We start from the raw sequence: 57,671 nt of genomic DNA, 5'->3' as shown, positions 1-57,671 counted from the left end.
CGACTACGACGGCGTCGACCGGCAGCCCACCGACCTCCCGGACGTGGCCGGCTACCCGGTGCTGCTGCGCGAACTGGCCGCACGCGGCTGGTCCCGCACCGAGCTGGAGGCGCTGACCAGTCGCAATGTCCTGCGAGTACTGCGCGAGGCCGAGGAGGCGGCGACCGAGCCGCTGTGGCCGACGACGGCGCTGCGGTGAGGCGGTAGCGGCCGGGCCCGGCTCGATCAGGACCGCGAGATACTTACGCGCCTCGCCGACGACGATCGCTTCGCCGATCAGCACCTCGGTGCCGCAGTTCAACAGCAGGCTTGATCCGGAGAGCGTCGCGACGCTCATCCCGCCGGGCGCGGTCTGACCGCTGCCGCAGGGATCGCGCGGCTACGGAAGTTATGCAGCCACAGCGGCGGACGTGCCCGCGCCCTCTTGGTCCTCGGCGGCCGGCCGAGCCAGCTCGTCCAGCGACAGGCCGAGGACCGCCGCGACGGCGGCGATGGTGAAGAAGGAGGGCGTCGGCGCCCGGCCGGTCTCGATCTTGCGAAGTGTCTCGGCGGAGACCCCGGCGGCCGCCGCGACCTCCGTCATGCTGCGGTCGCCGCGGGCGTGCCGCAGCAGGACGCCGAGCTGCCGACCGCGTTCGAGCTCGGACCGGGTCAGAGGGTTGCGCACCATGACCGTGATACTAATACCGGTATAGTAATTGGGCCAGCGCGGGTCGCCGCGGGCCGACCGGAAGGGTACGGATCATGGTGGAGTTGAAGACGGCGGCGGAGTTGGACGCCATGCGCGAGGCGGGGCGCGTGGTCGGCACGATCCTCGACACGGTGCGGCAGGTCGCGGACGTGCGCGTCAGCCTGCGCGAGCTGGACGAGGCGGCGCGCGCCGTGCTGCGCGAGGCCGGGGCGGGCTCGCCGTTCCTGAACTACCGTCCGTCCTTCGCCGCGACGCCGTTCCCGGCGGTGATCTGCACCTCGGTGAACGACGCCATCGTGCACGGCATCCCCGACGACTACCGGCTGCGCGACGGCGACCTGCTCGGCGTCGACTGCGGCGCGGTCCTGGACGGCTAGGCCGGGGACGCCGCGATCAGCTTCGTGGTCGGCACCCCGCAGCCGGCGGACTCGCTCCTGATCGACACCGCGGAGCAGGCCCTGGCGGCCGGCATCGCGGCGGCCGTGGTCGGCAACCGGATCGGCGACATCTCCCACGCCATCGGCAGCATCGCCCGGGCCGCCGGCTACGGGATCATGGAGGACTTCGGCGGCCACGGCATCGGCCGGCACATGCACGAGGATCCCGGCGTCCCGAACGAGGGCCGGCCCGGCAGGGGTCTGCGACTGCGGCACGGCATGACGTTCGCCATCGAGCCGATGCTCATCGCCGGCGGCCGCGACAAGTACCGCACCGCCGCCGACGGCTGGACGCTGCTGACCACCGATGGCAGCCGCGCGGCGCACGTCGAGCACACCATCGCCGTCACCGACGACGGGCCGCGCATTCTGACAGTGGCCTGACACGCATGGTGGCCGGGGCGCGGTGAGCCTAGGCGCGTGGCGCTATGGTTCCCCTGTGACATTCCGCGCCGAGTCGTCCGGAACCTGAGCATGTACGACGTCATCGTCGTCGGCGCACGCTGCGCCGGGGCCGCCACGGCGCTGCTGCTGGCGCGGCAGGGTGTCAGAGTCCTGCTCACGGACCGGACCGCGTTCCCCAGCGACACGATCTCGACGCACCTGCTGCATCCGACGGGGGTCGCGCGGCTGCGGGCCTGGGGCCTGCTGGATCCGTTGCTGGCCACCGGCTGCCCGCCGATCGACACCATCAGCTTCCAGGCGGCCGACGACCTCGTCCTGCGCGCGGCGCCGTATCCGTGCGACGGGGCCGCGGTGTCGCTGGCGCCGCGCCGGACCGTGCTCGACGCGCTGCTGGTCGAGGCGGCCGTGGCGGCGGGTGCCGAGCTGCGGGAGGGTGTTTCGTTCCAGCGCGTGGTCTGGGAGGACGGCCGAGCGGTCGGCGCCGCGTTCGGTGGACGTGGCGGTGCCTTCACGGAGCGGGCCGCACTGATCATCGGTGCGGACGGCCGGCACTCGGCGGTGGCCCGCCAGGTCGAGGCGAAGACGGTCCGCGACGTCGGCACCTTCGGCTGCCAGTTCTACGGCTACTGGCACGGCCTGCCGAACGTGGGCACCCAGATCTTCATCGGCGGCGGCCAGGCGGTGCTGGCCTACCCCACGCACGACGAGCACCACCTCGTCCTGGTCGGCTGGCCGCACGCACGCTTCGCCGAGGTGAAACAGGACCTCGACCGGCACTTCCTGGCCGCGGTCGGCACCACCGCCCCGGCCGTCGCCGAACAGCTCACCGACGCCACCCACACCGGTTCCATCACCGGTTCCGGCGACCTGGGCAACTACATCCGCGAGTCAGCCGGCCCCGGCTGGGCGCTCGTCGGCGACGCCGCGACGGCGAAGGACCCGGTGACCGCGCAAGGCATCGGCGACGCGTTCGCCCAGGCGCAGTCGCTGGCCGACCGCCTGCCCACCGCCCTCGCCGCCGGCCCGCAAGCCGTCGACGCGGCGACCGCGGCCCACGCCGCCGACCGGAACCGGGCGACCAGCGCAGCGTTCGAGACGACTCTCACGTTCGCGATGGGCGGCAACTCCGGCGCGCTGCTGCCGCTGCTTCGCGCGATCGAGCACCGTCCGGAGCTGATCAGCATGTTCTATGGCATTTACGCCGGACAGTTCACAATGGCGGAGTTCGCTACGGCGGTCGGGTGAACTCGCCGGTCAGCTGAACCCGGCAACCGCCAAGGCCTTCCGCTCGTCCTTATATACGATGCCTTATCTGAGGCCTCTGTAATACGACGGTGCCGATATTCGGCGAATCGCACATATCAGTACATGGAGATATCGCATGCCCTTGAAATCCCTGATCTCCCTCGGCGTGGCCGCCGCCTGCGTCCTGGCCGTCGCGCCGGCCGCCGGCGCGGCCACGTCACCCGCGCCACCGACGACCACCACGACCGTCATCACGACGACGCCCTCGGACAGCATCGGCGGCCTGCCCGCGTCCAGCCTGGACGGAAGCGTCGCGTACGTACCGAGCTCGGCCGCGAAGCACACGGCCTTCGCCGCCCAGAAGGACACCGGTGCGACCGGGTACGACATCTCCTGGCCCGAGTGCGGCGGTGCGATGCCGCCGGCGTCGTCCATCGCCATCGTGGGCGCGGACGGCGGGCACCCCTTCAGCCAGAACCCGTGCCTGCAGCAGGAGGCGGCCTGGGCGGCGACCGCGAACACCCATGCCCAGTACATGGTGCTCGACTCGCCGATCGGCTTCACCTCGCCGCACGTGCTGCAGTACGCCTACCACGGCCCGGCCGGCGACTGCACCGCCACCGAGTACTACTGCCAGTCGTTCAACTGGGGCTACAACGCCGCGTACTCCGCGGTGCAGAACGCCACCGCGGGCGGCGCGACCAGCACCAAGTGGTGGCTGGACATCGAGCTGCCGCAGGCCTCGAGCATCAACCCGCCCGGCGCCCAGTGCTACACCCCGAACTTCTGGGTCTGCGACCAGAGCCTGAACTCCACCGTCGTGCTGGCCGCCGAGCTCGCGCTCCGGCAGCAGGGCAAGGACGTGGGCGTCTACTCCACGCAGAAGCAGTGGGGCGCCATCACCGGCGGCCTGCCGCTGGGCGGACCGATCTGGATCGCCGGCTACGACTACCCGGCGCCGACGTACTGTGACGTCGCCAACGCGAGCAAGTACTGGTTCGCCGCGGGCGCGCCCGAGTTCGTGCAGAGCCTGCCGGCGACGTACGACCCGGACACCGCCTGCTGAACGAAGTTCATCGCGAGGAAGGGCGACCGCGGCACCACCGCGGTCGCCCTTCCTCACTCGCTACGTGCTACTCACTACTCGCCACGCACCACGCGCCGCCAAAGGCGCTCAGCGGTCAGCGGTCGGCGGTCAGCTGCCGACGAGCATCTGCCAGGTCTCCGGCCCGACCTGGCCGTCCACGCCGAGGCCGTGCGCGGACTGGAAGGCCCGGGCCGCGCTGTCGGTACCGGAGCCGAAGCTGCCGTCGACGGACAGGCCGTAGCCGAACTTGTTCAGCTCCACCTGGGCCGCCCGGACGTCGTCGCCGCTGGCGCCCTGCTGGACCTGCACGATGAGCGCCGACCAGGTCTTCGGACCGATCTGGCCGTCGACACCCAGACCGTGCGCGGACTGGAAGCTCTCGGCCGCGGCCAGAGTGCCCGGCCCGAACTGGCCGTCGGCGCTGATCGAGGCACCGTGGTAGCGCAGCAGATACTGCGCGGCCTGCACATTGCTCCCGGTGTCGCCGTCGATGACGTTCGGCCACGGCGGCGCGACGGTGCCGCCGCCGGAGGCGCCGCTCCCGGTGCCCACGAGCATCTGCCAGGTCTGCGGTCCGACCTGGCCGTCCACGCCGAGGCCGTGCGCGGACTGGAAAGCACGGGCGGCCGTGGCCGTGCCGGAGCCGAAGTTGCCGTCGACGGTCAGGCCGTAGCCGAACCGGTTCAGCTCCACCTGAGCGGCCCGGACGTCGTCGCCGCTGGCCCCCGTCTGGACCTGGACGATCAGCGCCGACCACGTCAGCGGGCCGATCTGGCCGTCGACGCCGAGGCCGTGCGCGGACTGAAAGCTCTCGGTCGCGGCGAGCGTGGACGGGCCGAACTGGCCGTCGGCGGTGATCGAGGCACCGTGGTAGCGCAGGAGGTACTGCGCGGCCTGGACGCTGGGCCCGGTCATGCCGTCGGTGATATTCGGCCAGGACGGCAGGATGACGCCGCCCCCGCCGCCGCCCGTGCCGCCCCACTGTCCGAAGTCGGCGGCCATCGCCTGGTCGAGGTCCGCGCCCTTGCCGGCGACCGTGATGTCGTTCTGCACCTGCCGCAGCTGCGCGCGGCTGTCCCAGTTCCCGCCGGACCACGCGTAGGTCTGCCAGCCCCAGGCGATCTTCCCGTTGTTGAACAGCTCCTGGATGACGTGGTACCCGGCGTACGCACCGGTCCGGGACCGGCCGATCACCGAGGCGACGCCGTCGAAGTAGGAGTTGAGCGCGGAGTACATCGAGGGCTGGAGGTCGAAGTCGATGCTGAAGTAGATCGGCCGCGTCGAGGGCATCCCGTCGGCCAGCGCCTGCCGCTGCGCCTCGGCCGCGTGCCCGGCGCCCTGCGAGTAGGGGTCGGAGGGGACGCCGTTCTGCCAGGACTGAAGCCCGTCGGACTCCCAGTTGGAGACGATGCCCAGACCCGCGGCGGTCAGCGCCTGCGCCTCGGACAGGGTGAGGACCTTCGGGTTCGGCAGCCAGCTGAGGTAGCGGCACACGAAGCCGTAGCCGGCCGCGGCGACCGAGCCGGCGGTGAGCGACGCGTCGGAGTAGTCGATCCCGTACACGGTTCCCGCCGACGCCGACGCCGCCGCCGACGCCGACTGGGCCAAGCCGATACCGGCCACGGAAGCCACCGCGGCGCCGCCGGCGAGAGTCAGCAGCCTGCGTCGGGACAATCGGGGGCTGTCGCCAAACTGGTTCATGACACGGTCCAATCCTTGACGTGGGGTTGCGGTGAGCAACGCGGGAGCCGCAGGACGACGCGGGCCGAGCCATCGTCGGCGAACCTCGGCCCGGTATCCAGACCACGCCGGTAGGGTGAACCGTTCCCGCCCCGCGACAACACCGCTACCTGCGGTTTGGGGTACTGGATCGGGCAACTGTCGAGTGCGCAGTTGAACGCAGAATATTGATCCACACGTCCGCGACGCCGGGCCCCACCCGCCAATCGTGGGGACCCGGCGTCGCAGTGCCCTGTCTGACCGCAGGGCTCAGTAACCACTCAGTGAAGCGACCAGACCTGGTTGGCCTGGGTCCCCCCGCCGCCGTAGCAGTCCCAGATCTGGAGCAGGGTGCCGTTGCCGGTGCCCTGGCCCGCCGCGTCCAGGCACTTGCCCGAGTTGGGGTTGGTGATGGTGCCGTTGCCGTTGACCTGCCACTGCTGAGCCGCGGTGCCGTTGCACGTCCACAGCCGGACCTGCGTCCCGTCGGCGGTACCGGCGCCCGCCACGTCCAGACACTTGCCGGACTGCGGGTTGACGAACCGGCCGCCGGTGTTCGACCACAGCTGGTTCCAGGCGCCGCCGCAGTCCCACAGCTGCACCGGGGTGCCATCGGCGGTGCCGAGGTTCTGGATGTCCAGACAGCGGCCGCTGCCCTGGCCGACGATCTCGCCGCCGCCACCGCCGCCTCCCCCGCCACCGCCGGAGCCGTTGGTGGTGAAGGAGAAGGAGTTCACGCCGAGCCCCGGGCCGCCCTGCCAGGGCTCGAAGCCGAACTGGACGCTGGTCAGGTACCAGGCGCTGCTCATGTAGCCGCGGCTGAGCGAGTCGTTCGTGAAGTCCTTGATGTTCACGGTGATCGCGGTGGTCGGATTCTCACGGACGTAGGACACGTCGTTCCAGCCGATCCCGCCGTTGTTCATCCGGGACTCCCACACGTCCCACGTCGCGCCCTCGATCGTCGCGGTGCCGATCTGCGAACCCGCGGGGCGGGGCGCGCCGGAATGGTTCGCCCAGATCATCAGCTCCTCGCCGTCGTTCTGCCCGGAGGGGTTGGGCTGGGTGTCGAACCAGATGTCGTAGGAGGCGTCCCACTGGCCGGCGGCGGTGGCGAAATCGACGCTGGACTGCGGGTTGCCGAAGGCCGAGACCTGCAACGGCAGACCGCTGCCGGTCGAGCAGTTGCCGTAGTGGCAGCCCGCATAGATCGACGGGTACGCCGCGGGCGCGCCGCCGGTGCCGACGTTGTGGTCGCCGGTGGTGACGGAGAACCCGTCGTTCGTCACGTCCAGGCACTGCTGGATCGTGTCGCCCCATTCGTTGTTCTGCACGATGTACTGGCCGCCGGAGACCGCGGTGCTGTCGTACTTGCCGCAGATCGTGGTGTCCGCGTGGGCGGCGGAGGCGGTGAACGTCCCCGCGGCCGCCACCGCGAGCGCGAGCAGCAAGCCGCGCCATCTGCGGACGATCGGAGATTGTCGGAACTGAGCCATGGACGAGACCTTCCGTTGCGTCGGAGAGGTGCATCTGCCAGCGCTTCCGGTATCGGCCGAGCGATCAAGCTGGGGCTGGAATCCCCAGTCGATGTCACACTCGCCGTGAAATTGGAAGCGCTTCCGGTGAGAGTAGCGATCCGATGCGTGACAGGGAAGGGGCTTTGCAAGGATTCTGTTACCCGACGGCAACAGGAGCGGTGGGGCGCCCTCGTGAAATGATGGGAGCGCTTCCAGTGCCGTGGGAGCCCAAGCCGGCCGATCCGCCGCCGACACCGGCGGGCCGAGCCGCGCACCCGACCGCCCGAAAGGCAGACGCGCCATGCCCGAGGCCCCACGCCGTCAACCCACCCTCGACGAGGTCGCCGAGCGGGCCGGCGTCTCGCGCACCGCCGCCTCAAGGGTGCTGAACAACGCCCCGCACGTCAGCAAGGCCAAGCGCGACGCGGTCCAGAAGGCCATCAGGGAACTGGGATACGTCCCGAACGCGACGGCCCGGGCGCTGGCCACCCGGCAGGCCGGCGCGGTGGTCCTGGCGATCACCGACGACGACTCCGCACTCGGCCAGGACACCCCCTTCTACAGCCAGGCGATCGCCGGGGTCACCACGGTCCTGGAGGAGACCGGCCTGGAGCTCATGCTGGTCCTGGTCAACTCCCCCCGCAGCCGCTCCAAACTCCAGGACGTACTGCAGACCCACAGCGCCGCCGGCGTCATGCTGATGGGCCGGCACGGCGACGACCCGCTCGCCGCGCTCGCCGAACAGGCCGACACCCCGGTCGTCTTCGGCGGCCGCCCCCTGAACGTCGAACCGCGCTTCTACGTCGACTCCGACAACCGCGGCGGCGCCCGCGCGGCCACCGAACACCTCATCGCCCGGGGACGCACCCGCATCGCCGCCATCACCGGCCCGCTCGACAGCGACGCCGGGCTGGCCCGACACCGCGGCTACCTGGACGCGATGGCGGTCGCGGGCCTGGACTCCAGCCGGGTCGCGCACGGCGACTACACGGAGGCCAGCGGAACGCAGGCCATGCAGGCCCTGCTGAACCTCCACCCGGACCTCGACGCCGTGGTCGCGGGCAACGACACCATGGCCATCAGCGCCCTGCGAACGCTGACCACCGCCGGCCGCCGGGTCCCCGACGACGTCGCCGTCACCGGATTCGACGACTACCTCGCCGCCCGGCACACCGCTCCCCCGCTGACCACGGTGCACCAGTCGATCCAGGCCTGGGGCCGCGAGATGGCGCGGATGCTGCTCGCGGTGATCGACGGCGCGCAGCCCAGCCCGCTGATCCTGCCGACCCGGCTCATCGTGCGCGAATCCAGCTGACGCGGTCGTTTCGGATAGTCGGGATGAATCCCCCGGATCACCGCCGCCGCTTCCAGTCATCAATGCCTTGACAGATCCACACCGATTGACGCAGCTCCCGCGCGACCTGTAGGACTTGGTGGCCGTTCGACGTCACCGCCGGTCTGTCGGCGTGTTCCACAAGGGGGCAGCCGTGCCGACTCGCCGATCTCGAATAACCGCATTGGGCATCACCGCGGCCGTCGCCACGGCCGGTCTGGCTCAGCCGCAACTGGCCAAGGCTGACGATGTCACGGTGTCGGTCGACAACGCCCGCACCGGATGGGACCAGCACGAGCCCGGCCTGAGCCCCGCCGACGTCTCCGACCCGACGTTCGGACAGATCTTCTCGACCACGGTCGACGGCCAAGTCTTCGCCCAGCCTCTGGTGGCCGGCGGCATGCTCGTCGTCACCACCGAGAACAACAAGGTCTACGGCCTGGACCCGCAGTCCGGGGCGATCCTGTGGACCCGGTCGGACCTGGGCCCGGCCTGGCCCTCGGACTCGATCGACCCGCCGACCGGCTGCGGCGACCTGGGGCCCACGGTCGGCATCACCAGCGCTCCGGTGTACGACCCGGCCAGCAACACGGTCTATTTCACGTCCAAGACCTACGCCAACGGCGACCCGACGCAGGCCAGCTGGCTGATGCACGCGATCGACCCGGGCACCGGCGCCGAGCGCTCGGGGTGGCCGACCAAGATCCAGGGCGCGCCGAGCAACGACCCCTCGACGCCGTTCGACGCCTTCCACGAGATGCAGCGCCCCGGACTGCTGCTCCTGAACGGCGTGGTCTACGCCGGGTTCGGCGCACACTGCGACTTCACTCCCTGGCACGGCTACGTCGTCGGCGTCGACGCCGCCTCCGGGCAGCAGACCGCGATGTGGACCTCGGAGACCAACGACGCCGGCAGCGGCGCCGGCATCTGGCAGTCCGGCGGCGGTCTGATGTCCGACGGCGACGGCCGCATCATCGTCGCCACCGGCAACGGCATCAGCCCGAAGCCGGGTCCCGGCAACAATCCGGGCACCTACCTCGCCGAGTCGGTGGTCCGACTCCAGGTGGGCTCGGACCGCTCGCTGACGCCGGTGGACTTCTTCAGCCCCTCCGACAACGCGACGCTGGACATGAACGACACCGACCTGGGCTCCGGCGGTCCGGTCGCGCTTCCGGACAGCTTCGGCACCGCGAAGGTGCCGCACCTGCTCTTCCAGGAGGGCAAGGACGGCCGGATCTTCCTGCTCAACCGCGACAACCTCGGCGGCATGGGGCAGGGCCCCAAGGGCACGGACGCCGCCGTGCAGACCATCGGCCCGCTGCCCGGCGGCCAGTGGGGGCACCCGGCGGTGTGGGGCGGCGACGGCGGCTACGTCTACGAGGTGGGCAACCAGCAGCCGTTGGTCGCGCTCCAGGCCGGGGCGACAGCGGACGGCATTCCCACCCTGACCCAGGCCGGGTCCAGCACCGACATCTTCGGCTACACCAGCGGATCGCCGATCGTCACCTCGACCGACTCCGTGTCCGGCAGCGCCGTCGTCTGGGTGGTGCAAGCCCCGGTCGGGCCCTGGGGCAACGGCGCGACCGGCGAGAACGCCACCCTGAATGCGTACTCTGCGATCCCCGACTCGCACGGCACCCTCGACAAGCTGTACTCGGCGCCGATCGGCCGCGCGGCCAAGTACTCGGTCGTGGCCACCGACTCCAACCGGGTTTACGTCGGCACCCGCGAGACCGACCTCGTGGGGAAGGTCATCGGTTTCGGCAAGCCCGCGAAGACACCACTGACCACGCCTCCGGTGACGTTCGGACCGGTCGAGGTGGGTTCGCACGTCCAGAAGCAGGTGACGCTGACCGCGACGCAGCAGGTGACCGTCACCGGCGCCACGGTGAACGCCTCTCCCTACACCATCGACACCTCGCCGCTGGCCTCGCCGGTGACGCTGAACGCCGGCGACCAGCTGACCCTGAACGTCACCTTCACCCCGACCGCCCCCGGCGCTGCGAACGGGATCATGACCGTCGCGACCAGCGCCGGAAGCGTCGGCGTGGCCTTGAACGGCACCGGTCTGACGAACGGCCTCGGAGCCTCGCCGAGCCCGGTCAAATTCCAGAACGAACAGCCGACCGGCACGACGGAGACGATGGCGGTCCGGATCTGGAACACCGGGTCCGTCGACGAGACGATCAAGAGCGTCACGCTGCCGAGCGCGCCGTTCACCGTCCAGGGGCTGTCGCAGGGCACGACCATCGGTGTCGGCAAGTCGGTCTCGGCGACGATCACCTTCGCCCCGACGGCTCCCGGGCCGGCGAACGACCAGCTGACCGTCGTGTCGACCAGTGGCACCCTGAACGTCCCGCTCTCCGGCGGTGCGGTGTCGGGCTTCGGGCACCTGCAGATGTCGCCCGCCGCCTTGGACTTCGGCAACGTCACGGTCGGTTCCACGGCGACGGTGGGCTTCGACGCGACGAACACCGGAACCGCGCCGCTGACCATCTCGAAGGCGAAGGCGCCGACCGGCGTGTTCAACACCGCTCTGCCGATCTCCGAGGGCCAGGTCCTCGGACCGGGTCAGAGCATCCACGTGAACATGACCTTCACCCCGACCACGACCGGCGTGCAGCAGGCCGCGTACGAGATCACCCCGGCCGACGGCCAAGGCGCGATGTACGTCCAGATAAGCGGCAACGGCGTCGCCCCGAGCAGCCCGCCCTCCAACCCCGGCAGCGGCAATCCCCCGACCGCCGGAGGCAACCCCACGGTCACCCGGCTGTCCGGCGGCGACCGGTACGGCACCGGCGTCGCGGTGTCGCAGTCGCACTGGGCCAACGCCGGCGGCGACGCCACCGGCCGCCCGACCGCGCGCGTCGTCGTGCTGGCCCGCGGCGACCAGTTCGCCGACGCGCTGGCCGGCGTGCCGCTGGCGGCCAAGGCCGGCGGCCCGCTGCTGCTCACCGACCCGGCCGCGCTGACCCCCGCGACCCTGGCCGAGATCCGCCGGGTCCTGGGCACCGGCGGCGGCCAGATCGACGTCCTCGGCGGCACCCAGGCGATCGCCCCCGGCATCGTCAGCGAACTGACCCACCTCGGCTACAGCGTGAACCGCTTCGCCGGCGCCGACCGCGACCACACCGCCCTGGACATCGCCGAACGCGGCCTCGGCAGCCCGCAGCACGTGGTCCTGGCGACCGGCCAGGACTACGCCGACGCCCTCGCCGCCGGCCCGTTCGCCACCGGCCCCGCCGCGACCGCGGCCGGACCGGCCGCAGTGATCCTGACCGACGGCAAGACTCTGGCACCGGACGTACGAGCGTTCATCGCGAGCCGCATCGCCCAGTCGTCCGCCGGCGCGCCCGCGGCCTGGGCGATCGGCGGCCAGGCCGTGACCGCGACGGCCGGCCTGCCCGGCTACGTCCGCCCGCTGGCCGGCGCCACCCGCTACGAGACCGACATCAAGGTGGTCCAGGCCGCCATGGCCGCCGGCGGCGTCCAGCGGCTCGGCGTCGCGACCGGCACCGGCTTCCCCGACGCCCTGACCGGCGGCGCGCTGACCGCGGCCACCGGCGGCGAGCTGGTGCTGGTGCCGTCGACACTGCCGCCGGAGACGGCGAACCTGCTCAGCGCGCTCCGGCCGCAGCTGACGTCGGTGGACCTGTTCGGCGGGACCGCGGTCATCAGCCCGGCCCTGGCCGGGCAGGTGACTTCGGCGGTGAACGGGCGGGGTCAGTAGCCTGACTCGACGCTTCGATGCTTCGGCGCTTCGGGTGATTCGCTGATCGCCGCTGTCGGATGCCCGCGCCTCAGGGCAGCGTGACGACGACCTTCGCGGCCGAGACGCCGTTGCGCTGAAGGTCCATGGCGGCCTGGATGTCGTCCAGGCTCTTGCCGACGACCATCGGCTTCGGGGCGGCCAGATAGCTGCCGTCGGCGAGGGCCGCGGGCAGGAAGTCGCGGTAGATCGCGGTGCCGACCTCGTTGGTCTTGAGCGTCGTGCCGAAGATGTACTTCAGGCCGACTCCGTGCGTTCGCGCCGCGAACTGCAGCGCGATGTTGGAGCCGATGAGTCGTGCGAGCAGGCGTGGGAAGGCGAGCCGGCCGCGGTCGGGCGCGCCCAGGCGCTCGAAGGACACCGGCGGGTTGGCCAGTGCCACGAACTTCTTGCCGCGGCACTTGCGCACGATGCGGACGCAGGACGCAGCGGAGGTGGTGCCGAAGGCGATGGCGCCGGCCAGGGTGCGGTCCTGGAATGCTTCGATGATGTCTGGCACGGCGGTCGGGCTGGTGTAGTCGAAGACCGCGCTGGCTCCCAGGGCTCGGACGTAGTCGAAGTTGCGTGGCGAGGCGGTGGTGACGACCTCGTAGCCGCCGGCGACCGCCAGCTGGACGGCGTTGCTGCCGACGCTGGTGGATCCGCCCCACACCAGGACGGTCTCGCCGGTCGGCTCGGGGTTCGCCGACGGGTGCCGCAGGCCCAGGTGGCTGGGTTGGAACAGGCCGCAAGCGGCGGTGGACACAGCCAGCGGGAGGACGACGGCGTCCTCGAACGGCATCGCGTCCGGCACGGGGCACGCCAGCTTCTCCGACACGAGGGGGTAGAGCTGGAAGGCGCCCTCGGCGGCGCTGGTGCGGTCCTTGTCCGTCCCGACCGCGAGGCCGAGCACGCGGTCCCCGACGCGGAACCGGGTGACCTCGGCCCCCACCTCGACGACCTCGCCGGCGACGTCCGTGCCGAGCACCGTCGGGTAGCGCAGCCAGCCGTAGGTCAGGCTGCCCTCGACCTGGATGATCCAGTCCAGGGGGTTGATCGCGACCGCCCGGTTGCGCACGACGAGCTGGTCGGGGCCGGGGCGGGTGGAGGGCGCCGGCCGGACTTCCAGGCGCGCGTGCTTGGCCGGGATCCAGGCCGCGGCGTTTGCGGGGACGTCGGCGGAGGAGTTCGCGGGAGTGTTCGCGGGAGTGTTCGCGGGAGTGGTCATGGAGGGCTCCTGCCAGTGACTGCACTTGGTGTAATGACCTCACTGTGGCATGCGATTGCACCAAGTGCAAACAGTGACTTCACCGGGTGCAGACCCAGCGGCGGACGCGCCGGTACAGTGAGGGCCATGGCCCGGTGGGAACCCAACGCGCAGCAGCGGCTCCAGCAGGCGGCCGGCGCGCTGTTCGCCGAACGCGGCTACGCCGACGTCACCGTCGCCGACATCGCCGAGCGCGCCGGCCTGACCAAGCGCACGTTCTTCAACCACTTCCCCGACAAGCGCGAGGTCCTGTTCGCCGACGCCGCCGCCTTCGAAGCGCACGTCCTGAAGCACCTGGCCGCGGCCGACCCGGCCCTGGCGCCCCTGGACGCCGCCGTCGAGGCCCTGGCCGGCGCCGCCCTGAGCGACCTGGCGAAGTACGGCGAGTACGCCGCCACCCGGCGCGAACTGATCGCGTCCTCGACCGAACTCCAGGAACGGGACCTGATCAAGACGGCAGCCCTCACGGCGGCCATCGCAGCCGGGCTCCTGGAGCGCGAAGCGCCGCCACGGACGGCGGCCTTCGCCAGCAAAGCCGCGGTCGCGGTGTTCGTGGCCGCCTGCGACGACTGGATCGACTCCCCCACCGCCAACCTCACGACCCTGATGTACCAAGAGCTGGCCGAACTGCGGCACGCGGTGTGCGGAGCTTGATCCCAAGACCGATCAGGCAGCCGCTGTCGGCGCTTCAAGAGAACCGGTGAAGCGACGGCCTTCCGCTGACCATGGAGTGAAATCGACTTCTTCGCCGCCGTCGAAGTCCCGTAGTCTGCCCACATCTGTACACCTACTCCACGCGCGGCAGCGGCGCGTGGAACCGTCGGGAGCGCACAACCAGATGGCTGCGAACGAGGCACCGGATCCCTCCCAGGTTCGTGACCTGGAGGAGTTCATCACGGCCCTCGGAGAGCTGCGGCAATGGGCCGGCGGCCCGTCCTACCGGATGTTGGCCAAGCGCGTCGGGCCGCTGATGCGACCGCCGCAGCTCATCGCGCACACCACCGTCTCCAGCGTCTTCCAGCCGCAGCGCCGCCGTCTGGACATCGATCTGGTGACGACCATCGTCCGGGCCCTCGGCGTGCCCGAGCCGGAGGTGGCGCGCTGGCGGCAGGCGTGCGTCCAGGTGCATGTGCGGGCCAAGGCCGGCGACCCGGCCGTGCCGCTCCGGCAGCTGCCCGCGAACCTCGCCACTCTCACCGGACGCGACGCCGAACTCAAGCAGCTCCTCGCCATCGCGGCCGCCACCGGGGACGCGGCGAAGACGGTGGTGGTCTCCGCGATCGACGGCATGGCCGGGATCGGCAAGACCGCCCTGGCCGTGCACGCCGCTCACCTCGCCGCCGAGAACTTCCCCGACGGGCAGCTGTTCGTCGACCTGCACGCGCACACCGCCGGCACCGGCCCCCGCGATCCGAACGAGGCGCTGGGCCGACTCCTGCAGGCCCTCGGCCTGGATCCCCAAGCGATCCCGCCGGAACTGGACGAGCGGGCCAAAGCCTTCCGGAACCGGCTGGCCGGCAGCCGCACCCTGATCGTCCTGGACGACGCCGCCAACGAGCAGCAAGTCCGTCCCCTGATTCCGGCCACTCCCGGCTGTCTGGTCCTGGTCACCAGCCGCAACCGCCTCAAGGCCCTGGACGACGCGCACGCGGTGCCGCTGGACGTCCTGGACCCCGCGGACGCGGTCGCCCTGCTGTGCCGGCACGCCGGCCCCGGCCGCATCGCCGCCGACGACCCGGCGGTGGCCAGGATCGCCGAGCTGTGCGGCTACCTGCCGCTGGCACTGCGCATCACCGCCACCAACCTGGCCCACCGCCCCGCCTGGACCACCGAGCACCTGGAGGCGCGGCTGCGCACCGGCCTCGCCGACCTGGCCGCCTTCGACGACGGCGACCGCCGGGTCCGTGCCGCGTTCGACCTGTCCTACGACAACCTCACCCCGGACCAGCAGGCCATGTTCCGCCACCTCGGACTGGTCCCGGGCCAGGACAGCGACCTTTACGCGGCCGCCGCGCTGCTGGACACCGGCCTGAACGAAGCCGACACGCTCCTGCAGGACCTCACCGACCGCAGCCTGCTGACCGAAACCGCCCCCGGGCGCTATCGGCTGCACGACCTGCTCCGTGAGCACGCCCGCACCCTCGCCGCGACCCACGAATCCACCAAGCAGCGCACGACGGCACTGGACCGGCTGCTGCACTACTACGCCCACACCGCGCAGACCGCCTCCACCGCCATCGCCCGCTTGCCACGCCCCGAACCCGACGGCCCCGCCCCCGCCCACACACCGGATCTGACCGATCCCGAGACCGCCCGAGCCTGGCTGCGGACCGAACACCGCAACCTCGATGACGCACACACCCAGGCCCGCCATCTCGACGACCACACCATCGCCCTGACCGCGGGCATGGCCGAGATCCTGCTGTCCGACGGCCCCTGGGTCCGCGCCTTGGAAGTCCACCAGGGCGCGGCGGAGGCAGCCGCCCGTCTCGACCGCCCTGCCGCCCACGCCACCGCCCTGACCGACCTGGGACGATTGCGGCGTCTGACCGGGGATTCGCCGGGCGCCGCCGACGACTTCGCGCGGGCCTTGGAGATGTTCCGGCAGATCGGCAACCGCCTCGGCGAAGCCAACGCCCTGACCAACCTGGGGCAGGTGCGGTACCAGGGCGGGGACGTTCCGGGCGCGGCGGATACGTTCGCCCAGGCTCTGGAGATGTTCCGGCAGATCGGCAACCGCCTCGGCGAAGCCAACGCCCTGATCAACCTGGGGCGGGTACGGGACACGAGCGGCGACTATCCGGGCGCGGCGGATACCCACATGCGGGCCCTGGAGATCTTCCAGAAGATCGGCAACCGCCTCGGCGAGGCCAGCGCTCTGAACGAGCTGGGGCGGGTGGCGCATATGAACGCTGATTTCGTGGGTGCGGTAGACGCCCACTCGCAGGCCTTGGAGATCTTCCGGCGGATCGGCAACCGCCTCGGCGAAGCCAACGCGTTGAACGACATCGGGCGCGTCGGGCATCAGAGCGGGGATTTCGCGGGCGCGCTGGACGCCCACACCCGAGCCCTGGAGGTCTTCCGGCAGATCGGCAACCGCCTCGGCGAGGCGATGGCCCTGCACGACCTGGGGCGGGCGCGCTTTCTGACCGGGGACTATCCGGGCGCGGCACAGGCCCACACTCAGGCCCTGGAGCTCTACCGACAGCTCGGCAACCGGGGCAACGAGGCTTCGGTGCTGACCGACCTGGGACGAGTGCGGTATCTGACCGGCGACTTCCAGGGCGCGGCGGACACCCACAGCCAGGCCCTGGAGGCTTTCCGACAGATCGGCTATCGCGGCAACGAGGCTTGGGCGCTGAACTTCTACGCGGCCGCGATCGCCGCGCTCGGCGACCGTCCCCGAGCCTTCGCGCTGTACGAGCAGGCACTGGCGATGAACCGGGAGCTGCACAAACCCGACGACGAAGCGATCTCGCTGGAGGGCATCGCCGACCACTATCTGGCCACCGGCGATCCCGCCCAGGGCCTGGCGTACATGGGCCAGGCGTTGGAGATCTACCGGCGCCTCGGGATGCGGGCAGACACCGAACGGGTCCAGGCCCGGTTGGCCGAGCTCGAAGCACGATAGTCCCGCACGGCCTCGGCCTGGGCCGGTATTGGCCGGGGCGAGGTTGGCCGGGCGAGGTTGGCCGGGCGAGGTTGGCCGAGCCGTAATCGGCCGGACCGAGATCGGCTGGTGCGGGATCGGCCGGGGCGGAGGCTGGCCGCGACCGACAGGTGGTGTCAGGCCTCGCCGTCCACGCGCCGAGGCTCCCGCGTCACACCTTCGCGCCGCGCACGACCAGCGAACCGACGTGCCCGTTCGCGCGCGCGTCCCGGCTGGCCAGGCCCGGCGACGGTCCGATGCCCACGACGAGCCCTCCGTCGACCGCGACCCACGCACCGGCCGCCAGGTGGGCCGGCACGTGCGCGCCGAGCGCGGCGCGCAGCGGGGCGTTCGGGTCCGGCTCGACCGCCCGGGGGTCCATCGCGCCGCGCCACTCCCGCACCGTCCGCTCCCGGTAGCCGAGGCGGCGCCAGACCACGTACTGCGCGACGATCAGCGGGCCGAGGAACGCCAGCACCGGCACGGCCGTGCTGACCACGCGCCACCAGAACAGGGCCATGATGAGCGCCGTCACCGCGACGCCCAGGGCGCCCGCCGTCACGGCCGGCCGGCGGCCGAAGGCCTTGCCCGCCGCCATCGGGAACAGCACGAGCATCACCAGGTCGCCCAGCCCGATCGCCACCAGGGCTCCGTGGCTGCCCGGGATGACCAGCAGCGGGGCGAACGGCAGGCCGTGCAGGTGGTCGGAGAACCGGGTCATCAGGGACGTCAGGCTGGTCGCGATGAGGTCGTAGCCGGTGAGCAGCGCCGCGAACGCCGCGACGTGCGCCGCGCGCATGCCGCCCTGCACCCACATGCCCGTCACCCCGATCACCGCCACGGCGAGTCCGGCGTCGGTGAGCAGGGTCGTGGGCAGCGGATGGCCCGACAGCCAGCAGGCCCAGGTCGCGGCGCACAGCGCCAGCGCGGCCAGGGTGGCCGGCCGGCCGCCGAGCAGCGGGGCCGCGGCGGTCTGGATCGCGACCACGGTCACCAGGCCGAAGACCGCGGCGACCACGGTCGCCGGCAGCTCCAGGTAGAGCAGCGGCGCGATCACCACCGACACCGCCATGACCGCGACGTCGGACCGGACGAACAGCCCGATCGGCGGCCGGCTCACGGTGTACCGGCGGACGTGGACCAGCGCGAGGCCGATCAGGAGGGCGACGACCAGGACGAGGCCCGCGAGCGCGGGGGCGGACGGCTTCACGGCCGGCTCCCCGCCAACGCCTCGTCCGATCTGACGCCGCGGCTCGGATCGCCACCGTCGCCGGGTCTGACCGCCCTCTGATATTCGTCACCGCCGCCGACCTGGCCCGCGCTGTCGAACGAGTACTCCCGCAGATCGGCACGCACCGTGTTCCGCGCCGGCAGCAGCTCGGCGTCATCGTGCACGACGATGCCCTTCACCGCGACGCCGAGCGCGGCGGCCCGCTCCTCCAGCCGTCCGAGGATCCGGGCGGACCGCTGCCGCGCGACGACGTGCAGCACCGGCCCGCCGGGCTCGTCGACCAGGCAGTACCGGGCCGGCAGCGGGATCGCGCGCTCGGCCTCCAGCAGGTCCAGGATCGAGCGGGTCGGCACGGCGACGCTCAGCGGACCGTCGTACCGGCCCAGGATGTCGGAGGAGGCCGCCATGCCGGCCAGCTCGCACGTCGGCGTGGTGTCCGGAACCCGCACCAGGTCGTTCGTGACATAACGCAGCAGCATCGTGCACTCCCGGTAGGGGACATACGGCGTGACCACGAGGGTCGCGGCACCCCCCGGCGCCGCGGGTTCAAGGGTCCGCGGGTCCAGCAGCTCGATGTGCCCGAACTCCGCGGGGTAGTGCAGATGCCCCTGCGAGCAGTGCGCGCCGCCCGCGGGCAGGATCTCCGTGGCCTGATACGCACGCTCCGGCGCGACGCCGAACGCCTCCTCGACGCGCGCCCGCAGCGCCTCGCTGACCACCTCGCCGCCGGAGAGCAGGTCGGTCAGGCCGAAGTCGGCCGGCCGCCAGCCGTCCCGCTCGGCGGTCTCGACCAGAGACGCGAACACCGACGCCGGTGCGGAGAAGTTCGTGATCCGCGGCGCCCGGCCGGGCAGGTTCAGCGGCGTGGCCAGGCGTTCGAGCACCAGCTCCGGGGCGATCGAGCCGATCTGGACGAACGCCGCCCCGACCCGCCGGACGATCTCGGCGGTCACCAGGTAGCCGAGCGTGGCGCGCGAGGAGACGCCGGTGGCCACCACGTCGTGCGGCCGGACGCCGAGGGTCATCGCCATGGCGATCGTGCTGAGCGCGATGACGTTCTCCAGGTCGCCCTGCGAGTACCAGACGACGGTCGGCGTCCCGGTGGTCCCGGTGGTCGCGGCCATCAGGTACGGCACCGAGCCGGACGCGACGAACGCCGCCGGCATCGCCCGCAGCGAGGCCTTGGACGTCGGCGGCACCTGCGACCAGGTGTCGGCGGTCAGCTCCTCCGGCCGGATCCCGAGCTCGCCGAACAGCCGGCCGTAGTACGCCGTCTGCGCGGCCGCGCGCCCGGCCGTCCGGCGCAGCGCGCGCGTCGTGATGGTGTTCTGCACGTCCGGGTCGATCACACCCTGCCGGCCCGGGAGCAGCTGCGAGTCGTCGCCGACCGTCCCGAACTCACGCAGGGTGGCCACCAGGTCCTGCGAGACCCGGGTCAGCACGTCGGGCCGGAGCCGGCCGCGCAGGATTCCGGCGGCATAACGCATCTGGTCGATTCCGCTGCGCAGCATGGGGCCTCCCGGTGTCTGGGCATCTGGGTGTCTGGGCGTCAGGGCGTCTCGGTCGCGCGAGGTCTGGTGACATGGGGCGGGCCGAGCACGCACGTCCGAGAGTGCGTGTTCGGCCCGGGTCAGCAGCAGATGCCGGCAAGCAGCCTCAGCTCAGCTGCGAGCTGAACATCGCGCTCGACAGCGTCGACAGGACGTACTTGGCGTAGTGGCGAGTGGCCTTGGCCATGATGGACTCCTTCGAAACGGTGCGGGTAGGACGCAAGAACTCTTTCACCGGGCGCCTGCGATACCCTTGCCGCTTGCTTGCAGTGCCCTTGCGTTTCGCGGACACCGGCGGCCGGCACGGGCCGCGACATCGGGGCACACCTGCGGCGGGGAGGGACGAACGTGGAATTCGGTGTGCTCGGACCGCTGTTCGTCCACGACGGCACCCGGGAGATCCCGATCTCCTCGCCCCGTCAGCGGGCCCTGCTGGCGACGCTGCTGCTGCACGCCGGATCGCCGGTGGCGGCGGACACGCTCGTCGAGGCCGTGTGGGACGACATCCCGGCCGGCGCCCGGTCCACGCTGCACACGTACGTGACGCGGCTGCGCAAGGCCGTCGGCGCCGAGGTCGCCGAGCGGATCCGGACCCGCGGCGGGAGCTACGTGGTCGAAGTCCGCGAGGGCGAACTCGATCTGCACCGCTTCGCGGGTCTGCGGGACTCGGCGCGCGCCGCCGCGGACAGCGGCGACTGGTCCGCGGCCGCGGACCGGTACCGGCAGGCGGTCGCGCAGTTCCACGGCGAGCCGCTGGCCGACGTGCCCTCCAGCCTGCTGCACCGGGAGCACGGGCAGCAGTTGGCCGAGGACCGGCTGCGGGCGCTGGAGCAGCGCATCGACGCCGACCTGGAGCTGGACCGGCACGCTGATGTGGTGGCCGAGCTCCAGACCCTGGTGGCTGTGCATCCGCTGCGCGAGCACTTCAGTGCCTGCCTGATGACCGCTCTGTACCGGTCGGGCCGGCGGGCCGAGGCGCTGGCCTGCTATCAGCGGGCGCGGGCGGCGCTCGCCGACGAGCTCGGGATCGAGCCGGGGGCCGAGCTGCGGGAGCTGCATCTGCGGATTCTGCGATCCGAGGAGGAGGGCGAGGCTGCGGCGTCTTCGGCGCAGACGCCGGCCGTCCCGGCGCCGCAGTCGTCTTCGTCCCCGGACCCGGCCCCGGCCCCGTCACCCCGTCCGACACCGGCCCACCTGCCGCAGGCGATCAGCGACTTCACCGGCCGCGACGCCGACCTCGCCGCGCTCCTGGACTGGCTCGACCCGACCACGGACCCGACCACGGACCCGAGCACCGGCCCGACCGCCGGTGCCGCGCCGGTCGCCGTGATCTCCGGCAGCGGCGGCATCGGCAAGACCTCGCTGGCGGTGCGCACGGCGCAGACCCTGCGCCGGCACTTCCCGGACGGCCAGCTCGCCGTCGACCTGCGGGCCGGGGCCGGGACCCCGGTGGATCCCGGCGCCGTGCTCGCCGGGTTCCTGCGCGACCTGGGTGTCGACAGCCGCGAGATCCCGTCCGGCACCGACCGCCGGGCCGCGCTGTTCCGGTCCGCCGTCGCCGGCCGGAGGCTGATCATCCTGCTGGACGACGCCCAGGACGCGGCGCAGGTCCGGCCCCTGCTGCCCGCCGACCCGGGCTGCGCGGTCGTCGTCACCAGCCGCAACCGGCTCGCCACGCTCGAAGGCTGCCGCCGGGTCATCCTCGGGATGCTCGAACCGGCCGACGCCCGGTCGCTGTTCGCCCGGATCATCGGCGAGGACCGGCTGGCCGCCGAGCCGGACGCGGCCGCCGCCGTCCTGGACGGCTGCGGCGGGCTGCCGCTGGCGATCCGGGTCGCCGCGGCCCGGCTCGCCGCGCGCCCGAGCTGGACCATCGCGTCCCTGGCCGGCCAGATCACCGACGCCCGCCGGCGCCTGGACGAGCTCCAGGTGGACGACCTCGCCGTCCGCGCGAGCTTCCAGGTCAGCTACGACGGCCTCGCGCGCCCGGCCGGCGACGACGACCTGCGGCGCGCACTACGGCTGGTCAGCCTCTGGGAAGGGGCGTCGCTGAGCCTGCCCGCCGCCGCGGCCCTGCTCGACCTGCCGCCGGGCACCGCCGAGACGGCGCTGGAACTGCTCGTCGACAACAACCTGCTCGACTCGCAGGAGCGCGGCGTGTACCGGCTGCACGACCTGATCAGGCTCTGCGCGGCCGAGATCAGCACCGCGCACGACACAGAACCCGAACGAACCGAGGCCATCGCCCGGGTCCTGCGCTGGTACCTGCACACCGCCGCCGCGGCCCACCGCCGCCTGGCCCCGCTGGCCCGCCAGCTCGACCTGGACCCGCCGGACGGCACCGTGGCCCCGCTCGACTTCCCCGACTACGACGCCGCACTGGCCTGGTCCTCGGCCGAGGACCGGAACCTGACCGCGGCCGTCCGGATCGCCGAGCGCGCCCACGACGACGTCGTGGCCTGGCAACTCGCCGTGGCGACGGCGCCGTACTACCAACTGGACACCCCCACCGCCGACTGGCTGAAGACCTTCCGCATCGGCTGCGACGCCGCCCACCGCCTCGGCGACCGCTTCGCCGAGGCGCGCATGCTCAACGGCCTGGGCATCGGCTACGGACTCATCCGCGCGGACGACACCGCCATCGAACACCTCCGCCAGGCCCTCCAGATCCGCCGCGAGATCGGCGACCGCCGCGGCGAAGGCGCGACCCTGGCCAACCTCGGCACCGTCTACGAACGCGTCGACCGCTTCGAGGAAGCCCTGGAGTGCCACAGCCAGTCCCTCGCCGTGGCGCGCTCGGTCGGCAACGACAACGGCGCGAGCGTCGCCCTCGGCAACATCGTGGCCTCCTGCCGAGGCCTCCAGCGCTACGACGAGGCGATCAGCCACGGCCGCGAGGCCCTGGAACTGGCCGACCGCATCGGCGACCGCATCGGCCAGGGCTACGTCCTGCACAACATCGCCGGCGCCCACCTGGAATCCGGCCGCCCGCAGGCCGCCGTCGACCTGTTCCACCAGGCCCTGAAGGTCCGGAACGCCCTGGGCGACCAGCGCATGCGCGCGGAAACGCTGGCCGATCTGGGCATCGCACTGGACCGGCTCGGACGCCGGACGGAGGCGGCCGAGGCGTGGACCGAGGCCGCCGAGGCCTTCGAGGATCTGCGGGATCCGCGTGCCGCGCGGATGCGGGGCCTGCTGCGCGGCGGGGCGGGTTCGGGCGCTTCGCCTGATTCAGAAGGCTGATCCCTGATTCAGAAGCTCGAATCACCGGCGAGGCGTCACCCGAAATCGATCCAATCCCGCGCCGTGGTGAACTCATCGAGCAGCGCAGCGTCCGGCGTGACCCCGAGCCCGGGCCCCTGCGGCACCTCCAGCTCCCCGTCGCGCAGGACGAACGGCTCGGTGATGTCGCGCTCGAAGTAGCGCTCGGAAGCGCTGATGTCTCCGGGAAGCGTGAAGTTCGGCAGGGCCGCCAGGGCGACGTTCGCTGCGCGTCCGACGCCGGTCTCCAGCATGCCGCCGCACCACACCGGGACGCCGTTCGCGGCGCAGACGTCGTGCACGCGGCGGGCCTCCAGGTAGCCGCCGACGCGCGCGGGTTTGATGTTGACGATGCGGCAGGCGCCGAGGGCTATCGCGTCGGCGGCTGAGCGGGCCGAGGTGATGGACTCGTCCAGGCAGATCGGGGTGCGCAGCAGGTTCGCCAGTGCGGCGTGGCCGCGGAGGTCGTCCTCGGGCAGTGGCTGTTCGATCAGCAGCAGCTCGAAGGGGTCCAGGGCGGCCAGGCGCTGCGCGTCGCCGAGGGTGTAGGCGGTGTTGGCGTCGACCTGCAGCAGCAGCGCGTCGCCGAACCGCTCGCGGACGGCCCGGACCGGCTCCACGTCCCAGCCCGGCTTGATCTTCAGCTTGATCCGCCGGTAGCCCTGGTCGAGGTAGCCGCCGACGGTGTCGACGAGCTCTGCGACGCTCGGCATGATCCCGACCGAGACGCCGACCGGCACCGCGGACCGCACGGCGCCGAGATGGTCGCCGAAGGAGGTGCCGGCGGCCCGCAGCTCGGCGTCCAGGACCGCGGCCTCCACCGCCGCCTTGGCGATCGGGTGGCCCTTGAACGGCGCCAGGATCTCCGCCACCAGCGCCGAGGTGACCCGCGGTGCGGCGGCGAGCCTCGGGAGGAAGAAGCGGCGGATGACGTCCTCCGCGCCGTGGATGTGCTCCGAGGAGTACACCGGCTCGCTCATCGCGGCGCATTCGCCCCAGCCGTCGGCCTCCTCGGTGGCGACGCGGACCAGCAGGATGTCGCGTTCGGTCACCACGCCGAAAGACGTCTCGAACGGACTGCGCAGCGGCATGCTCAGGCGCCGCAGTTCGACTCCGGATATCTTCATCGGCGTTCGTTCTCCTCGCGTTGTTCCAGGTCGTGTTCCAGGTCTGGTTCCAGCAGGTACCAGCCCGATCGGGTGAAGCCGGCGATGCGGTATCCGCGTCCCATGGCATCCGTCAGCGCGCCGCGCAGCGCGAACCGCCAGCTACGCGCCAGCTCAGGTGCCGCACGCCGCAGGTCCTGGATCGCCGCGGGCGTCGCACACAGCAGGGAACCACCGAAGTCCGACGACGGGCCGGGCTCGGGCATCACGCCGGGCGCGATCCCGGAGAGCAGCACCTTGTTGGAACTCAGCAGAGATTCTTCGTCCCCCGGCTCGATTCGAGTGCCGTTCGCCGCAGCCTCCGCGCGCGCCGAGTCGAGGACCCAGCTCATCAGGATCCTGTCACTGCCCTGCCCGGCGTTGACTCCGTCCGGCATGTCGCCGTAGAAATCGACGAGATAGGCCGTCGCGTCCGCCCCGAGCTTGGCCAGGTTGAAGTAGGCGTTGGCACGCACCAGCGGGTCGAACGTCCAGGTGATGCGGCGCAGCCCGCGGCTCAGGGCCCACGCGCGCTGGTGCAGTTTGACCGCGAAGCCGGCGTGCCGGCCGTTGGCCTCGGGTAGCATCCCGGTGATGTGCGAGTGCAGATGGATGCCGCCCCGCGGCTCCACGTCCGAGGCCAGAAACGCCGTGGCCGCACCGATCAGCCGGTCGCCGTTCTTGTCGTCGAAGACTCCTGCGATGTAGCAGCCTTCGTATGCCATCACGCGCATCAGGCCGGTGGGCATCAGGCTCTGACCCGGCTCAAGTGCCCAGATCCGGGTGAAGACCTCGGCGACCGCACCGAGATCGCTCGGCTCCGTCAGTTCTCTGATGGTGACGGCCGCAGCACGCGCCGCCGCCTCGGCTTGAGCGTGCGCCTCGGCGATCAGGGCGCGTGCCGAGGGCATCGGGATCGGCAGTGTGCTCACGGACGCGCCGCCAGCAGGTCCGCCACGAGTTCGGCGAGCAGCGCCGCACGCTCGGGCAGGGAGTCGACCAGGACGTGCTCGTCCTCGGCGTGCGCGCCGCCGCCGACCGCGCCGAGCCCGTCGAGGGTGGGGGTGCCGACGGCCGCGGTCCGGTTGCCGTCCGAGCCGCCGCCCACGGCGACCCCGCTCAGCGGCGGGAGCCCGAGGCGTGCGGCCGCCTGCTCGGCGCGGGCGAACAGGTCGCTCGACGCCGAAGGCGGCAGCGGCGGACTCTCAGGACCCTGCTCCAGCCGCAGCGAGGTCCCTTCCAGACGCGGTCGCAGCGCGGCCAGTCCGGAGACGACCCGCTGCTGTTCCTCGACGCTGAAGGCGCGCACGTCCACGGCGACTTCCGCGGCGCCCGGAACCGTGTTCGTGGAGTCCCCGGCCTTGGTCACGGACGGCGTGACCGTCGTTCCCAGTTCCGGGTCCGCGAGCTGCACGATCGCCAGGATCTGGTGCGCGAGTTCGACAGCCGCGTTCGCTCCACGCTCGGGTTCGAGTCCGGCGTGCGCCGCGCGGCCCACGACGTGCAGGCGGTGGCAGCCGGCGCCTTTGCGCGCGGTCTTCAGCGCACCACCGTCGGCGCTGGCTTCCAGGACGAGCACCGCCTGACTGCGGCGGGCTTCGTCCTGAATGAGGCTGTGGGATGCCGGGGAGCCGACCTCCTCGTCGGTGGTCACCAGGACACTGACTCCATCCAACGCGTCGGGTCGGTCCGCTTGAAGAGCCGCGAGCGCATACAGGAGCTGCACCAGTCCGGCCTTCATGTCGAAGCAGCCGGGGCCGGTGATCCGGCCGTCGGCGATGGTGAAGGGCAGTCGGTCCAGCGTGCCGAGCGGCCAGACCGTGTCGAGATGACCGAGCAGCAGGACGCGGTCGCCCCGGCCGAAGCGCCACCGGAGCTGGACCGCTCCCCCGTGCTCCAGCCGCTGCGGATGCGACTGCAGGAGCCTGATACCCAGCTCGGCGAACACGTCGGCACAGCGGCTGGTCGCGGACCGGTCGCTGGTCGGCGATTCGCAGCGGACCAGGGTTTCCAGGTCGGCGAGCATGGACGGCAAGGACTGCGTCAGCCGCTCAAGCAGCGGTGCGGTGTCGATACTCACGCAGCGGCCCCACGGCGATCGGCGGGCACGCCCAGCTCGGCCTGGAACAGGCGCAGCACATTGCCGCCCAGCGTCGCGGCCACGACTTCCTCGTCCAGCCCGCGCGCCAGCAGTTCGGCGGTGAGCAGCGGCAGACCGGCGGGCCCGGCCAGCCCCGGCAGCGCGGCGAACGGATCGCAGCCGGCCACCGGCCCGAGCTCGACCCCGCCGGGCAGCACGTCGTGCAGCATCTCGACCACGAAGTCCGGTCCGATCCCGACATGGCCCGGGCCGGCGACCTTCCCGATGTGCTCGATGTGGTCAACGAGCCTGGAAATGGACGGCTCGTGCGGGTCCACGAACCCCGGGAAGAAGTTCACGCACACCACGCCGCCGCCGTCGGCGATGGCCGCCAGCCGCGCGTCGGTGAGGTTGCGGTGGTGGTCGCACAGCGCGCGGGCGGAGGAGTGCGTGGCCAGTACCGGCCGGGTCGCGAGTTCGAGCACGTGGTCGACGCCGGCCGCGCCGAGGTGCGAGACGTCGAGCATCATGCCCAGGCGCTCCATCTCGGCCAGCGCCTCAACCCCGGCCGCAGTCAGCCGGCTGCCCGCGGCGTCCTCGCCCGAGCCGTCGGCGAGCGCCGTACGGCCGAAGTGGGTCAGCGACGCGATGCGCACGCCGAGCCGGTACAGCGTGGTGAACAGTTCGATGTCGGCGTCGACGCCCGGGACGCCTTCCAGCGCGAGGACCAGCGCGATCCGTCCGGCCGCCAGCGCGCGGTCGATGTCGGCGCCGTCCAGGCAGAGGCTGACCTCGTCGGCGTTGCCCTCGGCGATCCGGTGCGCGGCCTCGATCATGCGCAGCGTCTCGCGCAGCGCGCCTTCGGGCCGGTAGACGTCGTCGACGTAGACCGGGAGCACTTGGATGTCCACGCCGCCGGCGCGCAGCTGCGGCAGCCACTGCGCGCGGAAGTAGTCGGGCCACTGCGCCACCGGCCGCAGCACGACCGAGCAGAGCAGGTCGTTGTGGGTGTCGGCGACCACCGCGCGTCGGTGCAGCTCCAGCGTGGCCGGATCGAGGTTCGTTGCCATGCCGATCAGCTTGCCCGCGCCCGCCCGGAACCGTCTTGGTGCGGACGGATCAATTCCGGGCGTGGCTCTCGTCGGATCGGATGAAGCAGCGTGGATGCCGTCCATTCTCAGTGCTCCACCGGGAAGTGGCAGGCCACGCGGTGTCCCGGTCCGGCCGTCGCGATCTGCAGCAGCGGCGGCTCCTGGACGGCGCAGGTCTCCTGTGCCTGCCAACAGCGGGTACGGAACCGGCACCCGGACGGCGGGTCGATCGGCGAGGGCACGTCGCCGGTCAGGCGGATGCGCTCGCTGCCGGCGCGGGTTTCGACGTCCTCGCGGTCCGGGTCGGGGATCGGCACGGCGGACATCAGGGCATTGGTATACGGATGCAGCGGACGGCCGTACACGTCGTCCCGCGAGGCGATCTCGACGATCTTGCCCAGGTACATCACCGCGACCCGGTCGGAGATGTGGCGGACCACGGACAGGTCGTGCGCGATGAACACGTACGCCAGGTTCAGCTCCGCCTGCAGGTCCTCGAACAGGTTCACCACCTGCGCCTGGATCGACACGTCCAGGGCCGAGACCGGCTCGTCGGCGACGATCAGCTTCGGCCGCAGGGCCAGCGCGCGGGCGATGCCGATGCGCTGGCGCTGACCGCCGGAGAATTCGTGGGGGTACCGGTTGTAGTGCTCCGGTGACAGGCCGACCAGCTCCAGCAGTTCCTGGACCGCGCGCTTGACGCCCTGCGGCGGATCGAGGTTCTGGATCCTGAACGGCGCGCCGACGATGCTGCCGACGGTGTGCCGCGGGTTGAGCGAGGACTGCGGGTCCTGGAACACCATCTGGATGTCGCTGCGCAGCGGGCGGAACGCGCCCTGGGACAGGTTGGTGATGTCCCGGCCCTCGAAAACCATCTGCCCGCCGGTCGGTTCCACCAGCTTGGTCAGCACCCTGCCGACGGTGGACTTACCGCAGCCGGACTCGCCGACCAGGCCCAGGGTCTCCCCCGGCCGGACGGACAGGTCGATGCCGTCCACGGCCTTGACCGCGCCGACGGTGCGCTGGAGCAGCCCGCGCCGGATGGGGAAGTGCTTCCGCAGACCGGTGACGGTCAGCAGCGCCTCGGGATCGGCGACTGCCCGCGTCTCGGGAGTGGTTTCGGTATCGGTGCTCACAGGGTCTCCCGAATCTGCTCGGTGAAAATCTCCCGCCGCCGAGCCGGGTCCATGTGACAACGCACAAGGTGCCCAGGGCTGGTCTCAGCCAGCAGCGGGATCTCCGTGTCGCTACGCCCCCCGGTCTCGCCCGTGTACGGGCAACGCGGATGGAAGGCACAGCCGGACGGCACGTTGATCAACGACGGCGGGTTGCCCTGAATCGGCGTCAACCGATCCGCACGAGCCCGGTCCAACCGCGGCATCGAACCCAACAGACCCCAGGTGTACGGATGCTCCGGCGCCTTGAACAAATCGTGCGCCGGACCGTACTCCACAGCCTTGCCGCCATACATCACCATGATGTCGTCGGCCAACTCCGCCACCACACCCAAGTCGTGGGTGATGATGATCAGGGCACTGTTGAACTCGCGCTGCAGATCCCGCATCAGATCCAAGATCTGGGCCTGCACCGTCACGTCCAACGCCGTCGTCGGCTCGTCCGCGATCAGCAGCGACGGGTTACACACCAACGCCATCGCGATCATCGCGCGCTGCCGCATACCGCCGGAGAACTGATGCGGGTAGTCGTCCACCCGCGTGTTCGGCTGCGGGATCCCGACCAGCTCCAGCATCTCGATCGCCCGCTTGCGCGCGACCTGCTTGGACACGTGGTTGTGAACCCGGTACGCCTCGATGATCTGCGCACCCACAGTGAAGAACGGATGCATCGAGGACAGCGGATCCTGGAAGATCATCGCCATCTTCTCGCCGCGCAGCCGACGGATCTCGGCATCGCTGGCGGTCACCAACTCCTGGCCGTCCAGCCAGATCTCACCGGTGATCCGCGCGGCGTTCCTCTTCTTCTGCGCCGAGCGGTGCAGGCCGAGCAGCGCCAGCGAGGTCACCGACTTGCCCGAACCGGACTCGCCGACGATCCCCAGAGTCCGGCCCCGCTCCAACCCGAAGCTGAGCCCGTCCACCGACTTGACCAGGCCGTCGTCGGTCGGGAAGTGCACCCGCAGGTCACGCACGGCGAGGAACGGACGCCCGCCCCCGGCCGTCACAGCCGCACCCGCGGGTCCGCCACCGCGTACAGGACGTCGACCAGCAGGTTGGCCAGCACGATGAACGCGGCGGCGAACAGGGTGACACCCATCATCATCGGGAAGTCGCCGTTCTGGATCGAGGTGATGGCCAGGAAGCCGATCCCCTTCATGGAGAAGGTGATCTCGACCAGCACCGCACCGCCGAGCGCGGTGGCGAAGTCCATGCCGAAGATCGTGATGATCGGGGTGATCGCGGCCCGCAGCGCGTGCTTGAAGACCACCCGGCGCTCGGACAGGCCCTTCGCCCGCGCGGTACGCACGTAGTCCTCGCCCAGGACGTCGAGCATCCCGGCCCGGGTCAGCCGGGTGTAGAGGGCGGCCAGGCCGAAGGCCAGACAGGTCCAGGGCAGGATCATGTCCAGGAACCACTGGCCCGGGTCGGACAGGATCCCGACGTAGCTGCCCGGGGCCGGCAGGATCGACCACCGGTAGGCCAGCGGCAGGGACAGCAGCGGCGCGAGGAAGTAGACCGGCAGCGAGATGCCGAGCAGGGCGGTGGCCATCGACGCCCGGTCGAGCAGCGAGCCCTTGCGCACCGCCGAGGCCAGGCCCGAGGCGACGCCGAAGAACAGCCACAGGACGCCGGCCCCCGCCGCGATGGAGACGGTGACCGGCAGGTCGCTCAGGATCGTCGGCCAGACCTGCTGGTAGTTCCGGAACGAGTAGCCCAGGCAGGGGGCGTTGCAGGCGATGTCCTGGGTGCCGTCGCTGAACGTGGTGCCGGTGAAGATGGTGCGCAGGTAGTCCAGGTACTGGACCGGGAACGACCGGTCGAAGCCGAAGCGGTGGACCACACCCTGGATCGCCGCGGGCGAAGGCTGTTTGCCCACGTACTGGACCGCCATGGTGGCCGGCGTCTGCCCGCCCCACTGCGGCATCTCGTAGAAGATGACCATCGTCACGAACGCGACGACGAGCAGCAGCCCGGCGACGGCGAACAAGCGCCGGATGAGGAAAGTCAGCATGGTGTCGGGGCCCTCACTGGACGCCGAGTGCCTGGTAGTCGTACATGCCATAGGCCTGTTCGATGTAGGCGTTCGTGACGTTCGGCGGGCGCAGCATCAGGGCCCGGGAGTCGATCATCGGCACCAGTGCCGCGTCCTTCAGCGCCTGCTGGTCGATCTGCGCGTACAGCGCGTTGCGGGCGTCCGGGTCGGTGGTCTTGAGCGCGGCGGCCATCAACGAATCGATGGCCGGGTCGTCGAGTTCCGAGTAGTTGCTCTCGCCGGTCGACTTGATGCCGTCCGGGGTGACGATCTGGTCCAGGAATCCGTACCCGGACGGGAAGTCGGCGCCCCAAGCGGTGATGAACAGCGCCTCGTTGTTCTGCCTGACATAAGCCTGGCTGCCGGCCTTGATCGAGAGCTGGCTGTACTTGAAGCCGTCCTCGGTCGCCGTGATGCCGATGGCGGCCAGGTTCTGCTGCACGACGTCGGCGACCGGCTTGTCCTTCGCCTGGTCGATGTAGTAGCCCACCTGCGTGGTGATGTCGGTGATGTGCTCGGCCGCCTTGCAGGTCGCGATCTCGGCTTTGGCCTTGGCCAGGTCGCCGGTGTGGCCCGGAGTCGGGTACAGGTCCTGCTGGACGTAGCCCGGGACGGTCGGCGGCAACACCGTGGTGGCGATGTCCCCGCCGCCGATGCCGCCGCCGAACGCGGTCTGCACCGCGGCCTTGTCGATCGCCCACTCCACCGCCTTGCGGCAGTCGATGTTGTCGAAGGGCTTGATCTTCGTGTCGATCGTCAGGTAGGTCAGCAGCCCGGTGATCGGGTCGTCGGCCTCGGCCTTGAGCCGCGGGTTGCCCAGCACCTGCGACTGCGTCGCGGTCTGGACGCCCAGGCCGCTCTGGTCCATGTCGGTGGTGCCGTGCAGCAGGTCCTGATCGACCGTCTGCGCACTGACGTCGACCTTGTCGACGATCCTGGCGGCGTGCGCGACGTGCAGGTGCAGCGGGTCCGAGGCGGCGTCGAAGTTCGGGGACGCCGACAGGTCCAGTTCCTTGCCCACGGTGTACGAGTCGAAGGTGTACGCCCCGGAGGACAGTACGTGCTCGTAGTAGGTGGCGCCGGTGTCCTTGGCCCGCGGGACCGGCACGGTCGACGGCAGCGTCAGCACGTCGTCGAAGTCCGCGAACGGCTTGACCAGGTGGAAGACGATGGTGCCGCTGTCCGGCGTGTCGATGCCCGAGGGATGGTCGGCCGGGTTCTTGTCCTTGTAAGGGCCCTGGTAGTTCGTGGTGTCCGTGAGCAGCTGCTTGAAGTACGTCGGGCCGTTCGGCAGGACGTCCTGGCCCCAGTTCGAGCGCTCGATGCCGTAGGCGACGTCCTGCGCGGTGATCGGCGAGCCGTCCGTGTACGTCGCCCCCTTGACCAGGTGGAAGGTCCAGGTCAGGCCGTCCGCGCTCATGCTGCCGAGGTCGGTGGCCAGGTCCGGGACCAGCTTCACCGGGCCGGGGCCCTCGGCGAAGGTGACCAGCGAGCGGGTGTAGAGCCGCATCACGTTCCAGTCGGCCCCGAAGTAGGTGTTGCCGGGGTCGGTGGACTGCAGATCCGAGGGCTGCTCCATCCGGAGCGTGCCGTGGCCGGCGGCCGAGGTCTGGTTCACGATCCCGGTCACGCCGACGTTGTACGCCGCCGAGGTGTGGGCTCCGGTAGTGGTGGTGGACCCGCCGCCGCAGGCGGTGGCGGCGAGCGCCAACGCTGCGGCCGCCGCCGCGCAGGCGGCGATTCGTGGTTGGGGCATGGCGTGTGTGAACCTCTTTGTCTTCTGGTGCGGGTCCCGCCCGGTCAGCGGCCGGCCTTGGGATCGAAGGCGTCGCGCAGCCCGTCGCCGAGCAGGTTGAAGGCGAGCACGGTGAGGAAGATGGCCGAGCCGGGGACGATCAGGAACTCCGGGTCGACCTGGTACAGGGCGATCGCCTCGTTGACCATCTCGCCCCAGGACGGCATGGGCGAGCGGATGCCGACCCCGAGGTACGACAGGGACGCCTCGAACAGGATGTTCGACGGGATGAGCAGCGTCGCGTAGACCAGGATCGGCCCCGTCAGGTTGGGCAGGATCTCCCGGAGGATGATCCGTGCGGGCGTGGCGCCCTGGGCGCGCGCCGCGTCGATGAACTCGCGTTCGCGCAGCGCCAGGGTCTGCCCGCGCACGATGCGGCCGATGTACGGCCAGGAGAAGAACCCGATGATGACGATCAGCACCACGATCCGCAGCACGTTGCCGGTCAGCCCGAAGGACGAGTAGCCGAGCACCCCGGACAGCGAGATCGCGAACAGGAACAGCGGGAACGCGAGCATCACGTCCATGGTCCGGCTGATCACCGAGTCGACCAGGCCGCCGAAGTAGCCGGCGACCATCCCGAGGCCGGCCCCGATCGCGATGGCGATCACGGTGGCCAGTCCGGCGATGCCGAGCGAGGTCCGGGCGCCGTAGACGGCCCGGGCGAACAGGTCGCGGCCGGTCGGGACGTCCACGCCGAGAAGGTGCCGGGCGCTCATCCCGCCGAAGCCGCCGCTGGGGATCTGCAGGTTCGGGTCGATCAGGTTCGTGTGCGTGGTGTACGGATCGTTGCCGGTGAGCGAGCACAGTTGGGGCGCGAAGACCGCGGTCAGGACGAGCAGGACCACGGTCACCCCGCCGGCCATCGCGACCTTGTCCTTCTTCAGCCGGGCCAGGGCGATCCGGCCCGGGGAGCGGCCCTCGATAGCCCGGCCGGGCGGCGGCGGGGCTTCCGGCTCGGCGGCCGACGCCGAGCCCGGTTCCAGAATCGTGGTCATCGTGTCGCTTCCTCAGAGCTGTCCGGTCCGGCGGTCCTCCTTGTCAGGCGCGGCCCCGCCGGACTGGCGGCCTGCGAGGTTCGATGCGCCGACCGGCCCGTGGTCCAGGCGTTGGGCGCGGAGCACGGGCCTTCAGCCCAGGAGCTGCGCCCCGTGGACGAGGTCCGTCGTGATCGCGGCGCGGAAGTCGGTCACCAGCGACCCGTCGCCCTCGTCGGTGTTGATCAGCACGGCGACGGCGTGGTTCTGGTCCTCGGTCAGGACCACCATGTTGGCGAAGCCGATGTCGGAGCCGGAGTGGCCGACGTACGGGTGTCCGGACACGACCTCCTGGACCCAGCCGAGCCCCTGGTAGGGCACGATCTTCGGGCTGACCTGGGGGCGCAGCATTTCGGCGACGTCGGCCGGGGACAGGATCGGGGGCGTGCCGATCGCCCCGCCGATCATCGCGCGCAGGCTGGTCGCCAGGTCTGCCACCGAGCAGCGCAGGGCGCCGGCGGGGACGTCCGGATAGCTCATCTGGGGCAGTGCGGCCAGCGCGCCGTTCTTGTACTCGTACGGCACGGCCAGTACGCCCGGCGCGAACTCCCGCAGGTACCAGTGTGCGTCCGTGATGCCGAGCGGCTCCAACACGTTCGCCTGTGTGTAGGCGGCGAAGTCCTGTCCGCTGACGCACTCCACGATGTAGCCGACCAGGGCCATGCCGACGTCGGAGTAGCTGAAATACGTGCCCGGCTTGTGCTTGGGGAGATACGACTTCTTCGGTGAGTAGTGCTTGCCGCCCGGTACGAGGTAGGCGCGCAGGAAGTCCGACAGGCTCTGCGTCGGGTCCCCGACGGTGTCGAAGCCCACGTAGTTGTCGTCGGAGACGCTGGAGGTGTGGGTGACCAACTGGTGCGGGGTGATCGGCAGGTCCGGGTAGGCGGGGTTGCGCACCGGGAAGTCGATGAAGCTGTTGACGTCGGCGTGCCGGTCCAGGCCGCAGCGGTCGAACAGCTGGACCAGGGCCGAGGCGGTGAACAGCTTGCTGACCGACGCCAGGTGCATGGGGGTGGCCGGGGTGAGCGTGCGGTTCGCGGCGATGTCGGCGTAGCCGAAGGCCGCCGCGTAGGGGGTCGGGGCGTTCTTGGACACGATCGCGACTTCGACGCCGGCGACGTGGGCGGCGGCCAGCCGGGCCGGCACGCTCGCCTCGAAATCGTGCAGCCACTGGTCGAAGGTCTGCTTCTGACTCGTTGCCGCGAAGGCTGCGGAGCCCTGGGCGATGGATCCCTGGGCGACCACGAGACCGGCCAGTCCCGCTTTGAGTACCGAACGTCGAGTCGAGATCATGATGCGTCATCCGTCTCTGGCGGTCGTTTCCGCCGATTGATTCCGGGGTGCGGGGGACTCGTTCCAGTCGCGACCCGGCGCGTTCACCGGGACACACCCGCCTGGTTCACGGATCGGTGTGCCGAGGGTATGTCCGCCGGTCGGGCTGAAGCTTCGTCCGGGCGGATAAGGCCGCGTGACGGAATCTGTAGAGCAGGACGAAGATCGTCGACTACGCGTCAGGGTCGCCGGGGGTCGCCGGCGAACCAGAGGGCTGCAACCGAAGGTGCAGCATGGCCGCGAAGCGGGCGTCGGCGTCGCCCAGGTCGATCTCGCCGATCTCGGCGACGCGGCGCAGCCGGTACCGGAAGGTGTTGGGATGGACGTACTGCGTCGCGGAGGCGGCGTTCACGTCGCCGAACGCCTCCAGCCACGCCCGCAGCGTGGCGACCAGGCGGGTGCGGTGCCGCGAGTCGTAGTCGGTCAGGCGCGCGACCGGGCCGCCGAGCACGTCGCCGCGCTCGGTGATCGTCTCGGCCAGCTCCGCCAGCAGCGCCTGGAGCTGGACGTCGCCGATCGAGGCCACGCAGGCCTCGCCGCCGTCCCGTTTCCGCAACACGTTCAGGGCCCGGTGCGCCCCGGCGCGCGACCGGGACAGTTCGCTGTGGCCGGTGCCGGCCTCGCCGATGCCGACGATGAGGCCGTGCCGGATCCCGATGCGCCGCAGGAACTCCTGCGCCACCGCGGCGACGCGCTGCGCGCCGTCGGCGCTCTGCTGCGGCACCGGCACGATGGCGTACACCACGTCGCCGACGACGGCCGCGGCCGAGCGCGGATGGACGGCGGTCAGGTGCACCGCGAACGCGTCGGCCACGCGCTGGCGCTCGGCGACCAGGTCCGCGCGCCGCACGGCGGACGGCTCCCCGGGAGCGCCGATGACGTCCAGCGCCACGACCACGGCGGCCCGCTCGGCCAGCCCGAGGCGCGCGACGGCCTGCGCCGCGCCCGGCCCGGACTCCAGCGCGGTGGCGACCAGGTCGGCGTGCAGCCGCCGCCCGACGTCGGCCCCGGCGCGCAGCCGCATCATGTGCAGGGCGACGAGCTTGGCCGCGTCGCGGAGCGCCTGCGCGCGCTCGGCCGACAGCGGCGCCCGCACCGCGGCCCAGATCGTGCCCAGGATCTCGTCGCCGGCCCGCACCACCAGCGCGGCCCTGGGCATCTCGCCGTGGGCGATCAGGTCCGGCAGCGGATCGACGAAGACCGGCTCCTCGCTGCGGTACAGAGCCTGGTAGACACCGCGCTCTTCAAGGATGCGCGTGTACTGCTCCGGAACCTGCCGGCCCAGGATGGTCGCCACGCGCGAGGTGTCGGCCTCGTCCTGGCGGCCGGAGAACGCCAGCACCCGGTTGCCGCGGTCCTCGATGGTGATCGGCGCGTCCAGCAACGCCGCGATCGCGTTCGCGAGGGCGAACAGATCACCCGCCGGCGTCCCGAACATCGTCGGCGTGCCCACCTCGCCGACGTCACCCTCTGCGATCAGCGATCTGACCATGGCCGCCAGCTGCGCCCACGTCGCTCCCGGCGTCAGCGCCAGCACGGTGACGCCCGACCGCGAGGACGCGGCCTCGATGACCGGATCGGCGACGACAGGCGCCCGTACCACCAAAGCGGCCGCGCCGGACATGACGGGATCGCTGAGCAACGCGGAGATCGACTCCGCCCCCCGCACCCCCACGCCGAGGACCAGCGCGTCCAGGCACGGCACCTGCTCCTCCAGCGGATCGTAGATGACGACCCCGCCGACCTGCGCCTCCGAGCGCGCATCACCGCACACCACTTCAAGCAGGGTGCTCCCCAGGTCCTCGAGGACCCGGCCCAGGCTGGCGCGGAGATGCGCGTTCGTCGCCATCGCATGCCTTCCGCATCCACGGGGCGCGGCCGCACTCACGCCTGGGCCCCTCGCCGTTCATGGCATCCTGACGGTGCCGAGTCTTCGTTGGCAAGGATCTTGAGCTTCCTCCGCGTCCGCATCCGCCGCCAGGCGGCCCGGCCCATCGGCCGGATTCGGCGCGGGCACCCCGCGCCGCGGTCGGCCGGAACTTTGGCGGAAATCGACCATCGCCCCGCGCGGGCGTTCCCGCCCCGGTCATGCTGGGGCCTTCATGACGGGCTGATGCCCACGAGTGATCGGGAACGGAGCCTAAGAGCATGACGGCGTATCGACTCGTCGCCCGGGTCGGCGACGGCGGCCTCGAGTGGACGGACCAGCTGCTCGAGGACCTCGGCGCGGCCACGGGACTCCCGTGGCGGCGAGACCGCGAGCGCGAGAAGCGGGAAACCGGCCCCTCGATGGGCGCCGTCGGGGAGATCATCCTCACCGCGGCGGTGACGGCGGTCGCCGACGACGCGTTCAAAGCCCTGTTGGAGCAGTGCAGGACGGTGCTGGACGTCGCCAGGAAGCGCTGGCACGAGCCGCCGGCGGCCACCCTCGACGTGGAGTCGACGGGGGAAGACGAAGCAGCCGCCGGCGACGTCGGGACGGAGGGCTAGCTTGCCCTCCCGCGCCGTCATCATCGGGGCGTCGGAGTTCCAGCAGGGACCTGAGGCGCTGGCATCCCACGACAGTTTCGGCGAGAGCGTCAGGAAGTACTTCGAGATCCTCGACTCGCTGGCCCCTTTTCAGGGGAACTGCACTGTGATTCCGCCAGAAGGCGGGCGCGTCGACCAGGTGTCGGTCGAAGTAGCCATCAAAGCCGCGGCGGAAGAGGCGAAGGGGGCGGACGAGACGCTTCTCGTGGTCTATGTGGGCCACGGACGTGCGTGGCCTGACATCCATGACAACCTCGTCCATCTGGCGATGTACGGATCCCGGGAGGACATGGCGTCGGGCTGGCTGGAGTACTCCGCGATCCGCAGGGCGATGTACCCCAAGCAGGACGGTCTTCGGATCTTCATCGCCGACTGCTGCTACTCGAATCTCCTGCCGTCGATGGGATCTGGTGACGACACCTATCCGGAGCGCACGTTCGCCCTCATGGAACGCGACCAGGGGACGGCGATCTTCACGGCCCTCGATCCGAACCGGAAGAAGGTCATAGCGAACCCGCTGAGCTGCGGGCGTATCGACCCCGATTTCAAAGACTGCACGCACTTCAGCGGCCATCTCCTCCAAGTGCTCAGTCGAGGCAGCAGGTTCGCGGGCGACATGCTCTCGCTCGGGGACGTCCGGGACGAGATCCGGATCGCCATGCGCGACTGCCACTTCAGTCCGCTGGCCGGACTCATCCTGCGCGGGCCGGCCGACAGCACCCCCTTCGTGGAGAACTGCCTCTCCCCCGACATCCCGCGAGAGCTGCCCAAACGGACCAGCCGGGAAGACTGGGTGACCGCGCTGAGGTCCGGCCGCAGCTGGCCGATCGAGACGTTGATGGCGGATCCGCACATAGCGGCGAAGGTGAGCCTGGCTCTGTGGGACAGTCCGGAGGGTCGGGCGAACGCCAAGCGCATCGACGAGGAAGCCATCAAGCTCTACGCGGATCACCTGGACGACTACCTGATCTACTGGAATGTCAGAGACGGGCTTGAGCGTGGCCGACGACAGTGATCTGAGCAGGGACTCGGCCGACATCGACGCCGTCTTGAAAGATCGCGACCTGACACAGACGAAGCGATTCATCGAAGCCGCCCGGAACGGGACTCCGGCCAATCCCGCGCGAGCTCTCAAGCTCCTGCGGGTGATAGCCACGAAGCGGCCCGTTGAGGGCCTCTTCGCCGACGCGTCTGGATTCGGGACGAAGGACCGGACGTACATCCTGGCCGTGGCCGCCTTGGAGAGGGACGTCGACCAGGCCGCCGCGATCCTGCTCAGCGGCCGGGACCAGGATGCGGACGAAGTGGTCGCGGGCACGTTCGCCAGACAGCGGCTGACCTCCGACATCGCCCAGCTGATCGGTTCCATCAGGCCGTACGACTGGCAGACCGAGGAGGACCAGAAGAACGCGACCTCGCTCATCGAGACCATCCTCTCGGAGTTCGCTCGCGGTACCCACGAGTTCGCCGACGGGGGGCGGCAGACCTTCGACATCGCGCTGGTCTACGTGCATCTGATCGGCGCGGGGTGCGACGCCGAAGCGGACAAGCTGTTGACGAAGGTGTTCGTGGAGCCCTGGCGCGCCGGCCTCGCGGTCGAGCTGGACGAGGAGTTCGACCACTACGTGCCGGGCAACGACGTCGTCGGCGACTGGGCGGGCAAACGGCTCAGCCCTTCCGCGGTGCAGGTGATGGCCGAACTGCTGACGACCGCACGGCCGTCCCGCCGCCGGCAGGCACGGATCGACGACATCGTGGACAACTGGCGGCCGAAGTCGGCGGTGAAGCTCTGCGACGAACTCGAAAAGCGCGGTCAGGCGCGTGACGCGGCGATGATTCGGGAGCGCGTCGTCTCACGCCCGGATCTCGGGCAGGTCGCCGAAGCCGTCGCGGTCTGGTGGGGCCGGCTGCCCGGCGCCCGCAGTCGCGAACTCCTGCTCGACGCGGCCGTCCAGGGCCGTGGCGGGCCGCGTTCCGTCGTGGAGATCAGGTCGCTCGCCGAGCGTCTGGAAAACGACGAGCTCCTGCCGAAGGCGGCCGGCGACAAGCTGCGCAAGCACGCGTTGGTGGACGGATGTGCCGGCGACGACCTCACGGAGCTCCTGTTCAGCATCGCTGCGAAGCAAAGGCCGGACGCTGCTGAGAAGTTCGCCCGACGGATGGCGGTCGCCGCAAAGGATCGCCAGGTGAAGACGCGGTCTGTCGTGTGCTACATCAGAAGTCTCCGTCAGGCGAGGTCCCAGAAGGGAAGCCAGACAGCCGCGAATCTCATGATCAACGAGCTCGTGGGGGACGCGCGCATGGCGCGGGTCGTCGCACCGGTCGGGGCTGTGCTGTTGCGCGACGAGGCGACGGAGAAGGACGGCAGGTCCATCCTGCAGCGCTACCTCAACCGGCACAACGCGATCTCGGACAAGGACGTCGTGTCCGTGTTCCGCTTCTTGGCGGTCATGGGCATGCTCGACGCCGAATTCGTCCAGGGCCTGGCCGGCGCCACCGTCGGACGCTGGCCGGCGACGCGGCGCAGGGAGGCGGCATTCGCTTTGCGCGACGCGGGCATGCTCGACCTAGCCCGCGAGGTTCTTCCCCGGCTGTAGGGGCACTTTCCGGCCGCTCGGAAGAATCTCCCGTTCCTGGTACCTGGCCGAGTAGTGCCGGAGCAATGCCAACGCCGTGATTCCGACCAGTGCGGCGAGGATGCTTCCCACCTGCGCGCTGACGACGGGATGGTGAGATGATGACATTCCCAGCCGGCTCAGGAGCAGAATGGATGCCAAATAGAGCGCCAGTACGAGCAATCCCGGACGGGCGGATTTCTGGGTCCAAGGGTTGTCGGCCTCATAGAGCTGGAAGCGCTCGATATATCTGGACAGCCGCGGAAGCACCAGGAGCAACAGGGTCGCGGCGGTAAGCAGCAGCGCTGCCCGCCACATCACAGTCCACCCCGCCCAGAAGAGCACTTCCGTCACCCCCACGAACCCGAACCAGGCAGCCGACTGCGTGCCCCACCCGACCCGGAAATAGCCCGGCTTCTCCGGATCCGGGTAGTCGCGGTGGAACTTGGCGAACGCGAGCAACGACGCAGCCGGCATCGCATAGACGAAGAGCGTCAAGATGCTGCTAGCGGTGACCATGGTCACCCAGTCGCCGCCGAAAAACGCCAGCTCCAGCCACCCGATGCCCAGGTTCAGGGCCAGGATCGGCCAGTGCCTCCTCGGACCCCGCGGCCACAAGCGCGGTTCCACGGTGGCCAGCCGCGTATCGGTCAGGCCTTCCCGGCTCATGGCCTCGACCTCCTCCGACAACAGCAGCGCGAACAAGACTCCCGCTCCCGCCGGGGACACGATCGAGTCGATCCTGACCAGGATGGCGACCGCGGTTCCGGTGATCGCGATGCCGGCGGCGAACTTCGTGTACGGCGACTCCAGATTGACGAACGAGCGGCCGGTGTGCCCCAGATAGACGACCTGAAGCAGGGTGTAGAGGAGAGTCGTGGCGACGAGTGTGCCGATCACCGCGATCTTCAGCCTGGCCGCTTCGCTGAAGCGTCCGTCGTCCTTCACCTCGCCCGCGAAGTCCAATGGGCCCTGAAAGCCTATGTAGGCATAGATGACGCCGCCGCTTGTCAGGGCACTCACAATGGCGCGGATCACGCTGTGGCCCTGTGCCACCGAATGCTGTGCGACTCCGTGGGCGTCGAAGCCGGACGCGAACAGCAGGACGATGACCGAGACGGGGACGAACACCTTGAAGGCTGTCAGCCACACCGTCGAGGTCCGTATCACTCGGAAACCCAGCAAGGTGACACCGACGATGGGGATCATCAGTACGCCGGAGAGGAACAGACCCGCCGTCGTCGGCCCCGGGTGCACGGGGTCGTAGTCGTAGAGCGACTTGTTTCCCATCGCCTGAACCACGGCGGCCGCCTCAGTAGCGGGATTCAGCGCGTAGAACACCCACAGCGCGGCCGCGACGGCGATGGTCATCAAGGGACCACTGCTCTTGAGCGGCCAGAAGACCAACCCCCCGTTCTCCGCCCGATGCCGGCCCAGCTCCACCATGACCACGCCGATGGCGGTCATCAAGACGCCGCCGAGCAGCCACGACACCCAGGCCCACTGACCCGCTGTCTGGGTCGCGTGGTACGCGCCCAGCATCCACCCCGAGCCGATCATCCCGCCGGCGGCCAGCGCGATCAGCGCCACCAGACCCATGCGGTCGGGATCACGCGCGGCGTCAGAAGCCTTTCGCGCGGATGCCTTCGCCTTTTGGTCAGTGGTCATTCGTTGATATCCCCAATGCTCGCCGTCCTCCCGGAATGATCGGAGCGCCAGGGTACTGGAGCACTCGAAGGCCGGATGGACGATGGCTGAAACCCGCCAGACCGGCGCCGTATGCCGGTCGTAGTAGTAGGTCGTAGCGGATCGCTGTTGAATGCACGGGATTCGACGAGCGGTCGCGACTTTATGCAATCTTTGCATTTGTTGCTTCGCGCGCGAAGTCCTTCCAAGAACTGCTCCGGGCCGTCCCGGTGGTGATGTACCCCGGGTCCGGGACCGCCGACCGGCCGGTAGGCTTGGCGACCGTCGCGGTCAGCCGCATCGATGATGAGTGCCTTGACATGGGGGGTTCGGGGGAATGGCACGTCCAACGGGGTGGGACATTCTGGGGCTGGATGGGGATCCGACTCCGGGTGTGGTGGAGTCGGTGCAGGCGTTGGCGAAGCAGTTCGGGGACTTCGCGCACGACGTGGAGGCGGCGTACCGGAGTCTGAACAGCTTCGGTTCCGACGCGACTGCGATGCAGTGGGTGGGTCAGACCGCTGATGCCTTCAAGGACCAGTTCGGTCCGCTGCCGGGGCGGCTGCAGAAGCTTTATACGTCCTACAGCGAAGCCTCCGACGCGTTGAACGCCTACGCACCGCTGCTACAGGCGGCGCAGTCCAAGGCTGACAGTGCCCTGCGTCAGGCCCAGGACGCCAACGCCGACCTGCAACGCGCCACCACCACCGCCAACACCGCTGCCGCCGATCTGAAGACCGCGCAGCAGAACCACGCCGCCAGCCCCAACCCGCAAGCCGTCACCGACGCCCAAACCGCGCACAACACCGCCCAGACCAACCTGACCAACGCCAAGGCCCATATGGCCGCGCTGACGGCCCAGGCGAACCAAGCGCACGACGACCGCATCACCGCCGCCAAAGCCTGCGCCGGCGCGATCGGCCACGCACAGTCTGACGGCATCCACAACAAACACTGGTGGGAGCACGTCGGCGCGGCCCTGGCCGACATCGGCGGCGAGATCGCGGACATCGCCGGCGAGATCGCACCGATCCTGGACATCCTCGCCCTGGCCACCTCCTGGATCCCCGGTGTGGACGTGGTCACCGCCGCGCTGGCAGAGGCCGACAACCTCGTCGCGCTGGCCGGCTCGGTGATGCAGATGGCCGGCGACGCGATGCAGGGCCACTGGGGCGACGCGCTCCTGGACGCCGGCATGCTCGCCGGGGCCTACCTCGGCGGCAAGGCGCTGGAGAAGTTCGGCGGCCCGATGCTGGAGAAGCTGGCCGCCCGCGGCAACAAGGACGCGGTGGGCGCGGCCGACCCGGTCGACGTCGTCTCGGGCCGGATGATCACCGCCGAGACCGACCTGAGCCTGCCCGGAACGCTGCCGCTGGTGCTGCGCCGCTCCTACTCCTCCGGGTACCTCACCGGGCACTCGTTCGGACCGGGCTGGTCGTCCACCCTGGACATCCGGGTCGCCGTGGCCGCCGACGGGATCCGGTTCGCCGGCGACGACGCGCAGATACTGCGCTACCCGCTGCCGACCGGGGACGAGCCGGTGCTGCCCGCCGACGGCGCGCGCTGGGAGCTGACCTGGGACCGCGGCGCGGACGAGATCCGGGTCGCGGATCGGACGTCGGGGCTGACCCACCATTTCGCGGTCGTCCACGTCACCGGCGAGAACGGGCATATACGCAGCCTGACAGCGGTCACCGACCGCCACGGCAACCGGATCGACGTCGACCGCGACGCGGCCGGCGTCCCGACCGACGTCCGGCACTGCGGCGGGTACCACGTCCGGGTCCAGACCGAGACGACCGGTTCGGGTCCGCGTATCAAGGCCCTGTGGATGGTCACGGGCACGTCGGCCGGAGCGGCCGAAGCGGCCGAACTGGTGGCCGGGTACCGGTACGACGAGCAGGGCCGGCTCACGGCCGTCCTGGACCCGGCCGACGTGCCCTACCGCTACGAGCACGACGAGAACGACCACATCCGGGCCTGGATCAACCGTTCCGGATACCGCTACGAGTACGAATACGACGAAGCCGGCCGCGTCATCCGCGGCACCGGGGCCGGCGGCTATCTGTCCGCCGATTTCGTCTACGACGAAGAGCCGCGGACCACCACCGTCATCGACTCCCTCGGCGCGCGCACCACCTTCCACTACGACGAGAGCGGCCACCTGAGCCGGACCACGGACCCGCTGGGCAACGTGGCCTCCATCGAGAACGACGCCTTCGGCCGGATGCTGAGCTACACCGATCCGCTCGGCGCGGTCACCCGCCTGGTCCGCGACGCCGCGGGGAACGTGGTGCGGATGGAGCTCGCCGACGGTGCGGCCTTCACCACCGAGTACGACCAGCGGGGCCGGCCGGTCCGGGTGCTGGAACCGGACGGCGCCGAATGGCTCCAGCACTACGACGAGCGCGGGAACCTGGTCCGGGTCCGCGACCCGCTGGGCGTCGTGACCAGCTACGGCTTCGACGAGACCGGGGCGCTCCGCTCGGTCACCGACGCCCTGGGCCACACCGTCGGCTACGACGTGGACACGGCCGGCGTCACGGTGGCCGTGACCGACGCCCTGGGCTCGTCCTGGCGCGCCACCCGCGACGCCTTCGGCCGGCTGGTCGAGGTCGTCGATCCCACCGGCGCGCGGACCGAGACCGGCTGGGACCCGGTCGCGCGGCGGCCGGCCTGGCAGCGGTTCCCCGACGGCAGCGCCGAGCGGTGGGAATGGGACGCGGACGGGGAACTGCTGAGCCACCAGGACGCGGCCGGCGGCCTCACCCGCTACGAACCAGGGCCCTTCCACACCGTCCGGGCCCGCGTCGAGGCCGACGGCACCCGCTACGAGTTCGCCCACGACAGCCAGACCCGGCTCACCACGGTGTCCCGTCCCGGCCGCCGGCCCTGGTCGTACTCCTACGACCCGGCGGGCCGACTGGTCTCCGAGACCGACTTCAACGGGCGGATCCTCCAGTACGAACACGACGCCGCGAACCAGCTCCTGCGCCGGCGCAACGGCGTGGGCCAGATCGTCGAGCTGAGCCGGGACCGGATGGGCCGGGTGGTGCGGCAGCACGACGAGGCCGGCAACCGCGTGGAGTACGGCTACGACGCCGCGGGCCGGTTGGCACGTGCCGAGAACGCGCACAGCAAAGTGGAGTTCATCCGCGACGGACTGGGCCGCGCGGTGTCCCAGATCCTCGACGGCGCGGTCCTGGCCACCGCGTTCGACGCTGTCGGCCGGCGCACCGAGCGCACGACGCCGTCCGGACACCGGGTCCAGTGGCGCTACGACGCCGCGGGCCGTCCGTTGACGTTGCAGCGCGACGGCGCGGCACCGATCGCGTTCGGGTTCGACGCGGCCGGCAGGGAGACATCGCGCCGGCTGAGCCCGGCGGCCACGGTGGCCATGTCCTATGACGAGCGGGGGCGCTTGGCCGCGCAGCGGCTTTTCGCGGACGGTGGGCGCGGCTCCGGCGCTGGTTCTGGTACGGGCACCGGCACCGGCCATCCGGCGGCCCCGGTGCTGGAGCGGGCGTGGACGTATCGCGCCGACGGCGTGCCGACCTCCGTCGTCGACTCGATGACCGGCGAGAAGCGCTTCGCGCTGGACCGGATGGGCCGGGTCACCGCCGTCCACGCCGCGACCTGGACCGAGACGTACGCCTACGACGGCGACGGACGGCTGGCGCACGCCGCGGACAGCCGGGACCGCGACAGCCCGGACCGCGGCAGCTCGGATCGCGGCGACGGCCACGGTTCGCAGGACGCGGTCGCCGGCGAGCGCGTCTACGCCGGGACCCTGCTGAGCCGCGCGGGACGAACCCGCTACGAGTACGACGAGCAGGGTCGGCGTGTGAAGGCCGTGCGAAAGCTGCTCTCCGGCGGCAGCAAGGTCTGGACGTACTCGTACGACGCGTTCGACCGGCTCGTCGAGACGGTGACGCCCAGCGGCGAGCACTGGCGCAACGTCTACGACCCCCTCGGGCGCCGGATCGCCAAGCAACTGGTGGTCGGCGACGAGGTCGTCCGGCAGACGCGCTTCGTCTGGGACCAGAGCCGGCTGGCCGAAACCCTGCAGATCGGGACGGACGCAGCCGCCAGCACCGTCACCACCTGGGAGTACGGCCCGGGCAGCTTCACACCGCTCATCCAGGACCAGGTCCGCCGGGCCCCCGAGGCCCCGCAGGAGGAGATCGACGCCCGGTTCTTCGCGATCATCGCCGACCTGGTCGGCACCCCGACCGAACTCGTGGCGCAGGACGGCAGCGTCCCCTGGCGCGGCGGCGACGGACGGCGCGCCGGAACCGCGTTCGGCGGCGGTACCCCCGACACGGACTGCCCCATCGGCTTCCCGGGCCAGTACCACGACGAGGAAACCGGCCTCGACTACAACTACCACCGCTTCTACGACCCCGAGACCGGCCGCTACCTCACCGCGGACCCGCTGGGCCTGGCCCCGGCCCCGGACCCGCACGGCTACGTCCCCAACCCCCTCATCGGCGCCGACCCGCTCGGCCTGGACGCCCTGGACCTGCGCGGCAAGGGCGACCCGCGCCCCGGCCGCGACCGGCCGTGGAGCATCACCCCGGGCGGACGCCCCGACGGCGGCCAGGTCGTGGCCGGCCACGGCTGGTACAACACCCCCGACGGCTTCACGACCGTGCCGGACGGCACCTACCTGCACTTCTACGTCCAACACGGCGAGAAACTCGACGACTCGGTCGGAACCAAGATCGAACGCGGCGCCCGCGACGTCATGCCGGTCCAGACCTACGGCCCGGGCGAACGAATACCGAACTACATCATCGGCCCGCCCGACGAACTGAAGATCATGAGCGGCTCGACCACTGTCGACCAGCCCAAACTCCTGTCGGAGCTGTTCGACGAAGGTAAGATCAAGGGAGTCTGCCACATGGCAGTGTGCCGAGAGGTGGCGCTGTGACCTACTACGCCGACCTGAGCGCGTACGACTACACCGAACTCGAAGACGACGGCGAACCACACCTGAACATCGGCTGGCTAGCCGCCCCGCACCCGTTCCCCACGGGCCCACTCAAGGACGAGGCCATCGAACGACTGGCCATCCTGCGTGCGAACCCGGTCAACCAGTTCCGAGGCTCACACCCCTGCGACTTCTGCGTCGCCGAGTTCAGAGAACAGGGCCTGATCTCAGGTCCCGCCCTGTTCACGGCGCTCAGAGACGCCGGTGCGCTGGGCAACGGGGAGATCGTCATCGAGGGTCCGCGCGGGTGGTACCACGCGCCGGTGCTGATCACGCACTACGTCGAGCGGCACGGGTATCTGCCGCCGGCGGATTTCGTCGACGCTGTGATGACTGCTTCTTAGTAGGCAGATGGGCGGCGAGCCCACGCCGCTCGCCGCTGCCGTACCCCGTCGAGGCTGAGCCCGTGCGCGAGCGTGTTCCGGTTGATCGGTGGGGTCTACATCGATCCCGTGGCGATGAGCCGAACGCCGTCGATGAGGGTGACCAGAGCGACCACGGCGAATACGCCGCAGCCCACTCGATTCCACGTCACCACGAATGCCTGGCGCTCCGGGTCGGACGAGCGTCCGCGCCATGGCATTCGGCCGGCGAACCCGCGGAAGTTGGCGGCGACCGCGACACAGAACAGCAGCGCGATCACGCTGATCGCCAGGACGATGGCACCGGTTCCTCGACCGTGCAACTGTGTGGCCTTCCCAGCTTCGTAAATAGGCGACACCGACGCCCTCCCTTGATCGACCTGCATCGTAGCCGCGAGCGGGGTCCCGGATGGTCTAGTGACAGACCGTCTCAGCCGTCCGGTACACGTACAGCGACTGCTGGGGGCCCATGAACCCGAAGCGGCGGTATTCGGGAGTCGCGTCGAGAGTCCAGCCGGCCTGCCGCTGCGGACTCGAGGCGACGACGTAGCACGGGTGATCGTGTCCAAGTCCCGCGCTCTTCACGTATATGCCGGGTTCGGCGTTCGGGTCCATCGCCTTCATCCCGTCCGGCGAGTACCAGGCCGTCCAGTCGAGGCCGGCGTCGACGTGCTCGGCGGAGGCCTGCCGGCCGGCGACGATCGACTGCGCGGCGTGCCAGGTAGCCGCGTCGAAGGTCAGCGCGTTGGCCGTGAGCAAGCCGGTAACGCTGGCCACGAGCGCGCCGACGAGCGCGGCGAGCGGGATACGGGGCCGAGCGACCGGCTCGCTGCGATCGAGCGCGATCGCCAGGAGCGGCACGGCGAGCGGGAGCAGGTAGCGGTCGAAGAGGATCCAGTGCTCGGCGAGTTCGAGCATGATGGAGCCCGCAGTCAGCACCGCGAATACGAGCACTTCTTTACGGAGCGCACGGACGCGCGAGAGCACCAAGCCGATGAGCAGCGCACTGGACAGACAGCCGAGCGGCAGCAGCAGGTCCCAGATCGGCCGGGGGAAGAGGTCCGGGCGCGAGCCGAGGAACGCCGGGCTGTAGGCACCGTTGAGCTGCAGGTAGTTCTGCGGGAGGGCGACCGTGCCCCGGTAGACCTCGTAGGCGAACCAGACGAATGCGACGACCGAGACCCCCTGCACCGGCCGCGACCAGGCCCACGGCCGCGCCGTCAACACCACCACAGGGCTCAGGACGAGCGCGAGGTAGAGCCAGCCGCCGGCAGCAGTGAAGAGCACGTAGTGCCAGCCGGGAAACCGCGCGAGGGTCACCACCGGCGGCTCGGCGTTGGGCACGGTACGGCGCCAATGCTCGAAGGCCAGCGCCCCGACCGCCATCGTCACACCGAAGCCGAGCAACCAAGCCAGCTTGGCAGGCCGCAGCAGATCCCGCTTCCAGAGCGCCGCCACGTACACACCGACGATGGCCGCGATGGCCTGCTCGCGAATGGTGAAGCCCCAGAACCCCGCCACCGACGCGGCCAGGAAGAGCGGAACAGACGCCCGATCGAGCGCCCGCCGCCCGATGGCGAGCGTCACCGTCACGGCCGCCAGCGCCGGAATGTCCGTCATGAACGACGAGGACAGCAACCCGAAGCCGGGCCAGCACACCAGCACGAGGACGCCAACCGCAGCACGCCGGCGCCCCCCGACCGCACGCAGGATGTCGAAGACGGCCCCGAGCGCGACGACCGCGAGGACGCCGACATAAGCGTCCTGCACCAGGATCCAGCGCCCCGCCTTCCACAGAGGTATGAACAGGCCGACCAACGCCATCGAGTTCCAGTTGAACAGATGGACGCGCCCGGTCCGCGCAAAGATCTCAATAGCGCGGCTGAAGCACCAACTGTCGTTGTGCGGTATGGACAAGCTGCCGGTCCACGCCGAGACGACAAAGGGAAAGACGACCCCGATCGCCGCCGCCACCCCGAGAAGGATCAGCGTCGACCGCTCCCAGCCGACGCGCAGCACACCTGTCTCCGAACCCGACTGCGTGTCCTCGTCCAAGACGGCGACAGCAGTGGTCCCCCGACGTTGGAACACGCCTCAGCCTCCCACGGGACCCGAGTTGGGCACCATCGGGGGTGCTGTGGCTTGCAGGGGGCAGATCGTGGTCTCGCCGACGGTCAGAGCCGCCGGCTCGGACGGCGTGGCCACCCGAGCGAGCGCGGTCACCCACCCCTCGACCGCGAGGCGGGCCAGCATCGGATAGAGCGTGCCGCTGGACAGCTTCGCCACCTTCATCAAGTCGTAGCCCCGGTTGGGTCGAGTTCAGAGCAGCGCAGACTGCGCAACGATCGCGCACCCGGTTGCGAACGTTGAGAGATAGGCCCCTGCCGCATGCAGTGCCAGTCCGTTGCGGACCGGGTAGTCCTCAACCTGATGACCGTCCCCGAACAGCGGCTTCAGCCGTTTGCGGACGACGAAGGGGTCCTTGCGGTCGTAGAGGTTGATCCAGCGTTGGAGGCCGGGCGGCCACGGATAGCGATGCTGGTCGTTCGGCATTAGTGAGGGCCGCAACAGGTATCTGTGATATCCGAGGGGCGAACCAAGGGTGATCAGGGTGTGGACGTTGTGATGGGGCAGGAGTGCGAGCGCCTCATAGGCGGTGGCCGCGCCGAGGGAGTGACCGACGATGATGTGGGTGTCGGGGCCTATCTGGGTGGCGATGCGCTCACGGACACGATGGCGGACGTCGAGGTTTGCCACGTAGGCGTGGACTTCGGACAGGAAACGGACCATCCGTGCCGTGCCACACGGTGAAGGAGAAGACGTCGGGCTCGTGGTGGGTGTCGCCGGCGCGGACGTCTCAAGCAGGTCGGCATAGGTGACGCAGACCAGGTCCTCGACATAGGCCGGCGAACCACCGGCCTGCTCGACACCACGCATCAGAGCCGCTTGCCACTTGACCTGAATCACCTGCGGCGGTTCCTTGCGAGGGTCGTTGCCGGTCCCGCACACCCCCAGCAGTCTGGCCATGGCGGCTACCCCGTCCGCCGCGTGCGGAATCGGACGGCGTGGTGCGCGAAGTGCACCGCGTTCCAGACGTTCAGATACATCGTCGCCAGTGCCAAGTCGTCGCTGTGCACGAAGACGCACAGCAGCACCGTCGCCGAAGCCACCGGGCTCCAGGTGTTGCGCGGCAGTTCGGTGCGGCTCGCCCAACACACCCCGGCGGTGAGCGCGATCGCCGCGATCCTCATCACCGCGACTCCGGCGACGTCGACCGCAAGCCGGTGGACGCAGACCAACGCGACGATCGCCGCAGTGGTGGCGGTCTTGTCCAGCGCGACGTCGAGAACCGTCCCGAACGCCGTGACCTGGCCGAACGCGCGCGCGATGTAGCCGTCCGCCACGTCGAGCAACCCGAAGACCACCATCCAGACCGCGGCGGCCGCCATGTTCCCATCGACCAGGGCGCTGATGCCGGCGACCGCGGGGATGACGCGCAGGCCGGTCACGAGGTTGGGGACGGTGAGCTTTCGGGCGGTGGTATTCCCGCTGCGCTCCAACTTCATCTCGTAGTTCCGGCGCAGCCGCGTGGGCAGCGCTGTTGCCATGTCTTCCCAGGAGAGGACGTGGAAGCGCTCGGCGTGCAACGTGTTGAACCAGAGGTCCCCGGTCAGGAGCGCCGCGATCAATACCTCGACGCTGACGGACACCGGGCCGTCTCCGGCAAAGGGCCGGCAGGCGGCCAGAACGGCCGCGAGCGGGACCACGTTCGGGATGACGAGCCGGTCCGGGAAGCGTCCCAGGATGGAACCGCTCGGAACGAGCATCTGCGCGCCGACCACGACAGCCAGGTAGAACAGGAGCCCTGAAGTCATTCGGTGGCTTGCCCCGACACCGATCAGCACGGCCAAGCAGAAGGCCCGGTCGGCGACGAGCGTCGATCGGCTTGGTGTCGTTCGGCTTGGTGTCGTTCGGCTTGCTGTCAGTCCGCTTGGGGACGGCAACGCGGAGCCTCGCGAGCTCTTCGCCACGGTTTCCGCGACCCGGGCGACGACGAACGCGCCGATGATCACCGCAGTCGGAGTGAGGGTCCGCATGGCCTCCGCGGCCATGACTGGAACAGCCAGCAGCGTGCGGAATCCGGCCAGCGAGATTGGCAGAGTCCTGATGATGCTCGGAGCGGGGATCCGCGTCGCGGCCTTCACGCCTGCCACCACCTCAACCAGCGGCAGGTCGTCCTCATGGCCGCTCATGGTGTTCTCCGGGCTCCGGCCAGCTGTGCGTATGCGGCCGTGATCTCGACGATCATCCCCGCCCGGGAGGTCAGCCCGCCGGCCACCCCTCGCTTCCGTTCCTTGATCACCTGCTTCACCCGAGGAAGGATCATCGGCCGCACCCGCAACCCCGCGCGTCGCGCCGTGACGTTCAGCGCGGCTTCGATCCGGAATCCGCGCCGGTACCCCTCGGGCACCGAGTCCCACAGTTCGCGGGTCAGGACCCGTTCGCCGCCGAGCTTGGCGAAGACCCCTCGCAGGATCGGGATTCGGAAGCGCAGCAGCCACCGCAGTCCGACCGTCATGTCGGCCTGGCCATGGACCACCGGCGCCACCAGGTTCGCGACGATCTCCGGTCTCAGCCCGAGGAGGTCCGCGTCAGCGAAGCACAGCACGCGTCCTCGCGCGTGCCGGACTCCGCGTTCCAGCGACTGTCCCTTCCCGAGCCGCTCGGCGTTGCGCAGGAGGGTCGCCGCGGCCGGGACGAGGGCGGGAGTGCCATCGGTCGAGCCGTCGTCGACGACGATCACCTCGTCCACCAAGGCACAGTCAACGAGCGCTTGGACGACGTCCCGGATGGTCGCGGCCTCGTTGTACGCGGCCACGACGGCCGAGACGTGCACGACCTGCACGACCTGCACGGACCTCGATCCGGCCACGGAGGGGTTGTCTGAAAGAGACGAACTCGAATTCCCACCGAGGCGTGCCATATCGGGCCGAGAAAGCCGTCCGACAGCGGACGTGCAAATCGTCACAGGGGCAACCGATGCCCGGGCATTCATTGTCATCACCTTTTGATCGCAGAGCCAGTTTCACGGAACCGGTCGGCTGATCGCCGATCCCGGCGCTGACGGTGGCGTCATGCTGTTGTTGCGTTATGGCAACAAAGCTGTCAGCGAGACAATGGCCGCACAATTGTTTCGCAGGAAGTTGGCAAGAGTCCGTAAAATCCACACCGACCACCCGGGCGATCATTCTCCAGGCCTGGACAGACCCCCTCCCCGATCCGGATAATCTGCGGCAAGATCTGGAAAACAGGCAGTGGGGCAATATCATGGGGCGATCAGAGCAACCCCTCGAACGAGACGGCTCGCCCTCCCGCGAGTTCGGCTTCTGGCTGCGCGACCTGCGAAACACGTCCGGCCTCACGTACAACCAGCTCGCCCGGCGCTCCCGATACTCCATCAGCACTCTTCAAGAGGCCGCATCAGGCCGGCGCCTGCCCACCCTCAGCGTCGTCGCCGCGTTTGTCGTCGCATGTGATGGCGACGAAGCAAGTTGGCGTTCATATTGGGCTCAGCTCAAGCGTCTCGAAGACTACGCCCCGTCGGCCATTCAGCCGCAGGACGTCCTGCCACCATGGATCCGCTTCGCGCCGAACGCCGATCCCGACACCGCGTCGGTTCTGGTCGCCGACGACTGGTACCTCGAATCCCTTGAAGTCGCCCTGTCCCTCGACGGGGCAGTGCCTGAAACGGTCGAACACCGGATTGCAGTCGCGGTCAAAGACGGCGTGCGGGAACTCGTGACCTCCATAAGCGTTCCTCGCATCACGCACGACCAGCTTTCTCCGCACGGGCTGGAAGCCGAACTGCTTCACGGCGGCGTGTTGACGCAACAACAACATCCCCACGAGAGCTACTTCCGCTACGTGATCCTGCTACCGCGCCCACTCCGTGTCGGCGAGCGGCATCGTTACACGATGCGGCTTCGTGTTCCGCCCGGCCAGCCAATGGCACCCCGCTATGTACAGGTACCGCATCGCAGGAGTGACCACTTCAAACTCACGGTGCGGTTTGACAGCAGCCGCCTGCCGCGAATCGTCTGGAGGATGGCAGGCGTCCCGACAGCTGTGCTCACGGATCGCGACCCGAACAGCGAACGGTTGACGCCGGATCGGTTCGGCGAGGTCAGCGCCGAGTTCCACGCCCTTCGACTTGGCCGTGCGTATGGCGTGTCGTGGCGTCAATAGCCCGTTCCATGGCGCGGCCGGGTTCGGGGTCGGTTCGGCGCTCCTCGCTTCGGCGCTCATGCCGCCTCCTCGATCCGACAGGCGCCGAGAAGGCGTTCGCTAGCGGTTGGTAGCGTCTCAGAGCTCGTATGCAGTGCTGTCAGCGCGTACAGCGCCGTGCCCGCCACTGGACCTTCTCTGCTTCAGATTGCGCTCCCTGAGCCGGGATGGCGGTGGCCACTGCCCAGTCCACCAGCGGCAGAAGCAGGTCGACCGCCGCGCATCCGAGGTCGGTCAGGCTGTAGTCGACCCGGGGCGGGACCACCGCGTGGGCCTTGCGAGCGACCAGGCCGTCGGCCTCGAGGGTGCGCAGGGTCTGGGCCAGCATCTTCTCGGTCACACCGGTAAGGAGGCGGCGGATCTCGCCCCAGCGCATCGTGCCGTCGGAGAGTGCGACGAGGGTGAGGACGCCCCAGCGGCTGGTCACGCGCTCCAGCAGGCCTCTGGCGGGGCAGTTCGGATCGACGACGCCGGTGAGTCTGCTTTCGGTGACTAAGGGCTCTACCTCGATGCTTCCCTTCACGCCAGTACCGTATTTCAGAGTGCGTACCAGTCAGGGGGAAAGTTTGGCCGGCGCTGCCTGTTGACCGATGTGAACCTCCCAGGAAGGGAGCGCTCCATGTCGATCGCGCCAAGGAAGGAACGCTCGTGTTCTCGAACAGACAGAGTTATGACGTGACGGTGAGATCGAAGGCCCCTGCATCCGTCATCTGGGCGCTACTGCTGGACGCGGCCAGCTGGCCGGTCTGGTCCCTCGTCGACAGCCTGGAGCGCGAACGATCCGTCGGCCTCGACCCGGAGGGGCGGGACGGCGTCGGTGCGGTTCGGGCGTTCCGGACCGGGCGAATGGTCACCGGGGAGCGCCTGACGGCGGTGGACCCGCAGCGGCGCCTGGCATACGAGGACGCGTTCAATCCCATGATGCGCGACTACCAGGCCGCGATCGAGATCGAGCCGGCCCCCGACGGAGGCACGTCCATCCACTGGCACGGCGTCTACTCGACCCGCTGGGGTCTCGGCCGGTACATGGGGCCCTACCTGCAGCGGTACATGCAGAAGATGGCCGACGGTCTCGCGGCCCATGCCGAAACGCTCGCCACGCCGTGACGGCGCCGGGGCGGTCCGGGGCGCGGCCGGGGCGGTCCGGCTCCCGGGCGGGACCGAGCCAGGGCGGAACGGAGCGTCAAAGTTCCGCCCCGAGAAGCGACCGCGCCACAGCCCGCGCCGCGTCGTGCCGCTGAGTCCGCCGTCCACTCAGCTCTCGGGGGCGGACGACGGCCATGACCACGGCCGCGACGGCGAGCCGACCGCGCATCCGGCCTTCGGGGGTGTCGTCGGTGGCGAGCACTTCGGTCAGTTCGGTCAGCTTGCGCTGGAGCGTCCGCGCAGCCGGGAGACCGCGCAGAGCGTGTTCGGTAACGTGCGCACACACCAGCGTCGCGCCGTGCTCGCCGCGGGCGAGGGCGTCGAATCGGTCAACGACCTGCTGGTGGGTCAACCCGCCGGGTGAAACGCTGGCGCCGTCGATGAGCTCGTCGAGCGCGGGGAGCAGTTCCTCGTAGGACTCGGTAAGCAGCTCCTCCTTGCTGGCGAAGTGGTGCAGCAAGGCCTGGCGCGTGACGCCCGCGCGCCCCGCGATCTGGGTCAGCGAGGTCAGCTCGTAGCCCTGTTGGGTGAACAGCTCCAGCGCGATCGCACGGAGGCGTCGACGGGTATCGGTGCGTCGCCGATCAACGTGCTCCTGCATAGGCGCCGGCAGCGCCGCGTCGAGCGTGCTGCCCCGGCCGATGCCGACGTGGCAGTCCGACCTGGAGGTCAACCTCCTGTCCGCGGTCCGGCTGGACCAGGAACTGGTTCCGGGCATGGTGGAACGCGGGTCGGGAGTCGTGGTGCACGTGTCTTCCATCGCCCGCCACCTGGCCCGCCACCTGGCCCGGCCCGGGCAGGTCGCGTACGCGGCGGCGAAGGCAGCACTCAACTACTACAGCCGCGCGCTAGCCGCGGAGGTCGGCCCGGCGGGCGTGCGGGTAGTGTGCGTCCTTCCCGGATTCATCGCCACAGAGGGCGCCCTCGCGGACAGTCTGGGAGTGACGCTGGAGCAGGCGCAATGCGAATCGCGGCATCCTTGAACCTCCCGATGAACCGGCCCAACAGTCCCGAGGACGCAGCCGAACTGCTCGCGTTCCTGGTCTCCGAACGAGCGAGCTGGCTCACCGGCTCAGTATCGAGTCGACGGAGGCATTCTCGCCGAGGTCTAGCCCGCAGCACCGCGCGCCTCGGCAAAGGTTTCCTAGCCTAATGATGCCGGCCAGAGTCAGCACCGACTACTACGTCCGGCTCGAACAGGGCCGTGACCAGCATCCGTCGCGTCAGGTGCTCGACGCGCTCGCCGAGGCGCTGCTCCTGAACGACGAGGCCGCCGCCTACCTGCACAGCCTGGCCGATTCCGGTACCTCGCGACGCTCGTCGCGGACCGCGCGCACGCAGTACGCGGCACCCAGCCTGGTCTCGCTCCTGGACGCCTGGCCCGACACCCGGCGCTGGTCTACGGACGCCACATGGATCTGCTGGCGGCCAACGCTCTCGGCGAGGCGCTGTTCAGCTGGCTCGGCCGGGAGACCAACCTGCTTCGCGCGATCTTCCTGGATCCGCAGGCGCGCGTGTTCTACCGGGACTGGGCCAGGATCAGCGAGGGATGCGTCGCGGCACTGCGCGCCGAGAACTGAGCTGCGGTATGTGATCAGGTGTTGCCCTCTGCGGCGCGTTGTTGGGCAATCGAGGCATCCATATTCGAGCTGATGTGACCGCTGTGGGAGACGGTGCCCTCGATCCGTTCGCAGTCTGGCCGCCAGGGGCGAAGAAGCGCGGCTTTGGCGTGGTCGTGGTGCAGGAGAGTCGATCCGGCATTGCCCGGATCCGTTGCACCCGCGATCGATTAGCCAGCATGATGAGCACGACAACCGGTTCAGAGAAGAAGCCACATGCACCTGTTGGACGACCTCGACGGTCTATCCTCCCGAGCACAGACCCTGCTTCGGCGTACAGGATGGCGCGTGCCGCCCGAACCCGATCTTCAGACTCAGATCGAGCACGTCCGACTGATTGGCGACGAGTTCGTCACTGCTCCTCCGATGCTTATCATCCGGCGCGAGGGATTCGCGCTCCGATACGGAGGCCTGCGTTACACCGTCCGGCGCTTTCTTGTCCTCGACGGACAGCGCCACGAGATGGCCCGCGAATGGAACTACGATCTCGGCGGGTACGCCTGGGCGGACAAACCCGGCGACTGGTACTTCGACTGGTTCGGAGAACGCGTGTCCAGCCCGATCCGCCACCTCGTGCACACCGATGGCCGCGTCGGGGCCGAGGACGGAAGCAGCGACTTCCTGGAGATCGCCCCGTCGCTGCCGACGCTCATCGAGTCCCACGCGCTCATGGACGAGCTCGCGCAGTGGGACTTGTGCCTCTGGAACGTCGACATCGATCAATTGGGTGACGTTGGCGCTGAGCTTGTCGACGTCCCCGAGGCGTCAGGACCAACCGTTCGTTGGAGGATCTCGCCGACCCTTGCGGTCCAGGAGTTCCAGTCGTGGACGCACCAGCAACCGCGGCCATGGCGAGCGGTCGCCTGGACCCGCGGCGGCAGGGCAAATCGATTACTCGAAGCACAGGCCAGCGCATCGGGCCGACGGTAGTCGATCCGACGGCGGGCCGCGGCGCGCCTCCGCTGCTCTGGATCAGCTCCAGATCCAGACCGCAGCCTCGTCGGGCTTGGCGAATGGCACCATCGCCCATCCTGGCGGCCAGCCCGACCCGTAACCCTCATCTGGATAGGCTCCGAGCTCGCGGGGGATGCGCCACTTCCACCACTTCGTCTCGTCCTCGTGGTTCGGCCACGGGATGGTCGCCGCGATGAATTGCGCGTCCGCGCGCTTCAGCTGAGCCTGTCCCACATCGCGAACCTGCGCGGGGAGCCGCGACCAAACGGGTGCCAACACTCCACGGCACCAGGTCTCGTTGGAGAACTCCGGCACGGTGGAGATGCACTCCTCCTCGGCCAGCGACAACCATCTGCGGAGGAGCGAGTCGAGCATGCAGCGCTGGCCGCCGGCCCACTTGCTTACTCCGCCCCGGCGAGGAGCCGGTCCACGGACGCCTCGGCCCCTGGTCTGAAACACGCGCTTCCCATGGCGAACTGATCCGACATGCCCGCCTCCCGCGATCGTTCCCTGTGCAAGATCGCATGCAATCTACTGCTGACATATGCAGAGTCCAGCCGTACTAGGCCGTGTCTGAGAAGTGGTTCATAGCCAGCCGTTGATGGCTGCGATGGTGACGGTGGCCTGGTAACGGCAGGCGAGCTTGTCGTACCGG

General features: G+C 70.1%; 45 protein-coding genes and 2 pseudogenes (1 of these 47 running past the window's edge). 19 read left to right on the top strand and 28 right to left on the bottom strand.

Going from position 1 to position 57,671, the window contains the following annotated elements; genetic code table 11:
* A protein-coding gene (locus ABH920_RS44665; RefSeq protein ID WP_370355422.1) for a dipeptidase crosses the window boundary here: on the top strand, positions 1-199 show its 3' portion. 1,040 nt of this gene lie to the left of the window's left edge; the window shows 199 of its 1,239 coding nt (coding positions 1,041-1,239); its start codon lies beyond the left edge, outside the window; it ends in the stop codon at positions 197-199.
* A gap of 189 nt (positions 200-388) precedes the next feature.
* Here the strand turns inward: ABH920_RS44665 and ABH920_RS44660 are convergent, their stop codons facing one another.
* On the bottom strand, positions 389-670 hold the full coding sequence (locus ABH920_RS44660) for a helix-turn-helix domain-containing protein (RefSeq protein WP_370355421.1): 282 nt from the start codon (positions 668-670) through the stop codon (positions 389-391).
* 74 nt (positions 671-744) lie between these two features.
* On the opposite strand from ABH920_RS44660, the pseudogene map reads away from it, so the two are divergent.
* From map to ABH920_RS44645, 3 genes and pseudogenes are all read left to right on the top strand, one after another.
* Positions 745-1,512: pseudogene (map, locus tag ABH920_RS44655) on the top strand (type I methionyl aminopeptidase).
* 90 nt (positions 1,513-1,602) lie between these two features.
* Entirely contained in the window at positions 1,603-2,778 is a 1,176-nt protein-coding gene (locus ABH920_RS44650) for an NAD(P)/FAD-dependent oxidoreductase (RefSeq protein WP_370355420.1), read from the top strand.
* Positions 2,779-2,914: 136 nt separating this feature from the next.
* Positions 2,915-3,844: a hypothetical protein gene (locus ABH920_RS44645; RefSeq protein ID WP_370355419.1), complete on the top strand. Its 930-nt coding sequence runs from the start codon at positions 2,915-2,917 to the stop codon at positions 3,842-3,844.
* A 129-nt stretch (positions 3,845-3,973) separates the two neighbouring features.
* On the opposite strand, the gene ABH920_RS44640 is transcribed toward ABH920_RS44645, so the two are convergent.
* Complete coding sequence (locus ABH920_RS44640; RefSeq protein ID WP_370355418.1) at positions 3,974-5,566, bottom strand: peptidoglycan-binding protein; 1,593 nt, start codon at positions 5,564-5,566, stop codon at positions 3,974-3,976.
* 299 nt (positions 5,567-5,865) lie between these two features.
* Entirely contained in the window at positions 5,866-7,077 is a 1,212-nt protein-coding gene (locus ABH920_RS44635) for an RICIN domain-containing protein (protein WP_370355417.1), read from the bottom strand.
* Positions 7,078-7,399: 322 nt separating this feature from the next.
* Between ABH920_RS44635 and ABH920_RS44630 the strand changes: the two genes are divergently transcribed.
* Both ABH920_RS44630 and ABH920_RS44625 read left to right on the top strand, forming a co-directional pair.
* Entirely contained in the window at positions 7,400-8,413 is a 1,014-nt protein-coding gene (locus tag ABH920_RS44630) for a LacI family DNA-binding transcriptional regulator (RefSeq protein ID WP_370355416.1), read from the top strand.
* 202 nt (positions 8,414-8,615) lie between these two features.
* A complete protein-coding gene (locus ABH920_RS44625) occupies positions 8,616-12,161 on the top strand; it encodes a cell wall-binding repeat-containing protein (protein ID WP_370355415.1) in 3,546 nt (1,181 codons plus the stop codon).
* A 70-nt stretch (positions 12,162-12,231) separates the two neighbouring features.
* On the opposite strand, the gene ABH920_RS44620 is transcribed toward ABH920_RS44625, so the two are convergent.
* The gene (locus ABH920_RS44620) at positions 12,232-13,407 is read right to left on the bottom strand and encodes a zinc-binding alcohol dehydrogenase family protein (protein WP_370355414.1); all 1,176 of its coding nucleotides are present in this window, start codon (positions 13,405-13,407) and stop codon (positions 12,232-12,234) included.
* A 126-nt stretch (positions 13,408-13,533) separates the two neighbouring features.
* Here ABH920_RS44620 and ABH920_RS44615 point away from each other — a divergent pair, with 126 nt between their 5' ends.
* Together ABH920_RS44615 and ABH920_RS44610 are read left to right on the top strand one after the other, a co-directional pair.
* On the top strand, positions 13,534-14,100 hold the full coding sequence (locus ABH920_RS44615; protein ID WP_370355413.1) for a helix-turn-helix domain-containing protein: 567 nt from the start codon (positions 13,534-13,536) through the stop codon (positions 14,098-14,100).
* A gap of 184 nt (positions 14,101-14,284) precedes the next feature.
* Complete coding sequence (locus ABH920_RS44610; protein ID WP_370355412.1) at positions 14,285-17,077, top strand: tetratricopeptide repeat protein; 2,793 nt, start codon at positions 14,285-14,287, stop codon at positions 17,075-17,077.
* Between the two features lie 190 nt (positions 17,078-17,267).
* On the opposite strand, the gene ABH920_RS44605 is transcribed toward ABH920_RS44610, so the two are convergent.
* From ABH920_RS44605 to ABH920_RS44595, 3 genes are all read right to left on the bottom strand, one after another.
* On the bottom strand, positions 17,268-18,305 hold the full coding sequence (locus ABH920_RS44605; protein ID WP_370355411.1) for a hypothetical protein: 1,038 nt from the start codon (positions 18,303-18,305) through the stop codon (positions 17,268-17,270).
* On the bottom strand, positions 18,302-19,837 hold the full coding sequence (locus ABH920_RS44600; protein WP_370355410.1) for a phenylacetate--CoA ligase family protein: 1,536 nt from the start codon (positions 19,835-19,837) through the stop codon (positions 18,302-18,304). Before ABH920_RS44600 ends, ABH920_RS44605 begins: the two co-directional genes overlap by 4 nt.
* Before the next feature lie 145 nt (positions 19,838-19,982).
* Positions 19,983-20,111: a hypothetical protein gene (locus ABH920_RS44595; RefSeq protein ID WP_370355409.1), complete on the bottom strand. Its 129-nt coding sequence runs from the start codon at positions 20,109-20,111 to the stop codon at positions 19,983-19,985.
* A 113-nt stretch (positions 20,112-20,224) separates the two neighbouring features.
* Here ABH920_RS44595 and ABH920_RS44590 point away from each other — a divergent pair, with 113 nt between their 5' ends.
* Positions 20,225-23,119, top strand: coding sequence for a BTAD domain-containing putative transcriptional regulator (locus tag ABH920_RS44590; RefSeq protein WP_370355408.1), 2,895 nt, complete (start codon positions 20,225-20,227; stop codon positions 23,117-23,119).
* 35 nt (positions 23,120-23,154) lie between these two features.
* Here ABH920_RS44590 and menC read toward each other — a convergent pair whose 3' ends face one another.
* The 11 genes from menC to ABH920_RS44535 all read right to left on the bottom strand — a co-directional run bounded on the left by menC (position 23,155) and on the right by ABH920_RS44535 (position 36,676).
* Positions 23,155-24,264, bottom strand: a complete 1,110-nt coding sequence (gene menC, locus ABH920_RS44585) for an o-succinylbenzoate synthase (protein ID WP_370355407.1) — start codon at positions 24,262-24,264, stop codon at positions 23,155-23,157.
* Positions 24,261-25,214 carry a GNAT family N-acetyltransferase gene (locus tag ABH920_RS44580; protein WP_370355406.1) on the bottom strand — a complete coding sequence of 318 codons (954 nt, stop codon included), beginning with the start codon at positions 25,212-25,214 and terminating at the stop codon, positions 24,261-24,263. The genes menC and ABH920_RS44580 overlap by 4 nt, the downstream gene beginning before the upstream one ends.
* Positions 25,211-26,308, bottom strand: a complete 1,098-nt coding sequence (locus tag ABH920_RS44575) for a M20 family metallopeptidase (protein ID WP_370355462.1) — start codon at positions 26,306-26,308, stop codon at positions 25,211-25,213. The genes ABH920_RS44580 and ABH920_RS44575 overlap by 4 nt, the downstream gene beginning before the upstream one ends.
* 50 nt (positions 26,309-26,358) lie before the next feature.
* On the bottom strand, positions 26,359-27,432 hold the full coding sequence (locus tag ABH920_RS44570; RefSeq protein WP_370355405.1) for a dipeptidase: 1,074 nt from the start codon (positions 27,430-27,432) through the stop codon (positions 26,359-26,361).
* A gap of 107 nt (positions 27,433-27,539) precedes the next feature.
* The gene (locus tag ABH920_RS44565; RefSeq protein WP_370355404.1) at positions 27,540-28,589 is read right to left on the bottom strand and encodes an ABC transporter ATP-binding protein; all 1,050 of its coding nucleotides are present in this window, start codon (positions 28,587-28,589) and stop codon (positions 27,540-27,542) included.
* Positions 28,586-29,635 carry an ABC transporter ATP-binding protein gene (locus ABH920_RS44560; RefSeq protein WP_370355403.1) on the bottom strand — a complete coding sequence of 350 codons (1,050 nt, stop codon included), beginning with the start codon at positions 29,633-29,635 and terminating at the stop codon, positions 28,586-28,588. The genes ABH920_RS44565 and ABH920_RS44560 overlap by 4 nt, the downstream gene beginning before the upstream one ends.
* A complete protein-coding gene (locus ABH920_RS44555; protein WP_370355402.1) occupies positions 29,632-30,642 on the bottom strand; it encodes an ABC transporter permease in 1,011 nt (336 codons plus the stop codon). The genes ABH920_RS44560 and ABH920_RS44555 overlap by 4 nt, the downstream gene beginning before the upstream one ends.
* Positions 30,643-30,655: 13 nt before the next feature.
* Entirely contained in the window at positions 30,656-32,419 is a 1,764-nt protein-coding gene (locus tag ABH920_RS44550; RefSeq protein ID WP_370355401.1) for an ABC transporter substrate-binding protein, read from the bottom strand.
* 44 nt (positions 32,420-32,463) lie between these two features.
* The gene (locus ABH920_RS44545) at positions 32,464-33,456 is read right to left on the bottom strand and encodes an ABC transporter permease (protein WP_370355400.1); all 993 of its coding nucleotides are present in this window, start codon (positions 33,454-33,456) and stop codon (positions 32,464-32,466) included.
* Positions 33,457-33,588: 132 nt separating this feature from the next.
* On the bottom strand, positions 33,589-34,788 hold the full coding sequence (locus ABH920_RS44540; RefSeq protein WP_370355399.1) for a serine hydrolase domain-containing protein: 1,200 nt from the start codon (positions 34,786-34,788) through the stop codon (positions 33,589-33,591).
* Between the two features lie 211 nt (positions 34,789-34,999).
* On the bottom strand, positions 35,000-36,676 hold the full coding sequence (locus tag ABH920_RS44535) for a PucR family transcriptional regulator (RefSeq protein WP_370355398.1): 1,677 nt from the start codon (positions 36,674-36,676) through the stop codon (positions 35,000-35,002).
* Between the two features lie 299 nt (positions 36,677-36,975).
* On the opposite strand from ABH920_RS44535, the gene ABH920_RS44530 reads away from it, so the two are divergent.
* The 3 genes from ABH920_RS44530 (at position 36,976) to ABH920_RS44520 (ending at position 39,953) form a co-directional block, all read left to right on the top strand.
* Positions 36,976-37,317: a hypothetical protein gene (locus ABH920_RS44530; protein ID WP_370355397.1), complete on the top strand. Its 342-nt coding sequence runs from the start codon at positions 36,976-36,978 to the stop codon at positions 37,315-37,317.
* A gap of 1 nt (position 37,318) precedes the next feature.
* Positions 37,319-38,371: a hypothetical protein gene (locus ABH920_RS44525; RefSeq protein WP_370355396.1), complete on the top strand. Its 1,053-nt coding sequence runs from the start codon at positions 37,319-37,321 to the stop codon at positions 38,369-38,371.
* A 130-nt stretch (positions 38,372-38,501) separates the two neighbouring features.
* Entirely contained in the window at positions 38,502-39,953 is a 1,452-nt protein-coding gene (locus ABH920_RS44520) for a hypothetical protein (RefSeq protein ID WP_370355395.1), read from the top strand.
* On the opposite strand, the gene ABH920_RS44515 is transcribed toward ABH920_RS44520, so the two are convergent.
* Positions 39,924-41,639, bottom strand: a complete 1,716-nt coding sequence (locus ABH920_RS44515; protein WP_370355394.1) for an APC family permease — start codon at positions 41,637-41,639, stop codon at positions 39,924-39,926. The genes ABH920_RS44520 and ABH920_RS44515 overlap by 30 nt on opposite strands.
* A 355-nt stretch (positions 41,640-41,994) precedes the next feature.
* Here ABH920_RS44515 and ABH920_RS44510 point away from each other — a divergent pair, with 355 nt between their 5' ends.
* Entirely contained in the window at positions 41,995-46,590 is a 4,596-nt protein-coding gene (locus ABH920_RS44510) for a putative adhesin (protein WP_370355393.1), read from the top strand.
* Entirely contained in the window at positions 46,587-46,994 is a 408-nt protein-coding gene (locus ABH920_RS44505) for a hypothetical protein (RefSeq protein WP_370355392.1), read from the top strand. The genes ABH920_RS44510 and ABH920_RS44505 overlap by 4 nt, the downstream gene beginning before the upstream one ends.
* 95 nt (positions 46,995-47,089) lie before the next feature.
* On the opposite strand, the gene ABH920_RS44500 is transcribed toward ABH920_RS44505, so the two are convergent.
* The 6 genes from ABH920_RS44500 to ABH920_RS44475 are packed head-to-tail and all read right to left on the bottom strand — an operon-like array spanning position 47,090 to position 51,945.
* Entirely contained in the window at positions 47,090-47,398 is a 309-nt protein-coding gene (locus ABH920_RS44500; RefSeq protein WP_370355391.1) for a hypothetical protein, read from the bottom strand.
* A 28-nt stretch (positions 47,399-47,426) separates the two neighbouring features.
* The gene (locus tag ABH920_RS44495) at positions 47,427-49,103 is read right to left on the bottom strand and encodes an ArnT family glycosyltransferase (protein ID WP_370355390.1); all 1,677 of its coding nucleotides are present in this window, start codon (positions 49,101-49,103) and stop codon (positions 47,427-47,429) included.
* 3 nt (positions 49,104-49,106) lie between these two features.
* A complete protein-coding gene (locus ABH920_RS44490) occupies positions 49,107-49,304 on the bottom strand; it encodes a hypothetical protein (RefSeq protein WP_370355389.1) in 198 nt (65 codons plus the stop codon).
* 27 nt (positions 49,305-49,331) lie between these two features.
* Entirely contained in the window at positions 49,332-50,039 is a 708-nt protein-coding gene (locus ABH920_RS44485) for an alpha/beta fold hydrolase (RefSeq protein WP_370355388.1), read from the bottom strand.
* 5 nt (positions 50,040-50,044) lie between these two features.
* On the bottom strand, positions 50,045-51,265 hold the full coding sequence (locus ABH920_RS44480) for a CDP-alcohol phosphatidyltransferase family protein (RefSeq protein WP_370355387.1): 1,221 nt from the start codon (positions 51,263-51,265) through the stop codon (positions 50,045-50,047).
* Complete coding sequence (locus tag ABH920_RS44475; RefSeq protein ID WP_370355386.1) at positions 51,262-51,945, bottom strand: glycosyltransferase family 2 protein; 684 nt, start codon at positions 51,943-51,945, stop codon at positions 51,262-51,264. Before ABH920_RS44475 ends, ABH920_RS44480 begins: the two co-directional genes overlap by 4 nt.
* 218 nt (positions 51,946-52,163) lie before the next feature.
* Between ABH920_RS44475 and ABH920_RS44470 the strand changes: the two genes are divergently transcribed.
* Positions 52,164-53,258: a helix-turn-helix domain-containing protein gene (locus ABH920_RS44470; RefSeq protein ID WP_370355385.1), complete on the top strand. Its 1,095-nt coding sequence runs from the start codon at positions 52,164-52,166 to the stop codon at positions 53,256-53,258.
* A gap of 139 nt (positions 53,259-53,397) precedes the next feature.
* Here ABH920_RS44470 and ABH920_RS44465 read toward each other — a convergent pair whose 3' ends face one another.
* A complete protein-coding gene (locus ABH920_RS44465; protein ID WP_370355384.1) occupies positions 53,398-53,820 on the bottom strand; it encodes a winged helix-turn-helix transcriptional regulator in 423 nt (140 codons plus the stop codon).
* A gap of 152 nt (positions 53,821-53,972) precedes the next feature.
* On the opposite strand from ABH920_RS44465, the gene ABH920_RS44460 reads away from it, so the two are divergent.
* The gene (locus ABH920_RS44460; protein ID WP_370355383.1) at positions 53,973-54,404 is read left to right on the top strand and encodes an SRPBCC family protein; all 432 of its coding nucleotides are present in this window, start codon (positions 53,973-53,975) and stop codon (positions 54,402-54,404) included.
* Positions 54,405-54,480: 76 nt separating this feature from the next.
* On the opposite strand, the gene ABH920_RS44455 is transcribed toward ABH920_RS44460, so the two are convergent.
* Entirely contained in the window at positions 54,481-55,116 is a 636-nt protein-coding gene (locus ABH920_RS44455; protein ID WP_370355381.1) for a helix-turn-helix domain-containing protein, read from the bottom strand.
* Between ABH920_RS44455 and ABH920_RS44450 the strand changes: the two are divergent.
* From ABH920_RS44450 to ABH920_RS44440, 3 genes and pseudogenes are all read left to right on the top strand, one after another.
* A pseudogene (locus ABH920_RS44450) lies at positions 55,046-55,555 on the top strand (SDR family oxidoreductase); the annotation flags it as partial. The gene ABH920_RS44455 and the pseudogene ABH920_RS44450 overlap by 71 nt on opposite strands.
* Before the next feature lie 300 nt (positions 55,556-55,855).
* On the top strand, positions 55,856-56,023 hold the full coding sequence (locus ABH920_RS44445) for a hypothetical protein (protein WP_370355380.1): 168 nt from the start codon (positions 55,856-55,858) through the stop codon (positions 56,021-56,023).
* Between the two features lie 255 nt (positions 56,024-56,278).
* A complete protein-coding gene (locus tag ABH920_RS44440; RefSeq protein ID WP_370355379.1) occupies positions 56,279-56,992 on the top strand; it encodes a hypothetical protein in 714 nt (237 codons plus the stop codon).
* A 42-nt stretch (positions 56,993-57,034) separates the two neighbouring features.
* On the opposite strand, the gene ABH920_RS44435 is transcribed toward ABH920_RS44440, so the two are convergent.
* Positions 57,035-57,391, bottom strand: coding sequence for a hypothetical protein (locus ABH920_RS44435; RefSeq protein WP_370355378.1), 357 nt, complete (start codon positions 57,389-57,391; stop codon positions 57,035-57,037).
* Positions 57,392-57,671: the final 280 nt, after the last annotated feature.

The sequence above is a fragment of the Catenulispora sp. EB89 genome (genome assembly GCF_041261445.1).
In the GTDB taxonomy this organism is placed as follows: domain Bacteria; phylum Actinomycetota; class Actinomycetes; order Streptomycetales; family Catenulisporaceae; genus Catenulispora.
The sequence above is the reverse complement of the archived record's forward strand: the minus strand, read 5'-3'. Positions and strand labels throughout refer to the sequence as shown.

What these genes read in the sequence shown, in the direction of transcription:
- ABH920_RS44575 (WP_370355462.1), bottom strand. Translation starts at nt 26,308, where the DNA reads ATGCTCGCCGACCTGGAAACCCTGGTCCGCTGCGAATCGCCGACCAGC.
- ABH920_RS44530 (WP_370355397.1), top strand. Translation starts at nt 36,976, where the DNA reads ATGACGGCGTATCGACTCGTCGCCCGGGTCGGCGACGGCGGCCTCGAG.
- ABH920_RS44630 (WP_370355416.1), top strand. Translation starts at nt 7,400, where the DNA reads ATGCCCGAGGCCCCACGCCGTCAACCCACCCTCGACGAGGTCGCCGAG.
- ABH920_RS44650 (WP_370355420.1), top strand. Translation starts at nt 1,603, where the DNA reads ATGTACGACGTCATCGTCGTCGGCGCACGCTGCGCCGGGGCCGCCACG.
- ABH920_RS44635 (WP_370355417.1), bottom strand. Translation starts at nt 7,077, where the DNA reads ATGGCTCAGTTCCGACAATCTCCGATCGTCCGCAGATGGCGCGGCTTG.
- ABH920_RS44660 (WP_370355421.1), bottom strand. Translation starts at nt 670, where the DNA reads ATGGTGCGCAACCCTCTGACCCGGTCCGAGCTCGAACGCGGTCGGCAG.
- ABH920_RS44490 (WP_370355389.1), bottom strand. Translation starts at nt 49,304, where the DNA reads ATGAAGGTGGCGAAGCTGTCCAGCGGCACGCTCTATCCGATGCTGGCC.
- ABH920_RS44535 (WP_370355398.1), bottom strand. Translation starts at nt 36,676, where the DNA reads ATGGCGACGAACGCGCATCTCCGCGCCAGCCTGGGCCGGGTCCTCGAG.
- menC (WP_370355407.1), bottom strand. Translation starts at nt 24,264, where the DNA reads ATGAAGATATCCGGAGTCGAACTGCGGCGCCTGAGCATGCCGCTGCGC.
- ABH920_RS44620 (WP_370355414.1), bottom strand. Translation starts at nt 13,407, where the DNA reads ATGACCACTCCCGCGAACACTCCCGCGAACACTCCCGCGAACTCCTCC.
- ABH920_RS44640 (WP_370355418.1), bottom strand. Translation starts at nt 5,566, where the DNA reads ATGAACCAGTTTGGCGACAGCCCCCGATTGTCCCGACGCAGGCTGCTG.
- ABH920_RS44485 (WP_370355388.1), bottom strand. Translation starts at nt 50,039, where the DNA reads ATGGCCAGACTGCTGGGGGTGTGCGGGACCGGCAACGACCCTCGCAAG.
- ABH920_RS44645 (WP_370355419.1), top strand. Translation starts at nt 2,915, where the DNA reads ATGCCCTTGAAATCCCTGATCTCCCTCGGCGTGGCCGCCGCCTGCGTC.
- ABH920_RS44555 (WP_370355402.1), bottom strand. Translation starts at nt 30,642, where the DNA reads ATGCTGACTTTCCTCATCCGGCGCTTGTTCGCCGTCGCCGGGCTGCTG.
- ABH920_RS44545 (WP_370355400.1), bottom strand. Translation starts at nt 33,456, where the DNA reads ATGACCACGATTCTGGAACCGGGCTCGGCGTCGGCCGCCGAGCCGGAA.
- ABH920_RS44435 (WP_370355378.1), bottom strand. Translation starts at nt 57,391, where the DNA reads ATGCTCGACTCGCTCCTCCGCAGATGGTTGTCGCTGGCCGAGGAGGAG.
- ABH920_RS44500 (WP_370355391.1), bottom strand. Translation starts at nt 47,398, where the DNA reads ATGCAGGTCGATCAAGGGAGGGCGTCGGTGTCGCCTATTTACGAAGCT.
- ABH920_RS44550 (WP_370355401.1), bottom strand. Translation starts at nt 32,419, where the DNA reads ATGCCCCAACCACGAATCGCCGCCTGCGCGGCGGCGGCCGCAGCGTTG.
- ABH920_RS44515 (WP_370355394.1), bottom strand. Translation starts at nt 41,639, where the DNA reads ATGACCACTGACCAAAAGGCGAAGGCATCCGCGCGAAAGGCTTCTGAC.
- ABH920_RS44615 (WP_370355413.1), top strand. Translation starts at nt 13,534, where the DNA reads ATGGCCCGGTGGGAACCCAACGCGCAGCAGCGGCTCCAGCAGGCGGCC.
- ABH920_RS44540 (WP_370355399.1), bottom strand. Translation starts at nt 34,788, where the DNA reads ATGATCTCGACTCGACGTTCGGTACTCAAAGCGGGACTGGCCGGTCTC.
- ABH920_RS44510 (WP_370355393.1), top strand. Translation starts at nt 41,995, where the DNA reads ATGGCACGTCCAACGGGGTGGGACATTCTGGGGCTGGATGGGGATCCG.
- ABH920_RS44610 (WP_370355412.1), top strand. Translation starts at nt 14,285, where the DNA reads ATGGCTGCGAACGAGGCACCGGATCCCTCCCAGGTTCGTGACCTGGAG.
- ABH920_RS44480 (WP_370355387.1), bottom strand. Translation starts at nt 51,265, where the DNA reads ATGAGCGGCCATGAGGACGACCTGCCGCTGGTTGAGGTGGTGGCAGGC.
- ABH920_RS44600 (WP_370355410.1), bottom strand. Translation starts at nt 19,837, where the DNA reads ATGCTGCGCAGCGGAATCGACCAGATGCGTTATGCCGCCGGAATCCTG.
- ABH920_RS44440 (WP_370355379.1), top strand. Translation starts at nt 56,279, where the DNA reads ATGCACCTGTTGGACGACCTCGACGGTCTATCCTCCCGAGCACAGACC.
- ABH920_RS44445 (WP_370355380.1), top strand. Translation starts at nt 55,856, where the DNA reads ATGGATCTGCTGGCGGCCAACGCTCTCGGCGAGGCGCTGTTCAGCTGG.
- ABH920_RS44470 (WP_370355385.1), top strand. Translation starts at nt 52,164, where the DNA reads ATGGCAACAAAGCTGTCAGCGAGACAATGGCCGCACAATTGTTTCGCA.
- ABH920_RS44570 (WP_370355405.1), bottom strand. Translation starts at nt 27,432, where the DNA reads ATGGCAACGAACCTCGATCCGGCCACGCTGGAGCTGCACCGACGCGCG.